Origin of the sequence: Algibacter amylolyticus (assembly GCF_014202225.1) — a bacterium.
Taxonomy (GTDB): domain Bacteria; phylum Bacteroidota; class Bacteroidia; order Flavobacteriales; family Flavobacteriaceae; genus Algibacter_B; species Algibacter_B amylolyticus.
The window spans coordinates 1,081,406-1,139,076 of sequence record NZ_JACHGE010000001.1 but is presented as its reverse complement, the minus strand read 5'-3'; the positions used below and the strand labels follow the sequence as shown (position 1 = coordinate 1,139,076).

Sequence of the window (57,671 nt, the reverse complement as noted above, 5' to 3'; positions counted from 1 at the left end):
CAATGTTAATAATGAGGAGACTAATTACATTTTTTATTGTGTTATCTATAAGCACTAGTTTTGCCCAAACTAATGATATAGATAGTCTTACTTTGGATTTAGCTTTTCAAAGTAAAGACTCCTTAAAAATTGAAACTTCATTAAAACTTATAAAGGCCCTTTACGACGTAAAAGACTACGAACGTGCTAAAGAGTATATTTTAAAAAGCGAAAAGCTATCTACAAAAATAAATTACAAAAAAGCAATTGCTGCAATTACCTATTATAAATCTTTAATTTATGCCCAAAACAACGATTATTTAAACGCCATAAGCGGTTATAATAAGTCTAAAACATTGTTTAACTATTTGCAAGACACCTTAAGCGTTGCAAAAGTTAACAATAGTATTGGGTTGTTAGAAATAAAAAAAGGACACTTTAAAAAGGGCTTACAATTTTCGTTATCGGCGATAAAAGAACTTGAAAAAAGAGGTCTTGATAAGGATTTAAGTCTTACCTATAACAGTTTGGCGCAAGCGTATAAGGGGCTTGAATTAACAGATACTGCTATTGAGTACTATGAAAAAGCTTTAGAAATTCAACTAAAATTAAAAGAAGACCAAGCTGTTTTAAATTCCCAAAACGAATTAGCAGATTTATACGCTATTGAAAACAGGCACAATAAAGCTATTAAATATTACAAAGATGTACTTGACCATAGAGTTTCGGAAAATGACTCTGTGCTAGGAGAAATACTACCTAAACTTGGTAGAGCGTATTTAAAATTAAATGATTTGGATAGTGCCCAAATACACCTAACCAAAAGTTTGCAAATAAACAGCCAAATGAGAAACCAAAATGGTTTGCTATGTACGCTGAATAATTTAGGAGATATAAATTTAAAGAAAGGAAATTTAAAAACTGCAGAAAAGCAACTAACACAAGCTGGTGCTCTTGCAAAAAGCCTAAATAACAATAGAGGGTTATTAAATTATTATAGGTTAATGACTGCATTAGATTCTACTAAAAAGCGCTTTAATAGCGCCTTTAAATGGCAAAGTGCGTATTACAAGTTAAACAATAGTTTAATAAAAAATGAGTTTAAAGCAAATTCCCTGAGGCAAGCTCAAGATTCCGCCGAGGTAGAAGAAGAAAGCGCTAATGACTTTGAAATAGAAGAAAAAAATATGTTGGCATATAATGAAGCTAGAAATAAAGCTACATTAAAAGCTGAAAAGGATTTAAGCAAATATAAACTAATCGTTTATGGCTTAATTGGAGCGCTTGCTGTTGCTTCTACCTTATTAATTGTAGTTTATTTAAAACAAAACAACCAAGTTAAATACATACAAGAATTAGAAGAAAGGAATATAAATTTAGACTTGAAAAATGGTGAGTTTTTAGAGCAAACCAAACATCTAGAAAATATTAATAACGTAAAAGACCGCCTTTTCTCGATTGTATCTCATGATTTAAAAGATTCGCTTTCTTCAATAAATGGTTTTATAAATTTATTACAAGACGGTACACTATCAAAAAAAGAGTTTGATAATTTAATACCGGAATTAAGTGAAAATGCCAATAACGCATCATTATTACTTTTTAATTTACTTAACTGGTCGAAATCTCAAATGCAATCCTTGGAACCAAAACCAAGTTTATTTGATATTCAAGAGGTGTTTGAGGCTAAAATAAAACTTATTGAGCAACGTGTTGAAGGAAAGGGCATAGAATTGATTAACCTTTCTTTACGAGATTTTGCTTATGCTGATAGAAGCATGTTCGAAATTGTTATTCAAAACTTATTGGCAAACGCGATTAAGTTTTCTAAAGCAGGAGATACGGTTACTGTGTCGAACCATATAAGTAGCGGCAGTTGTATAATTAGTATTTCGGATACAGGTATTGGTATTTCTAAAGAAGACCAAACTAAATTATTTAAGAGTAATACATTTACAACCAACGGAACAGCGAACGAAAAAGGTACAGGATTAGGACTTTCTATTTGCAAAGAACTTGTAGAATTAAACCAAGGGAAAATATGGGTAGAAAGTAATGTTGGAGAAGGCAGTACATTCTATGTGCAATTGCCAAAAGCTAAGCACTACGCATAGCCTTCAGCAAATACTTTATACTGTCACTTACCTACCTATTATACGTTAAAAAAAACTAATGTTTAGGCAAAAACACCTCTGCCATCATGCAACGTGCACTTCCACCTCCACAGGTTTCAATGGTCTCTAAAGAACTAGATAATATTTTTGTGTGTTCCTTTAAGGTTTTTACTTGAGTTTCAGAAAGACTATCAAAAGCCGACTGACTCATTATTAAATATGGTTCATTATTGGCAGCTTTTACTTGCAACATATTTCCTGCAAATTGGCTTACCTGCTTTTCAGAAATATCAATTATAGTTTTACCATCCTCTTTAAGGTGTTTAACTACCTGCTTGCGTTCTTTTTTATCATCGATACTACTTAAGCAAATTACAGCAAAGGTTTCGCCAATGCACATCATTACATTTGTATGATAAATAGGTTTACGCTGACCGTTAACCGTTTGGTATGCCGCAAAAACTACCGGAGAAAACTCGAAATCTTCACAAAACTCAATAAACAAATCCTCATCCGCACGCGGAGATAGAGCACAATAAGCCTTTCTGTTAACACGATCTAGTATTATACTTCCTGTACCTTCTAAATAAACTTGTTCCTCCTCTGCACTAGTATAATCTACAATATTATTAATTTCAAATCCTTCACCTTCTAGTGTCTCCAGAATATCTTCACGACGTTCTAAGCGTCTATTTACAGCAAACATAGGATACAAACCTACATCGCCATTTTCATGAAAAGACACCCAATTATTCGGAAAAATAGAATCTGGCGTATCGTTTTCTAAATTATCATTGACCACAATTACATCTACACCAATAGCTTTCAACTTTTCTACGTAGTCATCAAATTCCCTTACCGCTTTTGTGTTAATAGTTTCTGGCAAAACACCTTTAATCGATTCTTGGTAATAATTATTAACCGCAGTTTGCTCGTTCATTCTAAAATTTACGGGCCGAATCATTAAAATAGTATTAGTTGTTTGTTGCATTTCTTTTTAATTTAATCCCTAATTAAAGGCATAGTTGTACATCTTAATAGTCCCTCTTGCTTACCAATTTCAGCATACGGAACCTCTTCAACAGTGAATCCTTGTTCTCTTAACCACTTATTAAGTCGGGTAAAGTTTTTTTCTGATATAATAACATCTTCAGAAATTGAAAACACATTACTACACATTTGGTACATTTCATCTTTAGTAATTTCGAAAACATTTTCTTTTCCAAAAAACTCGACTAACCACTCATACTCCCTTTCAATTAAAAAGCCATTTTTATGAATAATAGCTTTTCCTTTTCCTAAGGGATTAAAGCAGCAATCTAAATGTAAGGCATTTTCCTTTGCATTGGTATTAGACTTTCTAAGTTCGAAAGATTTTACGGTTTTGTTTGGAAACAATTCTTGAATGGCAATTACGGCATCAGCGTTAGTACGTGCTGTAATTAATTCGGGGTAATCCTCACCCGAGTAGGTACCAATAAAGATATAATCGTTCCAAGGCATAACATCACCGCCTTCTACGTGGCATTCTTCAGGTAAAATAATGCGTTTATTGTCAGCTACTTGTTTCCATATATAATCTATAGCTTGCACTTCTTTTTCTCTATGCGGAAGAATATTTGCTTCAATTAAAATATCATCAATTACAAAAGCAATATCTCGTGCAAAAATTTGATTGCAATCTTTAATAACTTCAGGTCTATAAACTTTTACATTATATTTCTCAAAAACTTTAGCAACAGCATCAAGTTCTTTTACCATAGCCTCTTCGGTTGGATAAGTACCTGCCAATATATGCTCTATACTTTTTGGGTCATAGCAATCCTCTACCTTAGGTATTGGACCATTACTGTTAGCAATACCTAAAACAACGGCACGTAGTCTTGAAGTTTCATTTTGAATATTTAATTTTATCATGCCTTCATATATATTTAGATTATCAAATTTATACTAAACCGAAGAATAATAAAAGACAAATTAAACTATTCTTAAAAAAAAGCCTATTAAAAAGAAAAAGCTTCATGAAAATATCATGAAGCTTAATAATAATATAAAATATTTTAAGACCTATCTTTCATCAATAGGAACAAATTTTCTTTCTGTTGCACCAATATAAATCTGTCTTGGTCTTCCAATAGGCTCTTTACGTAAACGCATTTCTCTCCATTGTGAAATCCATCCTGGTAAACGACCTAAGGCAAACATTACAGTAAACATATCTGTAGGGATTCCCATAGCTCTGTAAATAATACCAGAATAAAAATCGACATTAGGATATAATTTACGATCTACAAAATACTGATCTTCTAAAGCTTCTTTTTCTAGACCTTTTGCAATATCTAAAATAGGATCTTTAACTCCTAAATCATCTAAAACACCATCTGCAGCCACTTTAATGATTTTGGCACGAGGATCGAAGTTTTTATAAACACGGTGTCCAAAGCCCATTAAACGGAAAGGATCTGATTTATCTTTGGCTTTTGCCATATACTTTTTAGTATCACCACCATCAGCCTTTATAGCTTCAAGCATTTCTAAAACGGCTTGATTAGCACCACCATGAAGTGGTCCCCAAAGTGCAGAAATACCAGCAGAAATTGAAGCAAACAACCCAACTTGAGATGAGCCAGCTATTCTTACCGTAGATGTAGAACAGTTTTGTTCGTGATCTGCATGAAGAATTAGCAATTTATCTAAAGCATCAACTAAAATCTTATTTTGCTCATACTCCCCATTTGGTTTTTTAAACATCATTTTTAAGATGTTTTCAACATACCCTATAGTGTTGTCTCCGTAATTTAATGGTAATCCTGATTTTTTTCTGAATGTCCAAGCAACTAAAACAGGAAATTTACCTAATAGGCGTACCACAGAGTTATACATATCTTCTTCCGACTCAACATCTACAGTTGAAGGGTTAAATGCAGTTAAAGCACTTGTTAAAGAAGAAATAACACCCATTGGATGTGCCGATTTAGGAAAAGCATCAATAATTTTCTTAACGTCTTCATCAACAATAGCTTCTGCCTTTATATCATCATGAAACTTTTCGTTTTGCTCTTTAGTTGGAAGTTCGCCAAAAATTAAAAGGTATGCAACTTCTAAAAAATCAGCTTTCTCAGCTAATTCCTCAATAGAATATCCTCGGTATCTTAAAACTCCTTTTTCACCATTTAAAAAAGTAATTGCACTTTCGCAAGATCCGGTATTCTTATACCCTGGGTCTAATGTTATTACACCTCCCGAGCTAGCTCTAAGTTTTGTAATATCTATGGCAACTTCGTTTTCTGTTCCAGTGATTAATGGAAATTCATGTTTTTCACCGTTTATTTCTAGAATAGCTTTATCTGACATCTTTTTTCTAAATAATTTTTGTTTAGTTATGCGGAACGCTAATCTACGAAATATCTATTTATTTTTTTAATTTATCTAAAACGATTTCGTGATTTTAAGAATTTTTAAAATTCAAGGAATAAAAAAAGCGATTATTAAAAAATAATCGCTTTTCATCTAAAAAAAATAAATTCTTTTTATTTTATTTTGAATGCATTTTCTTGTGGAAAATAAGCTACTTCCCCTAATTCTTCTTCAATACGAAGTAATTGGTTATATTTCGCCATACGATCGCTACGAGATGCAGAACCTGTTTTAATTTGACCTGTATTTAATGCTACTGCTAAATCTGCAATAGTATTATCTTCAGTTTCACCAGAACGGTGAGACATTACAGAAGTATATCCAGCATTGTGTGCCATGTTTACGGCAGCAATAGTTTCAGTTAAAGTTCCTATTTGGTTTACTTTAATTAAAATAGAATTTGCAATACCTTCTTTTATACCTCTTGATAAACGCTCTACGTTAGTTACAAATAAATCATCACCTACTAATTGAACTTTATCTCCAATTAATTCAGTTAAATATTTCCAACCTTCCCAGTCATTTTCATCCATACCATCTTCAATTGAAATGATAGGGTATTTAGATGATAAGTCAGCTAAATACTCAGCTTGTTCTTTACTTGTTCTTATAACGCCTGTATCGCCTTCAAATTTCTTGTAATCGTATTTACCATCAACAAAAAATTCAGCAGAAGCACAATCTAAAGCAATTTTAACATCATCACCTAATTTGTAACCTGCATTTGCAACAGCTTTTGCAATAGTATCTAAAGCATCTTCTGTTCCTCCTTCTAAGTTTGGAGCAAAACCACCTTCATCTCCAACAGCTGTACTTAAACCTCTGTCATGTAATACTTTTTTAAGGTTATGGAAAATTTCAGTTCCCATTTGCATAGCATGCGTGAAATTTTTAGCCTTAACTGGCATTACCATAAATTCTTGAAATGCAATTGGTGCATCACTATGCGAACCACCATTAATGATATTCATCATTGGTACAGGAAGCGTATTTGCCGAAACACCACCTACGTAACGGTATAATGGCATATTTAACTCATTTGCTGCAGCTTTAGCTACTGCTAAAGATACACCTAAAATAGCGTTAGCACCTAATTTTGATTTATTTGGAGTACCATCTAAATCAATCATTATTTTATCAATAAGGTTTTGTTCGAAAACTGAAACACCTAATAACTCCTCTGCAATAATTGAGTTAACGTTATCAACTGCTTTTAAAACACCTTTACCCATATAAGTATCTCCACCGTCGCGTAACTCAACAGCTTCATGTTCTCCAGTTGATGCACCTGATGGTACAGCAGCTCTACCTAATATATGATTTTCAGTTACTACATCTACTTCAACGGTTGGATTACCTCTTGAATCTAGTATTTGTCTTGCGTGGACATTAATTATTATACTCATAATTGCTTTATTTTAAAATCTTTTAATTATTCCAAATTTACGTTTTAATCCTGTTTATTTTAAGATGTTTTTAAATAAATTAATAAAATAACATCTATAACGTTTTAGTAAAAAAAAGCCTCAAAAACAAAAATCTGTTTTTGAGGCTTTTTTTATTATATTATTTCTTTAAATTCTCGATGAACTGATCGAAAAGATAAGATGAATCATGTGGTCCTGGACTAGCTTCAGGATGGTACTGCACAGAAAATATATTTTTATTTTTCATAGCTAAACCAGCCACTGTATCATCATTTAAATGTACGTGTGTTATTTCTAAATCTGCATTTGCCTCTGCATCTTCTCTATTTACAGCAAAACCATGATTTTGAGACGTAATTTCACCTTTGCCTGTAATTAAGTTTTTTACAGGGTGATTTATACCTCTATGCCCATTATGCATTTTATATGTAGAAATACCATTTGCACGAGCAATAACCTGATGCCCTAAGCAAATACCAAATAATGGTAAATTTCTCTTTATAATTTCTTTAGCTACTTGTTGCGCTTCTACTAACGGTTCTGGATCTCCAGGCCCATTAGATAAGAAATAACCATCAGGATTAAAAGCTTCTAACTCTTCAAACTTAGCATTATAAGGAAACACTTTTATATACGCATCTCTACTAGCTATATTTCTAAGAATATTCTTTTTAATACCGATATCTAAAGCTGCTACTTTGTAAGTTGCATTCTCATCCCCATAATAATAAGGCTCTTTAGTAGATACTTTAGAAGCCAACTCTAGTCCTTCCATATTAGGAACTTCTGCTAATTGCTTTTTTAAACCTTCAATGTTATCAACATCCGTTGAAATAACAGCATTCATAGCACCATGATCTCTAATATAGCTCACTAAAGCACGAGTATCAACATCTGAAATGGCTAATAAGTTATTCTTTTCTAAGAATGATTCCAATGAGCCATCTGCAGCATCTCTTGAATAATCATAACTAAAATTTTTAACAATTAGTCCCGCTATTTTAATTGAATCAGATTCCACTTCTTCATCATTAACACCATAATTACCAATATGAGCATTGGTAGCGACCATTAACTGCCCGTAATAAGAAGGGTCTGTAAAAATTTCTTGATAACCAGTCATTCCTGTATTAAAACAAACCTCACCAAATGAAGTTCCTTGTTTATTACCAACTGCTTTTCCGTAAAAAATAGTACCATCTGCTAGAAGAACGATGGCTTTTTGTCTTTTTTGATATTTCATAATTCTTTTGAAAAGTTTCGCAAAATTGCACAAAAAAAAGGATAAACTAAAATAGTTTATCCTTTTTATATTAAATGCTTATTAACATTTATTCTTCTTCGTTAGATGCTTTAGACTCAACAGGAGCAGCAGCTGGTTTAGAACCACCTCTTCTACTTCTTCTTGTTGTTTTCTTTTTCTCTTTACCAGCATTATAGATTTCGTTGTAATCAACAAGTTCTATCATTGCCATATCAGCGTTATCACCTAAACGATTTCCTAGTTTAATAATTCTAGTATAACCTCCTGGACGGTCTGCTATTTTAGCAGCAACATCTCTAAACAATTCAGCAACAGCATCTTTTTGTCTAAGCTTAGCCATAACAATACGTCTGTTATGTGTTGTATCTACCTTTGATTTTGTAATCATTGGCTCAACAAACTGCTTTAACGCTTTAGCCTTAGCTACAGTTGTGTTAATACGCTTGTGCTCAATTAAAGAACAAGCCATATTAGCTAACATAGCTTTTCTATGCGCTGTTTGTCTTCCTAAGTGGTTTACTTTTTTTCCGTGTCTCATGACCTTTGTTTTATCATCTTGCTACTAAACTCGTAAATCGAGGAGCAAAATATGATTAATTAATCTTTATCTAATTTATATTTACTTAAATCCATTCCGAAATTTAATCCTTTAACATTTACAAGCTCTTCAAGCTCAGTTAAAGACTTCTTACCGAAGTTTCTGAATTTCATTAAATCATTTTTATTGAAAGATACTAAGTCTCCCAAAGTATCAACTTCTGCAGCTTTTAAACAGTTAAGTGCACGTACAGATAAATCCATATCGATTAACTTAGTTTTAAGTAACTGACGCATATGAAGAGATTCCTCATCATAAGTTTCAGTTTGAGCTATCTCATCAGCCTCTAAAGTGATACGCTCATCTGAGAATAACATAAAGTGGTGAATTAATGTTTTAGCTCCTTCTGTTAAAGCATCTTGTGGCGTAATTGAACCATCAGTAATGATTTCAAAAACTAATTTTTCATAATCAGTTTTTTGTTCAACACGATAGTTTTCAATACTATACTTAACATTTTTTATTGGAGTATAAATTGAATCTGTAAAAATTGTACCTATTGGCGCTGAAGCTTTCTTATTTTCTTCTGCAGGAACATAACCTCTACCTTTTTCAATAGTAATTTCCATGTTAAAATTCACCTTTGGATCAAGGTTACAGATTACTAATTCTGTATTTAAAACCTGAAAACCTGAAATGAATTTCTGAAAATCACCAGCTGTAATTCTATCTTGACCAGAAATTGAAATTGAAATAGATTCATTATCAATATCTTCAATTTGTCTTTTAAAACGAACTTGCTTTAAGTTTAAGATGATTTCTGTTACATCTTCAACTACACCAGAAATTGCCGAAAATTCGTGATCTACACCTTCTATACGAACAGATGTGATAGCGAAACCTTCTAAAGAAGATAATAAAACTCTTCTTAATGCATTTCCTACTGTTAAACCATAACCAGGCTCTAAAGGTCTGAATTCGAATTTACCTTCGAAATCAGTAGAATCAATCATGATTACCTTATCTGGTTTTTGAAAATTAAATACTGCCATTTTTTTCTTCGTTTTAATTGTTATTTAGTTGCGCGGTTTAAAAGTTTGAAGAAATACTTACAAACCCTTTGGCCAAATACCAATATTATTAATTTATTATTTAGAGTATAATTCTACAATGAATTGCTCGTTTATGTTTTCTGGAATTTGAATTCTTGCAGGAACAGAAACATAAGTTCCTTGTTTCGTATCAGAATTCCAAGTGATCCACTCATAAACGTTACTAGAATTTGAAAGAGATCTTTCAATAGTTTCAAGTGATTTAGATTTTTCTCTTACTGCAACAACATCACCAGCTTTTAATTGGTAAGATGGAATATTTACCAACTCGCCATTTACTGTAATATGTCTGTGAGAAACTAATTGTCTTGCACCACTTCTAGTTGGAGCTACACCCATTCTGAATACCACGTTATCTAATCTAGATTCACAAAGTTGTAAAAGAACCTCACCAGTAATACCTTGTGCAGCTCTAGCCTTCTTAAATAAACCTCTAAATTGACGCTCTAATATACCATAAGTATATTTTGCTTTTTGCTTCTCCATTAATTGGATAGCATATTCAGATTTTTTTCCACGACGACGTGCGTTACCGTGTTGCCCAGGAGGGTAATTTCTTTTTTCGAATGATTTGTCATCTCCGAAAATAGCTTCGCCAAATTTACGAGCTATTTTAGTTTTAGGACCAGTATATCTTGCCATTTTAAATTTGTTTTGAGAGTGATTATGAATTAAGGTCTTAATCTTATCCTTCGAAAATCGTTGATCTCTCGTTAATACTTGTTAATTATTTTTTCAGTTTGCAAATTTACACAAAAAATTAATACCATCTGAAATACAGATGATATTAATTTTTCACTATTTGCTATGTTTAATTTTGGTTACTTAAAACCAGATTAAACTCTTCTTCTTTTAGGAGGACGACATCCATTATGTGGTAAAGGAGTAACATCAATAATTTCAGTTACTTCAATTCCTGCATTATGAATAGAACGAATAGCAGATTCTCTACCGTTTCCTGGTCCTTTAACATAAACCTTTACTTTTTTCAATCCAGCTTCAGTTGCTACACCCGCAGCATCTTCAGCAGCTAATTGAGCCGCATAAGGTGTGTTTTTCTTAGAACCTCTAAATCCCATTTTACCAGCAGAAGACCATGAAATTACATCTCCTTTTTTGTTGGTAAGTGAAATAATGATGTTATTGAATGAAGCAGTTACGTGAGCTTCTCCAACTGCATCAACAATAACTTTACGTTTTTTTGTGCTTGTTTTTGCCATTTTATTTTTAGCTTTTAGTTTTAGTGATAGTCGCTAGAATCCTAAACTATTATAATTTCAAACAGATTCCTTCCAACGTCTAAATACCTAAAGACTAATTATTATTTAGTTGCTTTCTTCTTGTTAGCAACAGTTTTTCTTCTACCTTTTCTGGTTCTAGAATTGTTTTTAGTACGTTGCCCTCTTAATGGAAGACCAGATCTATGACGAATACCTCTGTAACATCCAATATCCATTAATCGCTTAATGTTTAATTGTGTTTCAGAACGTAATTCACCTTCGATAGTAAAAGTTCCAACAGCATCACGAATACCAGAAATTTGGTCATCGGTCCAGTCTTGAACTTTTGTACTTTCATCAACTTTAGCTTCAGCTAAAATTTCTTTTGCTCTACTTCTACCTATTCCATAGATATAAGTTAAAGAGATAACTCCTCTTTTGTTTTTTGGTATGTCTACACCTGCAATTCTTGCCATAATTACCCTTGTCTTTGTTTAAATCTAGGATTCTTTTTGTTAATTACGTAAAGTCTTCCTTTTCTACGCACGATTTTACAATCTGCGCTTCTCTTTTTAATTGATGCTCTTACTTTCATCGTATTAGTATCTATAAGTTATTCGAGCCTTAGTTAAATCATAAGGACTCATTTCTAATTTTACTTTATCTCCCGGTAACAACTTAATGTAATGCATACGCATTTTACCTGAAATATGTGCCGTCACAATGTGACCGTTCTCTAATTCAACACGAAACATTGCATTTGATAATGCTTCTATAATTGTTCCGTCTTGTTCTATTGCTGCTTGTTTTGCCATAGTATAAATTAAGCTACTGCTTTTCTATTTTTACCTGTTTTCATCAAACCATCATAGTGTCTATTTAACAAATAAGAATTTATTTGTTGCATAGTGTCAATTGCAACTCCAACCATAATTAATAACGATGTTCCTCCAAAAAATAAAGCCCATCCTTGTTGAACTCCCATAAGCTTAACAATAAACGCTGGGAATATAGCGATAAGAGCTAAAAATATAGAACCTGGTAAGGTTATTTGAGACATTATTTTATCTAAATACTCAGAAGTCTCAGATCCTGGACGAATACCTGGAATAAATCCACCACTACGTTTTAAATCGTCTGCCATTTTATTGGTAGGTACCGTTATTGCCGTATAAAAATAGGTAAATACTATAATTAATAAAGCAAACGTAAGGTTATACCAAAAACCGAACATATCAGAATAGTTTGTTTGCATCCATGCTCCTGCTGTGGTTTCTTTTAAGAAAGATGATCCTCCAATTAAACTAGGTACAAACATAATAGCTTGTGCAAAAATAATTGGCATTACACCCGAAGCATTAAGCTTTAAAGGAATGTATTGTCTTGAACCAGCCATTGCGCTTTTTTCGTATCCACCAGTAGCAGTTCTTCTTGCGTATTGTACAGCGATCTTTCTAACGCCCATTACTAACATAATAGAAGCTAAAATAATAACAAACCAGATAACAAACTCAATTAATACCATCATTAAACCACCATTTCCACCACCTTCTAATCTAGTAGCTGCATTTTGTAAAAATGATTGTGGTAAAGTAGCAATAATACCAACCATAATTAATAATGAAATACCATTACCAATACCTTTATCGGTTATTTTTTCACCTAACCACATTGCAAATATACAGCCTGTTACTAAAATAGTAACTGATGAGAAATAAAATAATGGACCTGTACCTAATAAGAATGCACTTTGTGGAATTCCTAATGCTGGTAAACTTGCCAAATACCCTGGTGCTTGTAATAAACAAATAGCAATTGTTAACCAACGCGTAATTTGATTTATTTTTTTCTGACCACTAGCGCCCTCTTTTTGCAATTTCTGCAAATAAGGAATAGCTATCCCCATTAACTGTACAACAATAGAAGCAGAGATGTAAGGCATAATACCCAGTGCGAAAACCGAAGCATTAGCAAATGCACCTCCAGTAAAAGCGTTAAGCAAACCTAACAAACCTCCGTCTGTTTTTTCAGCTAAACCTCCTAATTGAGAAGCATCGATACCTGGTAATACTACTTGAGCACCAAAACGATAAACTAATAACAGACTCAAAGTTACAATGATTCTGTTTCTTAGTTCCTCTATTTTCCAAACATTCTTAATTGATTCTATAAATTTCATACTTATAAAAAGTCTTATATAGTTACAGCTTCTCCTCCAGCAGCTTCAATAGCAGCTTTTGCTGAAGCAGTAAACTTATGAGCAGTTACTTTTAATTTTGCTTTTAATTCTCCACGTCCCATGATTTTTACTAAATCATTTTTATCAACTAAACGGTTTGTGAATAATGTTTCAAAATCAACTGTATCTTTAATTTTCTTATCATCAACCAATTGTTGCAAAGTATCTAAATTGATACCTTGGTGCTCAATACGGTTAATGTTAGTAAAACCAAACTTAGGAACACGTCTTTGAAGTGGCATTTGACCACCTTCAAATCCTAGTTTCTTAGAATAACCAGAACGAGATTTAGCTCCTTTGTGACCACGAGTTGCCGTACCACCTTTACCAGAACCTTGTCCTCTACCTATTCTCTTACCTTGGTTTTTTACTGAACCTTCTGCAGGTTTTAAATTACTTAAATCCATTTTCAGTTTATATTTTTAAGCTTCTTCAACAGAAACTAAATGTGAAACTTTAGCAACCATACCAAGAATATTTGGTGTAGCTTCATGCTCTTTTACTTGACCAATCTTTTTAAGACCAAGAGCTTCTAAAGTTCTTTTTTGTCTTTGCGTACGATTGATTGCGCTTTTAACTTTTTTTACTTTAATTTTTGCCATCTCTGTCTTTATTAAGCGTTAAAAACTTGTTCAAGTGTAATACCTCTATCTCTAGCAATAGCATTCGCATCTCTTAATTGTAATAAAGCATCAAAAGTTGCTTTTACTACGTTATGAGGGTTTGAAGATCCTTGAGATTTTGATAATACATCATGTACACCAACTGCCTCAAGAACTGTTCTTACAGCACCACCAGCAATAACTCCTGTACCAGGGGCAGCAGGAATAATGTTTACTCTAGCTCCACCGTATTTACCTTTTTGCTCATGTGGTAACGTTCCTTTAATAATAGGAATTCTAACTAGGTTTTTCTTAGCATCTTCAACAGCTTTTGCAATTGCACTAGCAACGTCTTTAGATTTTCCTAAACCTTGTCCTACAACACCTGCCTCATCACCAACCACAACGATTGCTGAAAAACCAAATGCTCTACCACCTTTAGTTACCTTAGTAACTCTCTGTACACCAACTAAACGATCCTTAAGATCTAATCCACCTGGTTTTACTAATTCTGCACTTTTATATTTTTTAAACATAATTTCTTAGAATTTAAGTCCTGCTTCTCTAGCGCCTTCTGCTAATGATTTTACTCTACCGTGGTATAAATATCCACCTCTATCAAAAGCAATAGTATCTATACCAGCTTTCATAGCTTTTTCAGCAACTGCTTTGCCTACTAATTTTGCTACTTCAGACTTGGTTGCTTTCGCAGCACTAATGTCTTTATCTCTTGAAGATGCTGAACTGATTGTATTACCAGTAACATCATCAACTATTTGAGCATAAATTTCTTTATTACTTCTATAAACAGCTAATCTAGGTCTAGCTTCTGTACCAGAAACAACCTTACGGATTCTGTTTTTTATTCTTAGTCTTCTTTCGTTCTTTGTCAATGCCATAACTTAATTATTAAGCTGATTTACCTGCTTTTCTTCTTATTTCTTCACCAACAAACTTAACACCTTTTCCTTTATAAGGTTCAGGCTTTCTAAATCCGCGGATCTTCGCAGCTACTTGACCAACAAGTTGTTTATCGAATGATGTTAATTTTATAATTGGATTTTTTCCTTTTTCAGATATTGTTTCCAACTTTACTTCTGGAGCAACATTTAAAATGATATTGTGAGAAAATCCTAAGGCTAAATCTAATTTTTGTCCTTGGTTTGATGCTCTGTAACCAACACCCACCAATTCTAATTCTTTAGTCCATCCTTTTGATACACCTTCGACCATATTATGCATTAATGATCTGTATAAACCATGTTTTGCTTTTTGGTCTTTAGTATCAGAAGAACGTGTAACTAATACATTTCCTTCTTCTACTTTTATTTCTATAGAATCGTAATTTTGCGTTAACTCTCCTAATTTTCCTTTTACAGTTACTACGTTATCTTTAACGTCTACTGTTACACCTTCTGGAATGGCTATTGGATTATTTCCTATTCTTGACATTTCTTTCTGGATTTAAAATTAGTGTACGTAACATAAAATTTCACCACCAACATTATCTCTTTTGGCTTGTTTACCCGTCATAACTCCGTGAGAAGTTGAAACTATAGCAACACCTAAACCATTTAAGATACGTGGTAAATCATTAGCTCCTGCATACTTACGTAAACCTGGAGTACTAATTCTTTGAAGTTTTTTAATTACTGGTTCTTTTGTTTCTTTGTTGTACTTAAGAGCTATTTTAATAGTTCCTTGTACTGAAGAATCATCAAATTTGTAACTTAAAATATATCCTTGTTCGAATAATATTTTAGTGATGTCTTTTTTAAGATTAGAAGCAGGGATCTCCACAACTCTGTGGTTAGCACGCACTGCGTTTCTAATTCTTGTCAAATAATCCGCAATTGGATCTGAGTACATAATGAATTGATTTTGTGGTCTTGGTTTTCGAACCATTTCGAACCTTAAACCCGATTATTTAAATAATATTACCAACTAGCTTTTCTTACTCCAGGAATAAGACCTTGATTGGCCATTTCTCTGAAAGTTACACGTGAAATTCCAAAAGTTCTCATGTATCCTTTAGGTCTTCCAGTTAATTTACATCTATTATGCTGACGTACAGGAGATGCATTTTTAGGTAACTTTTGTAATGCTTCGTAATCTCCAGCTTCTTTTAAAGCCTTACGTTTCTCTGCATACTTAGCTACTGTTTTAGCTCTTTTCACCTCACGGGCTTTCATTGATTCTTTAGCCATGTCTTAGTTTTTTTGAAAAGGTAATCCTAATTCAGTTAATAATGATTTTGCTTCTTTATCAGTATCTGCTGTAGTTACAAATGTAATATCCATACCTGAAATTTTATTAACTTTATCAATATTAATTTCTGGGAATATAATTTGTTCAGTAATTCCTAAGTTGTAATTACCTCTACCATCAAATCCTGTTGCTTTTATACCGTTAAAATCTCTAACACGTGGAAGTGCCGAAGTTACTAAACGGTCTAAAAATTCATACATTTTTTCGCCACGTAAAGTTACTTTAACACCAATTGGCATTCCTTTACGTAATTTAAATGTTGCAACATCCTTTTTAGATAATGTAGCGATTGCTTTCTGTCCAGATATAGTAGTTACCTCTTCTAACGCGTAGTCGATTAACTTTTTGTCTGCAACTGCAGCTCCAACACCTTTAGATATTACTATCTTACTAAGTTTAGGAACTTGCATTACATTCTTATACCCAAATTCGTCTGTAAGAGCAGCAATTATTTTGCTTTTATACTCTTCTTTAAGTCTTGGTGAATATGCCATAACTATATTACTTCATTAGATTTTGTTGAAAATCTTACTTTTTTATCGCCTTCTACCTTATAACTAACTCTCGTTGTTTCTCCTTTTGAAGTTAACAATGATAAGTTAGAAATATGAATAGCTGCTTCTTTCTCTACGATTCCACCTTGAGGATTTTGTGCACTTGGTTTAGTATGTTTCTTCACCATGTTTACTCCCTCAACAATCGCTTTGTTCTTTTCTATTAATACCTTTTGAACTTTACCTTCAGATCCTTTATGATCTCCAGCAATAACTCTTACAGTATCTCCAGTTTTTATTTTAAGCTTTGTCATCTTACTTATAATGTATTAAAGCACTTCTGGTGCTAATGATACAATCTTCATGAATTGTTTATCACGAAGCTCTCTAGCAACAGGACCAAATACACGTGTTCCTCTCATCTCACCCGTTGGGTTTAATAAAACACAAGCATTATCATCAAATCTTATATAAGATCCGTCTGGTCTTCTTACTTCTTTCTTGGTACGCACAACAACTGCTGTAGAAACTGCTTTTTTCTTAATGTTTCCATTAGGAGTTGCATCCTTTACAGAAACAACTATTTTGTCTCCTACAGAAGCATATCTTCTTTTAGTTCCTCCTAAAACACGGATAACTAAAACCTCTTTTGCTCCAGTATTGTCTGCTACTTTTATTCTTGATTCTTGCTGTAACATAATTATTTAGCTCTTTCTAGGATTTCTACTAATCTCCAACATTTAGATTTACTTAAAGGTCTAGTTTCCATGATCTTTACTGTATCACCAATATTACAATCGTTTGTCTCGTCGTGTGCAACATATTTCTTTGTTTTTAACACGAACTTACCATACATAGGGTGTTTTACTTTTTTAACCTCTGCAACAACTATTGATTTTTGCATTTTGTTACTAGTAACAACTCCTATACGTTCTTTTCTTAAATTTCTTGTTTCCATCTTTCAGCAGAATTATTGTAATTCTCTTTTAGTTAATTCAGTCGCAATTCTAGCTACAGTTCTTCTTATAGAACGTAATTGAATTGGATTTTCTAAAGGAGATATTGCATGAGCCAATTTTAGGTCTGAATAACTCTTTTTTGTTTCACCAAGTTTCTCTTGTAACTCAGCTACAGATAATTCTTTAATTTCTGATTGTTTCATCATCTTAAATTATTATGCTTCGTAATCGCGAGCGATTAAAAACTTAGTTTTTACTGGTAATTTTTGTGCAGCTAAACGTAATGCTTCTTTTGCAACGTCTAATGGCACACCACCAATTTCAAATAAAACACGACCTGGTCTGCATACTGCTACCCATAATTCGACAGCACCTTTACCTTTACCCATACGTACTTCAAGAGGCTTTTTTGTAATAGGCTTGTCTGGAAATATTTTTATCCAAAGTTGACCTTCTCTTTTCATGTAACGAGTGGCGGCAATACGAGCTGCTTCGATTTGACGAGCAGTAATAAACGTAGCGTCCATTGCTTTTATTCCAAAAGTACCGTTTGAAAGTTGATGACCTCTACCAGAGAGTCCTTTCATACGTCCTTTTTGTTGTTTACGAAATTTTGTTCTTTTAGGCTGTAACATTTTTCTTTAATTTATAAAAAATTACTTTCTACGACGAGGTCCTTTGTTTCCTCCTCTTCCGGCTCCACCTTTTCCTTGCTTCTTAGATAATCCAACAAGCGGAGAAAGTTCTCTTTTACCATATACTTCACCTTTCATGATCCATACTTTAACACCTAATCTACCATAAGTAGTGTGTGCCTCAACTAAAGCATAATCAATATCGGCTCTGAAAGTTGATAAAGGAATACGTCCTTCTTTGTAGTGTTCAGAACGTGCCATTTCAGCACCATTTAAACGACCACTAATTTGGATCTTAATTCCTTCAGCATTCATACGCATAGTAGCAGCAATAGCCATCTTAATTGCACGTCTATATGAAATTCTATTTTCAATTTGACGAGCGATGCTAGATCCTACTAAAAACGCATCAAGTTCAGGTCTTTTAATTTCAAAGATATTAATCTGAACTTCCTTTCCAGTAATTTTCTTAAGCTCTTCTTTTAACTTGTCTACCTCTTGGCCACCTTTTCCGATAATAATACCAGGTCTAGCAGTAGTGATAGTAACGGTTACAAGTTTTAAAGTTCTTTCGATTATTACTCTACTAACACTAGCTTTAGATAAACGCGCGTGAACGTATTTTCTAATCTTATCGTCTTCGGCAAGTTTATCACCATAATCGTTTCCTCCGTACCAGTTAGATTCCCATCCTCTGATAATTCCTAAGCGATTTCCGATTGGATTTGTCTTTTGTCCCATACTCTTATTAAGCTTGTGTGTTATTATTAGCTCCTACCACTATTGTTACATGGTTAGAACGTTTTCTAATTCTGTGTGCACGACCTTGAGGCGCTGGACGTAATCTCTTTAACATAGATCCGCCATCTACTCTAATCTCCTTAACAATCAATTCAGCCTCTTCGATGTTAGCCTCTTCGTTTTTAGCTTGCCAGTTTGCAATTGCAGACAATAACAATTTCTCTAAACGACCAGAAGCTTCCTTTTGGTTGAATTTTAATATATTAAGTGCATGTTCTACTTTTTCGCCTCTTACTAAATCGGCTACTAAACGCATTTTTCTCGGTGATGTAGGACAGTTATTAAGTTTAGCAAAAGCAACGTGTTTTTTTGCTTCCTTAATAGCGTCTGCCATTTGTTTTTTACGACTTCCCATAGCTTACTACTTTTTACCTTTATTTTTAGCACCTGCATGTCCACGGAATGAACGTGTTGGTGAAAATTCTCCTAATTTATGACCTACCATGTTTTCAGTAACATATACTGGAACAAATTGACGGCCATTGTGTACTGCTATTGTTTGTCCAACAAAATCTGGAGTAATCATACTAGCACGAGACCAAGTTTTAATTACTGTTTTTTTGTTATTCTCAACATTAACGGCTACTTTCTTTTCTAACTTATAATGAACGTAAGGTCCTTTTTTTAATGATCTTGCCATGTCTTATTTCTTTCTACGTTCTACAATATATTTATTACTTGCCTTAGTCTTAGAACGGGTTCTGTAACCTTTAGCTGGAATACCGTTTCTAGAACGAGGATGTCCACCTGAAGACTTACCTTCACCACCACCCATTGGGTGATCGACTGGATTCATTACTACTGGTCTAGTACGTGGTCTTCTTCCTAACCATCTTGTTCTACCTGCCTTACCACCTACTAATAATTGGTGATCTGAGTTAGATACAACACCTATTGTAGCCATACAGTTTACAAGAATTAATCTTGTTTCACCTGAAGGCAATTTAACCGTAGCAAACTTACCATCTCTTGCCATTAATTGAGCAAAAGCACCTGCACTACGAGCCATAATAGCTCCTTGACCTGGACGTAACTCTATACAAGAAATAATAGTTCCTAAAGGAATCTCACTTAATGGCATTGCATTTCCAATTTCTGGAGCAATACCTTCTTTACCTGACACTACATTTTGCCCAACCTGAAGTCCATTTTGAGCAATAATGTATCTTTTCTCACCATCTTGATAATTCAATAGAGCGATAAAAGCTGTTCTATTTGGATCGTATTGGATTGAAGCTACTTCACCAGGAATACCAGCTTTGTCTCTTTTAAAATCGATAATACGATACTTTCTTTTATGACCACCACCTATGTAGCGCATAGTCATTTTTCCTTCACTGTTTCTACCACCAGACCTTTTGTTCGGAACGAGTAAACTCTTTTCCGGCTTATCAGTAGTAATAGCATCATAGCCGTTTACTACTCTAAATCGCTGTCCTGGTGTGATTGGTTTTAATTTTCTTACTGACATCTGTCTTTAATTACATGTTACTGTATAAATCAATCATTTCACCTTCCGCCAGTTGTACAATTGCTTTTTTAACAGCATTTGTTTTACCATGTTGAATACCAGTTTTTGTAAACTTGGTACTACGATCTGGACGGACATTTATAGTACGAACTTTTTCAACAGAAACACCATAAGCAGCCTCAACCGCTTTTTTGATTTCTACCTTGTTCGCCTTAGTTTTCACTGCGAAAGTATAGCAGTTTCTCAACTCGCTATTAGCTGTCGCTTTTTCTGTGATTATAGGTTTAATTAAGATACTCATTGTTTCTATTTACTTAAATTTGTTTCAATTCCTGCTAAAGCTCCTTCTAACAATACTACTTGTCCTGCATTAAGTATTTTGTAAGTGCTTAACTCTGAAGAAGTTATAACTTCTGTGCTTTTTAAATTACGCGATGACAAATATACGTTATTATTTGACCCACCCAACACAAACAGTGTTTTTTTGTTTTCAAGCTCTAAAGCCTTTAAAACTGCAGTAAAGTTTTTTGTCTTTACATTATCAAAATTAAAGTCTTCTAAAACTGTAATTGACTTCTCTCCTGCTTTGATACTTAAGGCAGACTTACGCGCTAAACGCTTTAAGTTTTTATTAAGTTTGAAGCTGTAATTTCTAGGTCTTGGACCGAACATACGACCACCACCTTTAAATACACCAGACTTAATACTACCTGCTCTTGCTGTACCAGTTCCTTTTTGCTTTTTAATCTTACGAGTAGATCCAGAAATCTCAGCTCTTTCTTTCGATTTATGAGTTCCTTGACGTTGGTTTGCTAAATATTGTTTAACATCCAAATATACTGCATGATTATTAGGCTCAATAGCAAACACATCTTTAGAAAGGTCTGCCTTTCTACCTGTGTCTTTTCCGTTTATATCTAAAACTGCTACTTTCATTATTTTCTAATAATTACATAAGCGTTTTTATGACCAGGAACACATCCTTTAATCACAAGTAGGTTCTTTTCAGCAACTACTTTTAAAACTCTTAAATTTTGAACTTTAACTGTGTCTCCACCCATTCTTCCTGCCATTTTCATGCCTTTAAAAACACGAGCAGGGTAAGATGCAGCTCCAATAGATCCTGGCGCTCTTAAACGGTTATGTTGACCGTGAGTAGCTTGACCTACACCACCGAAACCATGACGTTTTACAACACCTTGAAATCCTTTACCTTTAGATGTTCCTGCTACATCAACAAATTCACCTTCAGTGAAATGTTCAACAGTGATTGCATCTCCTAATTTGTACTCCGCATCAAAACCTTTGAATTCAACAACTTTGCGTTTTACAGAAGTACCCGCTTTTTTAGCATGACCTAAGTCTGCTTTAGTAGCGCTCTTTTCTGTCGCGTCATCGAAACCTAATTGAACAGCAGAATAGCCGTCAACCTCTTCAGTTCTGACTTGGGTAACGATACATGGTCCAGCTTCGATTACTGTACAAGGAATGTTTTTCCCGTTTTCATCAAAGATGCTGGTCATACCGATTTTCTTTCCAATTAACCCAGACATAATTATTTATTTAATTTATTACTATTTGTCATTAAAATTCAAGGCTGAAAATACGTTTCAGCCTTGAATTGTATTTTTACCGTTTTTCCCTCGCTCGCAGCTTAGGACATGTAAGTTTATCTAACTAAACTTTGATCTCTACTTCAACACCACTTGGTAATTCAAGCTTCATTAACGCATCAATAGTTTTTGATGACGAAGAGTAGATATCCAATAATCTCTTATAAGATGATAATTGAAATTGCTCTCTTGATTTCTTGTTTACGTGTGGAGAACGTAATACAGTGAAAATTTTCTTGTGTGTTGGTAATGGAATTGGTCCAGTTACAACAGCACCAGTACTCTTTACTGTTTTTACAATCTTATCAGCAGACTTATCTACTAAGTTGTGATCGTAAGATTTTAATTTAATTCTGATTTTTTGACTCATTTTCTTAAGATTTACGATTCAACTCCTTTAGCTGCTTTTATTACTTCTTCAGATATATTAGAAGGCGTTTGAGCATAGTGTGAAAATTCCATTGTTGATGTTGCACGACCAGAAGATAATGTTCTTAATGTTGTTACATAACCAAACATTTCTGATAATGGTACAGTAGCTTTTACCGTTTTTGCACCAGCTCTATCACCCATGTCACTTACTTGACCTCTTCTTCTATTTAAATCACCTACAATATCACCCATGTTTTCTTCTGGAGTGATAACTTCAAGTTTCATAATAGGCTCCATAATAACAGCCTTAGCCGCTTTTGCAACGTTTTTGAAACCTAATTTAGCAGCTAATTCGAAAGATAATTGATCAGAATCCACATCATGGTAAGATCCATCTCTTAACGTAATTTTCATAGCGTCTACCTCAAAACCTGCTAATGGTCCATTTACCATTGCTTGTTTAAATCCTTTTTCAATTGAAGGGATAAATTCTTTAGGAACGTTACCACCTTTAATTACAGATTCAAACTGAAGTCCAATTTGTCCTTCATCAGCTGGCTCAATAGTAAACACAATATCTGCGAATTTACCACGACCACCAGATTGTTTCTTGTAAACTTCTCTATGATCTGCAGAAGCTGTAATAGCCTCCTTATACTCAACTTGAGGTTGACCTTGATTAACCTCTACTTTGAATTCACGTTTTAAACGATCTACAATTACATCTAAGTGTAACTCACCCATTCCAGAAATAATAGTCTGTCCTGAAGCTTCGTCTGAACGTACAGTAAATGTAGGATCTTCTTCAGCTAATTTAGCTAAGCCCATACCTAATTTATCTACATCAGCCTTAGTTTTTGGCTCAACCGCAATACCAATTACTGGATCTGGGAAGTCCATAGACTCTAATACAATTGGGTGCTTTTCATCTGAAAGTGTATCTCCTGTTTTGATAGATTTAAATCCAACAGCAGCTCCAATATCTCCAGCTTCTATATAATCAATTGCGTTTTGCTTGTTAGCGTGCATTTGGTAAATACGAGAAATACGCTCTTTTTTACCTGAACGGTTATTCAATACGTAAGAACCTGCGTCTAAACGACCTGAATAAGCTCTAAAGAAAGCTAAACGACCTACAAAAGGATCGGTAGCAATTTTAAATGCTAATGCTGCGAACGGCTCTTTTACAGATGGCTTACGAATTTCTTCTTTATCTGTATCAGGATTTGTTCCAACAATACCTTCTTTATCCATTGGAGAAGGTAAATAACGACATACAGCATCTAATAAGAACTGAACACCTTTATTTTTAAAAGCAGAACCACAAATCATAGGAATAATAGCCATATCCATTACAGCAGCTCTAAGTGCAGCATGCACTTCGTCTTCAGTAATAGAATTTTCATCTTCCATGAATTTCTCTAAAAGATTCTCGTCATATCCAGCTACTTCTTCGATAAGTAAAGCACGGTATTTACGAGCCTCTTCTTTTAAATCGTCTGGAATTTCAATAACATCAAAAGTTGCCCCTTGAGTTTCATCATGCCATACGATAGCTCTGTTTTTTACTAAATCTATAATACCTCTAAAATCATCTTCGTCACCAATGTTTAAAACGATTGGCACCGCGTTAGATTTTAACATATCTTTTACTTGTTGACAAACTCCTAAAAAGTCTGATCCTTGACGGTCCATTTTATTAACGAAACCAATTCTAGGCACTTTATAGTTATCAGCTAATCTCCAGTTAGTTTCAGATTGAGGCTCAACACCATCAACTGCACTAAATAAAAACACTAAACCATCAAGAACACGTAATGAACGATTTACTTCAACAGTAAAATCAACGTGACCTGGTGTGTCAATAATATTAAAGTGGTAATCCTTAGCATCTGCTGTTGGTTCACCATTTTCAATAGGGAATTTCCATTCACAAGTTGTAGCAGCAGAAGTAATTGTAATACCTCTTTCTTGCTCTTGCTCCATCCAGTCCATTGTAGCAGCACCATCATGTACTTCTCCAATTTTGTGAGAAACTCCAGTATAATAAAGAATACGCTCTGTTGTTGTTGTTTTACCAGCATCAATATGAGCAGCAATTCCTATGTTTCTTGTATATTTTAAATCTCTTGCCATGTCTTAGAATCTAAAGTGAGAGAATGCTTTGTTTGCTTCTGCCATTTTGTGAGTATCAACTCTTTTCTTAACCGCCGCTCCTTCTTCTTTAGCTGCTGCTAAAACCTCAGAGGCTAAACGTAACGCCATTGATTTTTCGTTTCTTTTACGTGAATAGCTAATTAACCATTTCATTGCAGTAGAAACTTTACGATCTGGACGAATTTGCATTGGAATTTGGAATGTTGCTCCACCAACACGACGACTACGTACTTCTACGTGAGGCATAACGTTAGATAAGGCATCTTTCCAGATTTCTAAACCTGTTTTCTCTTCGTCAGTTTTTTTCGAATCTACAATATCAATTGCATCGTAGAATACCTTAAAAGCGACAGACTTTTTTCCATCCCACATCATCATGTTAACGAAACGAGTTACTAACTGATCGTTAAATTTAGGGTCTGGTAAAAGCGGTCTCTTTTTTGCTGCTCTTTTTCTCATGTCTTCTTCTTAAAGTTTTAATTACTTTTTAGGGCGTTTTGCACCATACTTAGATCTACGTTGCGTTCTACCTGAAACACCTGCTGTGTCTAAAGCACCACGTACAATGTGATATCTAACTCCTGGTAAATCTTTTACCCTTCCACCTCTAACCAATACTATCGAGTGCTCTTGTAGATTGTGTCCTTCACCACCGATGTATGCGTTAACCTCGTTACCGTTTGTTAAACGAACCCTTGCTACCTTTCTCATTGCTGAATTTGGTTTTTTAGGAGTTGTTGTGTAAACACGAGTACACACACCACGTCTTTGCGGACAAGAATCTAAAGCAGCCGATTTACTCTTCTTGGTTATTTTGGCTCTTCCTTTTCTTACTAATTGCGAAATTGTTGGCATATATATTATATATAAATTTTATTATCCTCTTTTTAAGAGGGGTGCAAATGTAGAAATTAATTTTTAGAATTCAAATCCTAATCGGTTAATTTTTAAGAGTTTTCAAAAATATTATCAATCTCCATATTATAAACCTAGATTTTACGTTAGATTTACATAAAAAAAAGCCGTTTAAAAAAGTGCAAAAACCTTCTTACTTCATCCTTATTATATATATCCTTTTTTCTTTAGAAGGCTTAAGTCAGAATTTAATTTTAAATATTGGAGGAGAAAACGAATTAGAAACACTTATAATAGATTCCATTGGCTACGTTAAATTTCATAAAGACTACAAGTCCATAAGAAACGAAACTAAAGCGGCGCAGAATAAGTTTTCAAAACTAGGCTATATTGAAAATGAATTATTCGCTATTAAAAGGATAAACGATAGTACGTTTCATTCTACAATGCACTTAAAAAACAAATTTGACTCCTTATATATATTTTACGATAATACAAAAACCGATACATCTACACTAAATTTAGTTTCTAACGATATTTATAACGACTATTTCATCCTTAAGTTACAAAATATTGAAAAAGCATTAAACATTATAAATACCGAGATTTCTCAAAAAGGCTTCCCGTTCTCTAAAGTCAAACTATCTCAACTTGAAATAAAAAAAAATAGAACTTTAAAAGCGCAATTAATAACCAGCAATAACACCACTAAACGAACCATAAGCAATATTAAAGTACAGGGCTATGAGAAATTCCCAAAATCCTATTTAAAACATTATTTAAAAATAAAACAAAATCAAAACTTTGATATAGATAACATAAAATCAAAAACTGAACAACTAACAAACTTGAATTTCGCAAACGAAGTAAAAGCACCAGAAGTTTTATTTTTAAAAGATTCTACAACACTTTATCTATACCTAGAAAAATCTAAAAGCAACAATTTTGATGGCTTTTTAGGATTTGGAACAAACGAAGAAACGAATAAACTAGAGTTTGATGGTTATTTAAATCTTAAGCTTAATAACAATTTAAATTTTGGAGAATCTTTCAGCCTACGTTACAAGAGCGATGAGAACGATCAAAAAACATTTGAAGTTAATACCGAGCTACCCTATCTATTCAATTCACCAATTGGCATAAACTTAATGTTGAGAATTTTTAAAAAAGACACCTCGTTTACAACTGTAAACCAACACGTAAAGATTAACTACCAAATAAATTCTAGCTCTAAAATATTTGCCGGAATCACCACCACAGAATCAAACAATACACTCAACAACAATAATAGCTTAAACATAAACGATTATAATACGACGCTATACAACTTAGCATATCAATATGTAAAACAGCAAAACAATAACTTACTATTCCCCATAAGTTCCAAAATATATTTTGAAACCGGAATCGGAAACAGAATAACTAAAGATAACAAAGAAAAGCAGTCACAAATTTCATTCGAATTAATGAAAATTATAAACTTAAACAATAAAAACAGTTTATATATTAAAACAAATGGAAACAGTTTAATATCAAACAGCTATTTTGAAAATGAATTATTAAGATTTGGAGGTATAAACTCATTAAGAGGTTTTGAAGAAAATAGTTTGAACGCTACTTTTTACAACTTAATAAATACTGAATACCGATATCAATTAAACAATTCCATTTACATCCATAGCATTATCGACGCCGGTTATTTTGAAAACAAAACGCAAAGCACCAAAGAAAAACTGTTTGGTTACGGCTTTGGGTTTGCTATTCTTACAAAGTCAGGCCTACTGAAACTTAACTATGCTAATGGCAAAAATGAGAATACACCATTTAAATTAGCTAATTCTAAATTACACTTCAGTTTGACCGCAAATTTCTAGTTCTCATTTATTAAATCCTTAAAAATTTGAGCATTTCCCCAAATTTTAACCATTATTTATTGTTTTATTAACTTTAATTTATGATTTTTGGCATTGACTAATTCAAATAATTACAAAATGAAAACAAAGTTTAGTGGAATTCTAACGCTATTACTAGCGTTTGTCGTGCAACTAACGTTCGCACAAGAAAAGACAATTTCAGGAACAGTATCGGATGCCTCAGGGCTCCCACTACCTGGAGCTACTGTCTTAGTAAAAGGTACTTCATCAGGTACATCATCAGATTTCGATGGTAATTATTCATTAAAAGCTAACCAAGGAGGTACTTTGGTATTTAGTTTTGTTGGATACACTACGAAAGAGGTTGCTGTTGGCGCTTCAAGCAAAATTAATGTTACACTTGAAGAAGATGCAGAATCTTTAGAAGAAGTAGTTGTAACTGCTTTTGGTATTAAACGTCAATCAAAATCCCTAGGATATTCAGCGACAAAGGTTTCTAACAAGGATCTTACTGAAGTATCTACTAGTAACCCACTTGAAACTCTTTCAGGTAAAATTGCGGGTGTTGATATTTCTTCACCAGCTCAACCAGGAGCGTCAACAAAAGTTATTTTTAGAGGTATTAGTTCAATTACAGGATCTAATGCGCCGCTTTATGTTGTAGATGGTTCTCCTATTCTAGATAGATCAAATAGTAGTGTGGGGAGCACAAGTTCTTTCGATGCCGGATCTGGTGTAAATGATATTGACCCTAATAACATTGAAAGCATTAACTTCTTAAAAGGTGCTGCAGCAACAGCCTTATATGGTTCTAGAGCAGCAAATGGAGCTATTATTATTCAAACCAAAAGAGGTAAGAATAAAATGAGAGTTAGTATATCTTCTTCTACAGATTTCTTAGAGCTAGCAAGAACAACAGATACTCAAAAAGAATTTGGTACAGGTTGGGCCGGAGCTTCTTACTCTAGTGTAACAGGAGAAGGATCTACAGCAGCAAGTAATGAAAATGGATCATGGGGAGCACCTTTTAATGGTCAAATAAGACCTTGGAGTAGAATTATTGATAATTCACAACTTATAAAGCCTTATGAAGCATTAGAGAATAATGTTAGAGATTTTTATGAAACAGGAACCTCTTTTAATAACAGTATCACTATTAGTAGTGGTAACGATAACTCAGATGTTGCGTTTACTTATTCTAGAGTAGATGTTGATGGTATTTTCCCTTCAGATGGTGATACTTTCGTAAAGAACAACTTTGGTGTTAACGCTGGTATTGGTTCAGATAAATTTAAAGTACGTCTAAGCGCAAATTACGCACATAAAGAGCAATCTGCTATTCCTACTGGACAAGGAGATGATGCTGGATTTGGTAAATCTTTAACTCAAGAGTTAATTCAAATACCAAACGATATTAGTATTATTGATTTAGAAGACCAAACTAACCTTTTTAATACACCTAGTTACTTCTACACGCCTTATGCTGCTAACCCATATGTAACTTTAAACTCTAATAGTGTAGAGATCAAAAAAGATAGATTCTATGGTAATGCAAACTTTAATTATGCCTTTACAGATAAATTTTCTGCACAATTTCAAGTAGGTACAGATATCGACAACGAAAGCATTAAACGTTACGGAGCTATAATTGAATATGTACCTGGATCTCCTCAAGACCTTGGAGGAGCAAACGGAGTAGTTGGAGCTGTACAAGAATCAAAATATACTAACAGAGAATTTGATACTTACCTTAACTTAAACTACAACACTAATATTTCTGAAGATTTAACTTTAAATGCTTTAGGAGGAATTAACTTTAATGAAAGAAATGGAGAGTCATTAAGCGTAACGGTTAACGATTTAGATTTACCTAACTATTATGAACTTAGTAACTCTGCATCTACACCAGTTTTAGCACAAAGTGATTATGTAAGACGTGTATTTGGTATTTATGGTCAAGCTGAATTTGGTTATTTAGACAAATATTTCTTAACAGTTACTGCTAGAAATGATTTTTCTTCTACTTTACCATTAGCTAACAACTCATACTTCTACCCTTCTGCATCTTTAGCTGCTATTGTTATTGACAATGGAAGTACATTTACTAAGTTAAGAGGTGGTTTTGCTAGAGTAGGTAATGACACAAATGTTTACAGCGTATCTGCCACAGCAGGTCAATCAGCAAACGATGCTTATTTTGGAAACGTAACTTATCCGTTTGGAGGTGTTAATGCTTATGAGATTTTTGGAAGAATTGAAAATCAAAACTTAAAACCTGAACTTACAGATGAAATCGAGTTAGGATTTGATACTCAATTCTTTAACAGAAGACTTGGTTTAGACGTTTCATTATATAGTAGAAAAACTAACGATTTAATCGTTGACCTACCTGTAGCACGTTCAACAGGATACTCAACTGTTACAGCTAACCCTGTTGACTTAACAAACAAAGGTATAGAATTATTACTTACAGCTAAACCTATTGTTTCAGACAACTTTTCTTGGAATTTAAGCTATACGTTTACTAAAAATGATAGTGAAGTAACTAGAGTTGGAAATGACGATGGAAAAGTATCTATTTACAATGCTTACGGAGTTAATTTCTATGCCGAAGAAGGAAAACCACTTGGAACATTTTACGGTCCAGCGCCTACAAGAAATGATGAAGGGCAAATAATTGCAAATCCTGACACAGGATATTATACTTATGATGGTACTGAAGTTGAGCTAGGAAATTCTCAGAGAGATTTTATAATGGGATTAAAAAACACATTCACTTATAAAGATTTCACATTCAATATGGGATGGGACTGGAAACAAGGTGGTGAAATGTATTCATACACAAAACGTCTTAACTATTTTGTTGGTAATGGTATCGAAACAACATATAACGGCAGAAACCCATGGATAATACCAAACTCGGTAGTTCCTGATGGATCTGGTGGTTATGTTGAAAACACAACTCCAGTAGCATTTGATGATGTAACAGCTTTTTATAATACACAACAAAATGCAGCTGTAGAACAAGATCATATTATCGATAAAACGTTTATCAGACTAAGAGACGTTTCATTATCTTACTCATTCCCGTCTAAGGTAATTGATCAGTTAAACTTGACTAACCTAACATTTACTATTTATGGTAAAAACCTGTTTTTATGGACACCAGCAGATAACACTTATGTAGATCCAGAAACAACAAGTTACGGTAGAGGAATAAGAAGTGAATTTGGAGAATTTGCTGCTAATCCATCACAAAGAGCTTATGGTGGTAGTATTAAATTAACATTTTAACAAAACTTAAAATACTCAAATAAAAATGAAAAATATATATAAAAAAATATCTAGCCTTTTTGTTGCTAGTACCATGTTATTCTTTGTAGCATGTGATACGGACTTAGATATTAATATAGACCCAGATTTATTAGCACCATCACAAGTACCGATGGGCTCTCAAATGCCAGCTGCACAAACAGGTATAGCAGCAAGTGCAGGATCATATTATGCTTTAGCTGGTGGATTTTGGAGTCAATTTTGGACACAAAGTGCTGTAGCGAATCAATACAAAAATATTGATGACTACACATTAGGAGCTGCGGACAACTTCATTAATGGAAGCTGGTCTTCAATGTACGATGCTTTAACTGATGCTAGAAATGTAAAAGCCAATGCCTTGGCTCAAGAAAACTGGAATTTCTATCTAGTTGCCACAACATTAGAAGTATATGCATCTCACTTACTAATAGATTTTTATGGTTCTATTCCTTACACTGAAGCAAACAATGCAGCAATTTTAAACCCTGCTTTTGATGCACCTGAGTTAGTATATGATAATATGGTAGCCGATTTAAAAAATGCATTAGGAAGAAACTTAGCTGATTCACCAGTAGATAACACCCCTGGAGCTTCTGATTTTCTCTTTGGAGGAGATATGACTAAATGGACACAATTTGCAAATACTTTATTACTTAAAATCTACTTAAGACAATCTGAGGTTAGACCTACTGTTGCCCAAAACGGAATTACATCTTTAATTAATTCTGGTGCTTCATTCTTAAATGAAGATGCGGCTATCACTCAGTTTACTGATGAAGACAGTAAAAGTAACCCTTTATATGAAACAGATAGACGTCAATTAAATGTTGCAACAAACCTAAGAGCAAGTACTACTTTAGGCAGCTATTTAGATTCTAATAGCGACCCAAGATTAGCTAGTTTTTATGACGGAACTACTTTTCAAAACCAAGGTGACTTTGACGACGGAAGCGGAAGTGCATCTGTTGTAATTTTATCAGCTGACGCACCGTTCTATTTTATCTCTAAGGCAGAAAGCTTATTTTTACAAGCAGAAGCACGTGCAAGATATATGGGAGGTACAAACGCTCAAACTTTATACGAAGATGGAGTTACTGCTGCATTTGACCAATGGGGTGCGGATGCTACAACATTTATCAGCGGTAATTACGCATATCCAAATGCTAGTACCGAAGAGAATGTTGAAGCTATTATTACTCAAAAATGGGTATCACTTTTTCCTGGCAACGGATTTGAATCATTTATTGAACATAACAGAACTGGATATCCTAAAGTATCTACGGTCGATCAAACATCTCCAGGATATGTACCTGGTCAGTTTGCATATTCAGTGGAAGGAAAAACAGGTGGTCAATTCCCTAAACGATTTGAATACCCTCAAGAAGAAAGCCAAAGAAATACTAACGCTCCCAATACTGTAATTAAAATTACAGAGCCAGTTTGGTATGATGCTAATTAAAAAAAAGAAAAAGATGAAAAAATTTATTATAGTAATTTTAGTTATTACAGGAACATTTTTGTCCTGTAGTGTAGACTCAACTGGAGATGTTTCTACAGTAACAGTATTTCCGGAACTTAGTATTAATGGTGATGCCATTGTTTATTCTGAATTAGGACAACCATTTAATGATCCCGGAGCAAACGCCTCAGTAGCTGGAGCGGCGGTTGGTTTCGACACTGAAAGTGATATAGACGTAAATACTCCTGGATTTTACACAGTATCATATTCTACTGAAAACGCAGATGGTTTTTTAGCTTCTGCATCACGTACTGTTATTGTTTATGAAAACAATGGAACTATAGCAGGAGTGTATATGGGTAGAAGAGTTGGCCCTGGAAGGGTACCAAGTCCTGTACTAGTATCAACTAGAACTGATGGCAATTTTGATTGTACAGATCTTTTAGGTGGTTATTATGAGAGAAGTTTAAATAATTATGGAGCTGCTTATGGAGCAGATGCAGTGATTATGGTAGATTTTGGCTCTAACACAGTTACTTCAACTGGTAGTGTAATAGGTTTTGGACCAATAGCAATGAGCGCAGGAACTATTTCTGCCGATCAAAGAACAATGAACTGGATTGCTACCCTTACCGATTATGATTTTGGTTTCCCAGTGGAACTTGTTAAAACTACACCTTAATTTTATAAATATTAATAAATATGAAAACAATAAATAAATATATAGTAATTTCAATACTTAGTTTATTCTTCGTGTCTTCTCTTGTTTCATGTGATGAAACAGAAGATGCTGATGCTGGAGGAACTAAAACTGAAGCGATGGCAGGAGATTGGTACGTACAAACTTTTGTAGGTGATAATCTAGTACTAGACTACCAATTAATGTCTACCTACAACACCGCTGCTAACAACCAATCAGAAATTTGGGTGGATGATCATCATCACATTTGGGATTTTAAAGTAAAAACACCCGTAAATGTTTCTGCTTTAACTTTTTCTGGTTCTGATTTAGAAAGTAGTGTAGACGATTACGATGTTAATGTAACTATTACAAATGGAACTATTACCAAAGGAGACACTGAAACTTCAGGAGGTAATATGAGTGACGGAATATCTTTTGATGCTGAATTCTCAGATGATGCCGGTACCACATATACTATTAAAGGTTACAAAAGAACTGGATTTGCTGAAGATGAGCACTAAATAGTTCTTACATTTTAATATTTATAAAGCCATCTCAATTGAGATGGCTTTATTCTTTAATTTCATATCAATTAAATTCAAATGAAACAAAGTAATTACTTAAATATAATTTTAATATTTATAACATTACTCTCATGTAGTGAGGATAATAATATTACAATATTGCCTCCAGAACCTGAAGAACCTGTTGTTATTATCCCAGAACAAAACACAGTTGGATTAATTGAATTTAAACCCAAAGTCTATGACGGATATACTTTATTTACACCTTCAAAATCGAAAAAAACCTATTTAATAAATAACTGCGGAGAAGTAATTAACCAATGGGTAAGTAATTATAATTCTGGAAAATCAGTATTCCTATTAGAAGATGGATCAATATTAAGGGCTAGAGAAATACTTAATCCAAATATTCAAATTGGGGGCATTGGTGGAGTAATTGAACGATTTGACTGGCGTAATAATTTACTATGGAGTTATATGCATACTTCAGAAACTTTTAGTCAACACCATGATGCCGTTCCTTTAAAAAATGGAAACATTCTATTACTAATAGCTGAATCAATCACAAAAACAGAAGCTATTCAAAAAGGAAGAAATCCTGATACGATGGCTACTGATCTACTATACACCGAAAAAATAATTGAAATAGAACCGATTGGAAATAACAACGCTAATATCGTTTGGGAATGGAATATTTGGGATCATTTAATACAAGACTTTGATATCACTAAAGATAACTACGGTGTAATTAATGAAAACCCTCAACTCATGGATATAAATTTTGTAGGTAGATCCGGAGACAAAGCAGATTGGCTACATGCCAATTCTATACAATATAACGAAGAACTAGATGAAATCATTATAAGCTTCCAAGGCACAAGCGAAATTATGATTATCGACCATTCCACAACAACTGCACAATCTACCTCACATACAGGTGGAAAAAAAGGCAAAGGAGGAGATATCCTCTATAGATGGGGTAATCCAATGGCCTATAAGTTGGGTAACGAAAATGATAGAACATTGTACGGCCAACATTATCCTCATTGGATACCCAATGAATACAATGATGGTGGTAAAATCTTAATTTTTAATAATGGGTTAGATAGACCTACTGGAGATTTTTCAAGCGTTAACATAATAAACCCAATAAAGAATAGTCAAGGCCAGTATATAATTACATCCAATAAGCCATTTGATCCAATTAAACCAGAATGGGAATACAACGATATTGGTAACTTCTTTTCCGAAATTATTTCTGGTGCTCAACGCTTACCAAATGGTAATACTCTTATTTGCGAAGGACAAATGGGACGTTTTTTTGAAATAAATGATAAAAATCAAAAAATATGGGAATATATTAATCCCGATTCCGGAACGGGTATTTTATCTCAGGGCGACCAACCACTTGATAATGCCGTATTTAGAGCATTTAAGTATAGTAAAGATTATCCTGCTTTTAAAAACAGGGAATTAATTACTGGCAATCCGATAGAACAAAACCCTTCTATGACAAATTGTAAATAATCAAAATTAAAACTATCCTGTTTAAGCTGGTTTTTTTATACCTTTACCCCAATGGAAAACCAAACACAAATATTCGGAATACGTGCCATAATAGAGGCCGTAAATGCAGGTGAAACTATCGATAAAGTATTTCTTCAAAAAGGAGAAAGAGGCGAGCTATTTGGTGAGCTAGAATCTTTATTAAATAAAAAGTCGATAAACAAATCGTATGTTCCTGTTGAAAAACTGAATAGGTTAACCAAAAACAACCATCAAGGTGCGGTTGCACAAATATCCCCTATTGAGTTTCACGACATGGAAACCTTAGTTATGAGTGTTATGGAATCTGGTAAAACTCCACTTTTTCTTTTACTAGACCAGCTAAGTGATGTGCGTAATTTTGGCGCTATTATCAGAACTGCAGAATGTACGGGTGTTAACGGTATTATAATTCAAAAAAATGGTAGTGCTCCCGTTAATGGCGATACCATAAAAACGAGTGCTGGTGCTGTATTTAAAATTCCTATTTGTAAAGTAGACCACATAAAAGATGCTGTTTTTTACATGCAAGCATCTGGTGTAAAAGTTATAGCTGCTACCGAGAAAACCAACGACACCTTATACGATGTATCCTTTGTTGAGCCATGTGCTATAATTATGGGATCGGAAGGCAGAGGTATAAACCCTTCTACGTTAAAAGTTGTAGACTCTAAAGCGAAACTACCTTTACTAGGAGACATTGAATCTTTAAACGTGTCTGTAGCTTGTGGTGCTTTTTTATACGAAGTAGTAAGACAGCGACTAAATAAGTAAGCTCTCGCCGTTTTCAATCCTAGTGGTTCTTCAAAATTGTAGTAATAGATTTTAAATCTACTTCCCATTAATCATTTTCAGGGTTTTCTTTTTTGAAGTGATAATTTATATGAAGTTGCTCCTCCTCTACTTCTATTTCGGGCTCAACGGATTCTATAAAATTTCCATTTTCATCGAAATGTTGTAAAAAAGGGTCGTCTTCTTCATTATAATGTTCTTGTTCCCAAATGTACTTTTTAGGTTTTGCAATTTCTTTTCTGAAGATAAAAGCAAATAATAGGCCTGTAATTAAACCTGCCATATGCCCTTCCCAGGATATACCTTGCTCGATGGGTAAGGTATACCAAATCATACTTCCGTATAAAAATATAACGAGTAACGACAAGGCTATTAAGCGGTAATGCTTAGCAAATACACCTTTAAAAAAAGTAAAACTTACTAAAACATAAATAAGTCCGCTAGCACCAATATGGTACGATGGCCTACCAATACACCAAGTAAGAAAACCCGATAATAATACACCCCATAAAAGAACTTTCCAAGCAATATGCCTATAGAAATAAAACAAAGCTGTAGATAAAACAAATAAAGGCACTGTATTATGGTAAATGTGTTTGATGTCGCCATGAATAAAAGGACTCAGTAAAACGCCTCGTAACCCTTTTAAAGTTTGTGGATACACCCCATATTTACTAAAATTATAACCAAACCGGACTTCAAACCAAAATACAAGCCAAATGGCAAGTACAAAAAACACAGGATAGGCAATTACACCCGTAGAGAATTGAAAATGTTCTTTATTTTTCATTACCATAAATTTAGCAAATAGTTATCCAACTTTAGGTTTCGTGCTAAATTGGCAGTTATGCCGCCACTTGAGGGATTGCTTTAAAAAGTCCACAGCCCAACGTAGTAGGTGCGAGGACTTGTAACCCTTCAACTCCGCTCAGGATAAACTCAAGCCCGCTCCTCGATTTTTTTACTGAAGACATGCCCAAACTAAAAAGAAAACCATTTCGATTGCCATGTAAATGCATAAAACGAAAATTTTACTTTAATTTTGTAACTATGAACGACAACGCTCCTTTAGCCGAACGCTTGCGGCCACAAACCTTAAAAGACTACGTAAGTCAGGCACATTTGGTGGGCGAAGGTGGTGCATTATCGCAACATATAAAACAGGGTTTAATTCCGTCGATGATATTTTGGGGACCTCCAGGAACCGGAAAAACAACTTTAGCCAACATTATTGCTAGCGAATCTGGCAGACCATTTTACACGCTTAGCGCCATAAATTCTGGGGTTAAAGATATTCGCGAGGTTATTGATAAAGCCAAACAAAGTGGTGGTTTATTTACCACAAAAAATCCAATTTTGTTTATTGACGAGATCCATAGATTTAGTAAATCACAACAAGACTCGCTGTTACAGGCCGTAGAAAAAGGTTGGATTACGCTAATTGGTGCCACTACCGAGAACCCGAGTTTCGAGGTTATATCGGCACTGCTATCTCGCTGTCAGGTTTATATTTTAAATGCTTTCGATAAAACCGATTTAGAAACGCTTTTAAAACGCGCTATCGAAACCGATGTACATATTTCTAAAAAAAATATAACCCTTAAGGAAACCACTGCCCTATTGAGGCTGTCGGGTGGCGATGCTAGAAAATTACTAAACATTTTCGAGCTTTTAGTAAATTCCTTTAGCACCAACGATATTGTTATAACCGACGAAGCTGTTTTAGAAAACATACAAAACAACACCGTACGTTACGACAAAACAGGCGAACAGCATTACGATATTATTTCGGCGTTTATAAAATCCATCCGTGGTAGCGACCCAAATGGCGCCGTATATTGGTTAGCTCGAATGATTGAAGGTGGCGAAGATGTAAAATTTATTGCACGACGTTTACTCATTTCGGCAAGCGAAGATATTGGTAACGCCAACCCAACGGCACTTGTAATTGCCAATAACGCATTTCAGGCCGTTACTACCATTGGCTACCCCGAAGCCCGCATTATTTTAAGCCAGTGCGCCACTTATTTGGCATGTTCGCCTAAAAGTAATGCCTCGTACATGGCCATTGGTATGGCGCAGCAATTGGTTAAACAAACAGGCGATTTAAGCGTGCCTATAGAAATTAGAAACGCTCCCACTAAACTAATGAAAGAGCTCGGTTATGGCGACAATTATAAATACGCACACAATTACGAAAATAATTTTGCGCCACAAGAATTTCTGCCAGACGAAATTAAAAACCAAAAACTTTACGACCCCGGAAATAATGCTCGCGAAAACGCACACAGAGAGTTTTTAAAACAACGTTGGAAAGACAAATACAACTATTAACATATTTAGGGCGTTACCTTTTACTCATGCCTACAAGGTAAAAACCCTTGCAGGATCGCAAAAGGTCGGGCTTTCACTACTCGCTCCCTCCTTAGGTCGGGGAGCTTAAACAAACCGTTCAATCCCTAACGCAAACAGCGTATTCAAAATAAACTTTAGAATTTAATATTGAGAGTTTCTTGCTCTAAACTAGCACCAGCATAGTACTCAATAACCCAATCGTTACCTTTTTTATACACAATAGAGCTACTACCCTCAACCAAATACACATCTTTTAAATTCGTGTTTTTTATACGGTATACTACTTTTGGCGAACTATCAACCAACTGAAATCCATTATCAATAGCCTGCGCATATAACACGTTCGATGCGCCTTGTATTACTGCAACATCTTCAACTGGCGTTTGCGCCACTACTTTAGGTTTAGCAGGTGCTTTAGAAGCACTTACTGCTGCCACTTTAGCCTCTTTTTCTTGTTTTAATAACTCTATTTCCTTTTTTAAATGCTGTATTTGCTCGGTAGTTTCAGTTTTTACTTGGGGTTGTGCAGCTTTAACAATCAAATTTTCGTTTGGTACATACTTGTAATTTAAGGCTTCAATAGATTTAAAGGCATCACGCAACGCTAAATTATAGGCAGTTTTAAACTCTTTTTCTCTGCTCTCTCCCATTTCAGAAGTATAAACTAATTTATCATTACAATCCTTAAACGTTACAGCTAGCCTAGTTTTAAACATACCTGGTTCTTTTGTAACATCCGAAAATAATGCTAAACACCTATTTTGATTCAATTCCTCAGGATAATCAGAGCCTTCCATAACAGCTTCAAAACCATATTTTTCAAATAAAAATTTGGTTAAGGAGTTAAGTTGGTATTGATCCTTTTCCTTTAAAAAATCGTACTTTTTAGATACAATAACGTATTTGTAATTATTAATATTAGCCTGCGCAAACACAGTTGTTGCAAAAAGACATGTTATAGCAAAAGTTAAAAATTTAATTTTCATTTATTATTAAATATATAGTTAAAACCTAATTGTAAAGATACACTTTGTGCATCGTAAATATTTTGATATTGTAAAAAATTATCAGCTAACACATAAAAATTAGCACCTCCTAAATGGGCCGATACTCCCAAACCAATATTATTAAATGAATATGAATCTAAGGTATAAGTGGCCTTCATTCTTAAGCCATTAAAAAGTCTTCGGTAATAATATGCTGTTAATGCTAACTGTGGGCTTTTAGGTCTTTTTATAGCATATAACTGGGCTCCTACCCTGTTCATATAAGGTTGTTCGCCTGCCAAACAATTGCACTCTTTTAATCTTTTTTTGCCAAAAGCATAATTTAAAGATGCATTAAATTTAATTGGTCTCCAGGTGGTATAAGCATCACTATTTTCGTTGGTATCAAATAAATCTTCAAACTCGTCTTCAATTTCACTATAAAATTCATCTGCAGTATCTCCTTCATTTGTGTCGAAAAAAATAGGATCTACACCTTCAAAAATCAATTCGCCTTTAACTTCGTAGTTTTCTACTTCTTTGCTGTGTCTAATAAAACCAACATCTTGTAAACTTGCATCGAACGTCCATTGATTATCTAAATTATAGGTAAACCCCACGTCGAAACCAAGACCTAAATTCCCTCCCAATAATGTTCGTGTTAAAATATCTTTTGGTTCAAAAGCATTGTCTTCGCCATTTAAGGCATAACCAGAAGTTCTTAGCGCCGTATCTAAATTAAAAATATGCTGATAAAAATTATTTCCTCCTAAAACCGTGGTAAAGTAACCTTCGTTTTTATTTGAGGTTGCGTTAATTATACTAGAATAAATTTTACCTCTTGCACCGTAGGTAAACTTATCATTTACTTTTTTGTTGTAGCCTACATGCCACACGGCAATTACCTCAGCCGAGGCACTAACGCTACTAACATCAAACCGTCTCCCAATGTTAGCTTGATTACCTTCTAAGGCTAAAACCGCAATGTCTTTAGGGAAATAGGTTATAAAATCGAATTCTTGATACACTCCAAAACTTAAGTATTGGTTTTTATTGTAACTAGGCCCAATTGCAAAACCACCAGAAACTATTTCTAGTTGTTGATTGGCGGTAAAAAAATCACCTGGTTTGGCATCATAGACAACCCGCCTAAATTTTGTACTAAAGTCGACACCATCAGCTGCAAACAAATCGTAAACGGTTGCTCCAGACGAACCTCCATTTACATGAAAATGGGATAAAAAAGGAATTCCAAAATAACCTGTATTAGTTACTTTTCCTCCAGGGTTAGAAAGAAGCGATTGTGGTATTTCTGAAAATCCATACAACAGCTGTTTGTTTTGGCTAAAACACAAAACGCTTGTAAGTATTAATATCAGGCTAATTGCTTTCATAATTAGTCTTTAATATTAAAATAAAAAACACTTTTAGACTGCATATTTATTCGCCCAGGCGAATTTTCATTAACCTCATCACCAGGTTGCATGGTAATAGTAAAACTCAATTTTCCGGTAACCATTAAAGCTCTTAAGGTGTTACCTTCAAAAACCTCTGTATATTTTGTGTAAATCTCCGAATTATCTGGTGATGCCGATGCTTCAAAAGAAAAGGTGTGTACCAATTGATCTAAATCATCCAAAAAATCTATTTGCAGCTCATAACTTCTGTCAATAGAGTTTACAACCTCGAATACAAATTCTGCCTTAATAAGATGACTTCTATTAAAACTATTTTTAAAAATATCTACTTCAATAAAATCAGAAGACTCATTAACCTCTGTTCCTCCCTCGAAAAACTCACTTGCAGGAGCCTCAAAAAAAAGCAAACTATTTTCAATAACTGGCGATAGCTCTAAGTCTTCAGCTTGGTTTAAATCGATTTCTTCTGTACACGACCAGAAACACATCGCTAAACTAAGTACTAAACCATATATTTTATATATTTTTCCCTCCATGCTTTTTATAAAACGAACTAATACTTAATCTATTATAGATATTTTTTTAATTGTATTAAATTATCAATTTGCTTAATTTTACTATCTACCTCCAAATTATTGATATCAAAAAACACGACATCCATTCCTATGTTTTTTGCGCCCATAATATCGGCCTCATAACTGTCACCTATCATCACACTTTTACTAGCATTGGTATTTGCCAAATTTAATGCATAATTAAATATTTTAGGGTTAGGTTTTTTTACACCGGCAATTTCCGAATTGGTAATAGTTTTAAAATAATGATTTATTTTGGAATGACTCATTTTTTTATATTGAACCTCATCGAAACCATTAGTTATTATATGTAGCGTATAATTTAAGCTTAAATATTCTAGGATCTCGAAGGTGTTTTCAAATAAATGATTAAAGCTTGATAAATGCGTTATATAATCATCTGACAATTTATTTATTAAACCAGTATCAACCTTAAATCCAACAGCCTCAAAGGTGTCGTTTAACCTCCCGTAACGTAATGTATCCTTTTGTATTTTTTCTTCTCTGTACAGTTTCCAATAGTTTAAATTAATGGGTTCGTAATGTTCCAAAAAATCTTTAACAGCTATATTTACGTTATTGATTTTAAAAATTTTATCAAATGTTAATGCCGAATTTTTGTCAAAATCCCAAAGTGTATGGTCTAAATCAAAAAACACATCTGTTATTCCTTTAAGCTTCATTTGGTGAATCTAAAATTAAATTAAACAATTCTTTAAACCCGTCCCAGCGCTTATAATCGCTAAACGTATAATTATGAAAAATGGGCACAAATTGACCGTCTACTTGTTTTATTTGATAAATAAGCTCGTTTAAAACCTTCTTTTTATCTAATAAAGATTTTTGCTTAAGCAACGTAAAATCCATAAGTTGATAAGGTACAATTTTTAAAGGTGTTTGTACTTCGTAATCTAAATCGTAAAACAAAAATGGTGTACAAGAGCCGGCTCTAAACCCTAAATGATTTACATAACCCATGGTGTAATCTTCCTTAATTTCTAAGGCAATAAGGTTTCTATAAGTTTCAGGTAAATTAAGTTTTGAAAAAGATTGTCTAGATGCTTTTAAATTTCTGTTTAAAATATCTTCCATTTTAAGTTTTTCTTTCTTTAAAAGGCTTTCATCATCTAGAGCGAAATAGGAAATTTTTAGTCCTACGTCGCAATAATCGCCAACGTGTTTAATAAGCGATATAAATCGTTTTTTGTTTGGGTTAATCCCTTTGTCGTAAGTAGAGTAATCGCCTAACAAGAAAAAGAAAAGAAAGGAAAACGAAGAGCTTTTTTGTCGGTTTATTAAGTACTTAAATGTATCAAAAGGATCGTGCTTAAAGCCCATAATTACGGCAAACCTAGTGTACAAACTTTTAAGCCTTAACCTAGCTAAATCTTTAAGAGAGCCACCCAATGTTCTCATAATACCCTTTAATTTATAAGTATACGCCGAGGGCACATCTATAACGGGTTTTATTTGATAACTCCTGGTTGGAAATTCGAAATCTGGAAATTGCTTTTTTAAAGCATCTCTAAATTTATAGGCCCAAATATCGACTACTGGTTGATGCAAAAAACCTTCTTGAAACGCTAAACTTTCGGTGGCTGTAAAACGTCCGTATTCATCTTTTACATGCGGTAAATACTCTTCGTATCTAGATAATAAATAAAAAGAAGCCGAAAACACATCAAAAGGAATACTGCTTTTTTCGCCTAAGTAGAAAAAGCATTTTGTATGCTCCCAGGTATGGATATGGATATCAATATCATTTAACCCTTGCTCGAATAAAATATCGTGACTTTTAATATAAAACTCGTTACCCAATTGCTGTTTCGTATAGGACATTTTCAAGCTATCGTGGGCAATAAACGTTTCAATTTTAGTTGTAAAACTAACTTCAATGCCTAAAACTCGTGTACAAATATGCTTAAAAACATATTTGAGTCGAGGCGATATTTTATGGGTATAAACTAATAACATAATTTCAGTTTGCAGTATTCAGTGTTCAGTAAGCGGTCTGCTGTCATCGGTCTTCTGTCTTTGTTCATAGCAGTGATTCATCGGCGAAACTAAAGTATGCTTTTTCTGTTATAATTAGGTGGTCTAGAACTTTAATATCTAAACTTTGTGCAGCTGTTTTTAACTTATTGGTAATTTGTTTATCGGCCTCACTAGGTTTTAAGCCGCCCGATGGATGGTTGTGTGCTAAAATTAAGCCTACAGCTCCTACCTCTAACGCGTTTTTTAATACTAAGCGCACATCCACTAAAGTACCTGTTATACCGCCTTTACTAAGTTGGTTTTTACGAATTACTTTATTAGAATTGTTTAAATATATTATCCAGAACTCTTCATGCTGGAGCTCGCCAATTACAGGTTGCATCAATTCAAAAACCGAAGAGCTAGATGTAATTTTCTTTTTTTCTAAGGCTTCTTCACCTCTTCTTCGGCGTCCTAACTCTAAAGCAGCAATTATAGTTATGGCTTTGGCTTCACCTATTCCTTTAAATTCGGTAAGTTGTTTAATGGATAGTTTTCCTAAGGCACTTAAATTATTATCGGTGCTTGCAAGGATGCGTTTACATAAATCGACAGCACTTTCTTGTCGGTTTCCAGAACCAATCAAAATGGCTACAAGTTCGGCATCACTTAAGGCCGCCTTTCCTTTGTATAATAACTTTTCACGTGGCTGATCGTCCTGACTCCAGTTTTTTATAGAAAATGACGATGATTTTTCTTGCATTCGTTAAAGATAAATATTGTAAATTTCAGAAGCAATAGAATTATTAACAAAAATAATGAGATTCCTTTATTTTAAGGTCTAACAAAACAACAAAAGCATTGAGCTATCCTCCTAAACATCATCAAGATAATACTATTACCCACCTTATTGAAGTGATTAAAACCTACCCTTTAGCCACCTTAATTTCGGTTAAAGATAATGTGCCATATATTACACATTTGCCTTTAATTTACAATGAAAGCGGTAAACTTATTGGCCATATTGATATTAACAACCCGCAAGCGGAACTTTTAAAAAACAATAACGACATTACTATTATTTTTTCTGGTCCGCAATGCTACATCTCGCCAAGTATTTATTCCACCAAACAATTACCAACCTGGAATTACATTAAAGTACATTTAAAGGGCAAAGTGAAAGCTATTGAAAGCAAAGATGCTTTAAAGCAGTCGTTAATTACAATGACCGAATTTCTTGAAGCACCAGACCATAAATACGTTTTAGAGCCCGATAATAAAAGCATGAATACCTATCTTAATTATATTGAAATGTTTGAAATTTCTATTGATTCGTGGGAAGGTAAATTTAAACTCTCGCAAGATAAAAAGCCTGAAGATATTGATAACGCTAAAGCGGAATTGGTAAGAGCTAACAAAGAAAGTGTTGAGGCCTTTTTGGAGAAGTGTTTTAATTAAGTATTTCTATAATATTAATAGGATATTTGCTTTTTAATCTTAACTGCTCATCGTAATACGCCTTAGTGTAATTATATCTACTTTCTTTAAAAATAGTTTGCTCTTGTAGTATAAGTCTATTTACTGCATTATTATGAGCTGATAATACATTAATATAATCTTGATATGTTGTCTTGCTATTAATTTCGTACAAAAACAATGTATGAGAATCAAAATTAGACTTAAATTCATTTACCATAGTTTCTTTTGAAACTACTTTATTATTAAACCTTAATTCTTGCTGAATAGAAACCTTAATTGTATCGTAGGATGCATAATCTTGTTCGGGAGGTAATAATCGAAATGAAGTTGAAATCAGGCTTGAAGTATCCTTTTTTATAGTCTTGTTTTTAAATTGTAATATTGATTTATTTAGTTTTCTTGTCAAGGCAACACTTTCAAAATAAGTTTCATAAAAATTTTTATTATAAACCTCATAATATACTCTATAAATTCCTGCAGAATAGGCTTCTGCTTCTAACATTTTAATAAAGCTTACATTTATATTTTCGTCTGATAAAACTCGTAAACTTAAAAAAGGCATCAGTTCTTCTCTTTTTGATTGCTTTTCTGCTAAAATGTAGTTTAAAACCTCTTCTAGTTCTATTTTTTCTCGGTAAGGAGTATAAATTTCTAAGTTATTCGTTTCACTCAACTTTAACTTAAGTGCTATTTCTAAATCTACCCTTCTAATAAAATCATCATTATCATAAAAATCTGATTCAGGAAAATCAATTTTCGGGTTGTTTTTCAGAGAAGCTTGATCTGTTGCTTTGTAGTCAACCACGTCTATTTGCGCCAAACCTATCATAAAACAAAACATTACAATAAAATGTAAGACTCTTATTTTTTTTCTCTTGAATAAAAGAGCTAAATTTTTCCATGTTTCTAAATACAAAACAACTAATAGAAGATATGCAATTGGTTTAAAGTATGGTATAAACTCAAAATCCATACAACACATTGAAAAAACCCCAAAAACTAAACCAATTTTAGTAAACCAATAAATAAAATTGAAGCTTAAAAAAATTTGATCATTCAATACTCTTTTCCTTTTAAGATCAAATCTTTTTATGGCCTTATTAGGTCTACTAAGGATAAAAAGTATTGCTATTGAATTACCTAAAATAAGGGATAACCCTGAAAAGAACATATTATAAAAACCTCTATCCTTTTTAGTTAAAATGAATTGATGTTCTTGGAAACTCCAAAATCCATAATCATTATATCCAAGAGACATTACTCTAAAAGATTCTCTTACAACATAAAAGAAACTATAAATAATTAATGCCGAAACCAAGCCAAAAACAAGACCTAAGACAAGGCGCTTTGTAGATAACTTATCAAAATTTATAGAAGAATTATAAAAACGCCTTTTTAGTTTCATTACTTGAAGTGTATAAACTATAAGTATTACTTCTTGGTAAAACGTTACAACTAAAATATTAAAGATTCCTGCCTTCGCAGGAATTAATTACCCAACCAACCCCTTAACAGCATCAAAATCCAATCCACCATAATTACCAGAACTCATTAACAATAACGCCTTATTATCAAAGTTTTGTTTGAATAAAAAGTCTTTAAAATCGTCTGGATTGGTATAAATAATTAAATCGTCGCGCTGAAACGCATTTGCTATTTGCTGGTGCGTTACTGCTTCAAGCTTTTTAATTTCTACGGCATGTGGCGAATAGAATACCACCGCAACATCGGCAGCATCAAGTGCGCCTTTATATTCTTTTAAAAACTCGGCATTTAAACTGCTGTAGGTATGTAATTCTAAACAGGCCACAACGGTACGGTTTTTATACTGTTCTTTTACCGCGTTTGTAGTAGCTTCTACCTTACTTGGTGAGTGTGCAAAATCTTTAAAGGCTACACTGGTTTTACTTTCTGCTATTTTTTCTAGACGTTTACTTGCGCCTTTAAACGTAGAAATAGCTTCGTAAAAATCGTCCTCGTCTATTCCCATGTGCTGGCAAATCCATTTGGCACCTGCAAGGTTGTTTAAATTGTGTTTACCAAAAACCTCTATTGGCAATTCGCCTTCGGGAGTTTCCAGAAGTGTTTGTCCGTTGCTAACGGTATAATCGGGCGTTTGGTAGGCTATTTTTCTTATGGTGTTTTCGCTAGCTTCAACAACGCGTTTTACTTCTGGATCTTCATCGTTGTAATTAATGCTTCCGCCACTTACAATAGAATCTACAAAAATACTAAACTGCTCTACGTAGTTTTGGTAGGTAGGAAATACATTAATATGATCCCAAGCAATACCGCTTAACAAGGCTATATTGGGTTTGTATAAATGAAATTTTGGTCGGCGGTCTATAGGCGAACTTAAATACTCGTCGCCTTCTAGTACTATAAAATCGTTGTGTTCGGTAAGTTTTACCATAACATCGAAACCTTCTAATTGTGCGCCAACCATATAATCGACTTCTTTATCATGATAATGCATAACATGCAAAATCATTGATGTTATGGTTGTTTTACCATGACTTCCGCCAATAACAACACGGGTTTTATGTTTGGATTGCTCGTACAAAAACTCTGGGTAACTGTAAATTTTTAGTCCTAATTCTTGAGCTTTTAGCAACTCAGGATTATCGGCTTTTGCGTGCATACCTAAAACTATAGCGTCTAAATTGGCTGTTATTTTTTCTGGAAACCAACCAAATGTTTCGGGCAATAAGCCTTTGGCTTGTAATCTTGATTTAGACGGATCGAATATAGTGTCGTCACTTCCGGTTACGTGATATCCTTTATTATGTAAAGCAAGTGCTAAATTATGCATTGCTGCTCCGCCAATGGCTATAAAATGTACGTTCATGAAACAAATATCAAACTAGAAAAATCAATTTCCAAATTATTTATGGATTAGTTGATTGGTGTTAAAAAAATGTACCGTAAACGCGTAAAAATGCAAAGATTTTTTATTAATAAACCTAAATTAGCAGGTATGCCCGCGCTAGGGATTGCAGCGGATAGCCCACAGCCCGACAAAGGAGGTGCGAGGACTTGTAGCGAAAAGCCCGACCCTTGGGGTAGCGCCCAATTATTACAAATTTAAAATTTTCTGTTTTTGGTCCTTAAAAGGTTTAATTTTTGGCAGTTGCGCTAGAGCCATATCGATGTGTTTTAAGGCTGTTTCCTTGTTGTTTTTATGCACGTTTATTTGTGCCAAACGGTAGTGCGCCCACGCTTTTGGAACGCCATCGGACTCGGAATAATTCTTGATATAAGTTTGTAAACATTGCTCGCCTTTTTGAAGCTCGATATTATACTCGGCAGCCACCTTGCCTATTTGATAATGTAAGGCATTACGCTGGTGTTTTTGCTGCGCTTCCTCTATGGTTTTTATGGCTTTTTCGGGTTGTTTTTCCTTTTCGTAAAGCGTAGTTAACTTGTTAAAACAGGTTAGCGAACCTCCTGTTTGAATGGCCATTTTATAATATTTTTCGGCTAAATCTGGTTCGTTATCATATTCGTAAACATAGCCTTTTGCCAAGTAACCATCTACCTTCGATAGATTTTCTAGTTCTTGGGCATAGTGTAAGGATTTGCTCTTGCTGCCGCCAAAAATTCCGGGTAACTGCATATACAGTTCCACTAAGGCCCAACGGGTTTCTATGTGGTTTTTATCTAATTCGGCCGCCGTTGTAAATGCGGTTTTTATATCGCCAATTAAACCTATGGCTTTTAGCTTATTCTGTAAGGCTTTCATACCTAAAACACCACCGTATTTGTAATGATAATTGGCTGTTTTGGGTTCAAGCTCTACCAGTTTTTTGTATTCGACTATGGCCTGATCCCACTTTTTTTGATGGCCATAGGCATCGCCCAAAAGCTCGGTAGCATTTAAATTATCGGGATGTGATTTGAGGTACTCTTTAAGTTGATATTCTGCTTTTTCAAACTGCTTTTCCTTGATGAAATTGGAGATTTCTTCAAGTTTACCTTGAGAGAAACACACCATAGGAAGCACTAAAAGAAACAGTAATTTTCTCATAATAATTTTAATAGAAACACAAAAATAAGCTTTCTAGTTTTTGTTTGCACAGGTTTATGATAATCTTAAACTTTTATTGGATTAGTAAAAAGCACAATGACTGTTTTACCTACAAAATGATTAACTTCACTCACTCAACGTATCCAATAACTCATTTAGTATGTTTTGGAACGGAATTTGAATATATATTAGAGACAAATTTATACACATGAAGCGTTCACTATTTCTATTTATGATCCTACTTTTCTCAACTTTATCTCAAGCACAATCTCCAAACTATAAGGATTTATGGGCTAAAATTGACAAATTTGAGGCCGAAGGTTTACCACAATCTGCTTTAAAAGTTATTGACGATATTGAAAAACAAGCCACAAAAGACACTAACCACCCGCAATTAATAAAAACGTTAATTTTTAAAAGTAAGTACGCTTTAAGTTTAGAGGAGGATGCTCAATTAAATATTATTAACGATTTTAAAAGCCAAATAGCAACTAGCAATTTCCCTGTTAAAAATATTCTAGAAAACCTACTTGCTAATTTATATTGGCAGTATTTTAACCAATACAGATGGCAGTTTTATAACCGTACAAAAACGGATAAAAAAGTTGATGGTACAGATTTTAGAACTTGGGATTTACAAACACTTTTTAACGAAATCCATTTACACTACAAGGCGTCCTTGGCAAACGGGCTTATGCTACAACAGGAACCTTTAGTAAATTATAGTGTTTTATTGCATGAGCAGAAAGACTCTAAAATATACCGACCTACATTGTTTGATTTTTTGAGCCATAATGCCTTAGAATTTTACAAGACTAATGAAACCCAAATTACCAAACCTGCCTACAAATTTGAAATTGATAATGTCGATTTTTTAGCCGATTCCAAAACGTTTTCTGCTTTACAAATAGACTCTAAAGACACCACATCCTTACAGCTTAACGCTTTAAAAATATACCAAGATTTAATTCGGTTTCATTTAAAAGATGAATTGCCACTAGCTTTAGCCCATGTAAATATTGAACGCTTAAAATTTGTAAAGGCACATGCTACTTTTCAAGATAGTGAAGCTCTTTTATTAAAGGCTTTTAAAATTGAAGAAGACCGTTTAAAAAATAATGAAGTGTCTGGTTTATATCATTTTGAAACCGCTTCTATTTACTATCAGCAAAGTCAAACTTACCAACCTCAAACTAACGAGGAACAGCGTTGGAAAGCCAAAGAGGCTTTAGAGATTTGTGAACAGGCTATTTCAAAATTCCCTGAAAGTAAAGGTGCCGTAAACTGTGCTATTTTGAAATCTCAAATTGAACAATTTTCGTTTCAAATTACGACCGAAAACTTTTTACCAATTGAACAAAATGCCAGATTACTACTAAGTTATAAAAATTTAAACGCCATTAAGTTTAATGCGTATAAGGTTTCGGAAAAACAATATAAAACCTTTTCAAACATATATAGACAAGATGAGCAACGTGAGTTTATTAAAAACTTGTATGCCAATAAAATTTGGAAGAGTAATTTAAAAAACGAAGCCGATTACCAAAGACATACTACCGAAGTTTTTATCCCTAATCTTGATGCTGGCAGATATTTAGTTGTTGGGTTTATTGAAGAGAATGAAGATGCTTTTGCTTTTGCTACTCTGCAAGTTACCAATATAGCTTATGTTGAAACTGAGGCTTTAGACCATAAAATATTTCAAATTATTAACCGAAATAACGGAGCACCTATTACCAATACTAAAGTAGAGGTGTCTTACTCCACTAGAGTTAATAAAGTAATTACTAAAACCTATACCACAAATAACTTAGGCGAAATTAAAATTAACAAGGATAACAGCTGGTACCGCAACGTTAATTTAAAAGTACAACGCGATAACGATGTTGCTTACTTTGGCGATTTTTATATTAACCAAACCTACAAACAGCTTGAAGAGAAAGTATCTTATAAATCCTTTTTATTTACAGACCGCAGTATTTACCGCCCAGGGCAAACCGTATATTTTAAAGCCATTGCCATGGAAACTTTTAATGGTAAGTCTGAAGTTTTAGCCAATGAAATGGTGTATGCCAAATTATATAATGTAAACAACGAAGTACTTAAAACATTAACCTTTAAAACCAACGAATTCGGCTCTGTTGCAGGTGAATTTATTTTACCAAGCAGCGGTTTAACTGGTGTATACCGCATTGAGTTTAACACAGAATCTAATAAATACTTAAGAAGTAATGCTAGTTTTTCGGTTGAAGAATACAAGCGTCCAAAGTTTGAAACTAAATTTACACCTGTAACTGAAACTTTTAAAATTAACGACGCTATTACCGTAAAAGGAAACGCCTTAGCCTATGCCGGAAGTAACATTACCGATGCCAAAGTCGTGTATCGTGTGCACCGTAAAGTGCAATACCCACGCTGGTACTTTTGGTACAGACCATATATAAATAGCGAGCCTCAAGAAATCACACATGGCGAAACAGTAACCAATGCCAATGGTGAATTTGAAATTGTTTTTAAAGCCATTCCTGACCAAAGTGTAGATAAAAATAGTCTACCTGTTTTTAATTATGAAATTACTGCCGATGTTACCGATTTAAACGGCGAAACAAGAAGTGCAACAACGGTTGTAAACGTAGGTTATCATGCTTTACTTGCTAATTTAAGCATTGATAGTGTACTGGATAAAAGCAACAACTCTCATAACCTTACTATCGATACTAAAAACTTAAATGGTGAATTTGTCCCTGCTACAGGTACTGTAAAAATGTACAAACTACAAGCTCCAAATACGGTTTTAAGAGCGCGACCATGGAGTGCACCAGACTACCAAGAAATTTCCAAAACTGTGTTTAAAGACATGTTCCCACACGAGGCTTATAACAATGAGCACAACTCTAGTAATTGGGATAAAGGCGAGTTAGTTTTAGAAAAACCATTTAACACAAAAAACACTAAAACCATCGCTCTAGGTAAAATTAAAAAATGGCAATCTGGTGAATATATTATCACACTAGAAAGCAAAGATAAATTTGGACAATTGGTAAAAGACGAAGTAAAAACCACCTTGTTTAGTGCCGCCGATAAGGTTCCAGCCGATAATAAGCTATTAACCATTGCAACAGATAAAAAAGAATACAGCGTTGGAGACACCGCTAATATTACCATAGGTTCGGCTGCCGAAAATATTTCGGTTACCGTTTCTATCGAGAAAAACAAAAACATTATTACAACAGAAATTGTACAACTAAATGCTAATAAAAAAACCATTTCTGTTCCTGTTACAAAAGCCGACATAGGTGGTTTTGTTGTACATTACAGTTTTGCTGCTTTTAATAGTTTCCTATCGGGTTCTCAAGCTATTTCGGTGCCCTATCCTAAAAATAATTTAGCCATTGAAACCCTAACGTTTAGAGATAAGCTACAACCCGGAACCAATGAAACTTGGCAGTTTAAAATTAAAGGGCCCGATGGCGAAAAAGTAAGTTCTGAAATATTGGCAAGTATGTACGATGCATCCTTAGACCAATTTAAACCACATAACTGGAACTTTAACCCGATTCAAAACAGAATATACAGCGCCTATAGCTATCGTAGAGCAAACCAAAGTTTTGGTATTGAGAATTTTAGAGTTTACAATATTAATTCAGGATATAGCTACCCACAACAACATTTTGACCAATGGAATTGGTTTGGCTTTAATTTTGGGTATAAATATGCATTAAGATATCGAAGAAGTGCTAGTATGTCCAAGAAATTAAGTGGTCAGGTTGCGGGAGTTCAAATTGTGGCTAATGAGATGGAACTAGAGGAAAGCGCACTAGACGATGCTGTGGTTATAGGATATAGCTCCAATAAACAAGAGGTAGCAGCAGCTCCAATGCAACAATTGGATGAAGACGTTATTTTAAATGAAGAAAAAACCAATTTCGATAACATCCAAATTCGTAAAAACTTACAGGAAACAGCCTTCTTCTTTCCGCAGTTAAAAACAGATGATAAAGGCCATGTAAGTTTCAGCTTTACAACACCCGAGGCTTTAACCCAATGGAAATTGCAACTTTTAGCGCATACAAAAACTTTAGAAAGCGCAATACAATCATTTAGTACAGTAACCCAAAAAGAATTGATGGTTATTCCTAATGCACCTCGTTTTTTACGCGAAGGCGATAAGATTACTATTAGTACAAAAATTGCTAATCTTACCGAAAACCAATTAACTGGACAAGCCGTGTTAATATTAACCGATGCTGTTTCTGGAAAAACTATTGATTCTAATCTTGGTAATTCAGAAAACAACAAAGTATTTACCGTTGATGCCAAAGGTAACACCCAAGTATCATGGTTGTTAAATATTCCTGAAGGTGTACAGGCTGTACAATATAAAATTATTGCAAAATCGGATACCTTTAGTGATGGTGAGCAAAATGCGTTACCCGTTTTAAGCAACCGTATGTTGGTTACCGAAACCTTACCAATGTGGGTTAGAAGCAATCAAACAAAAACCTTCACATTAGATAAGTTAATGTCTAATACCTCAATATCGCTTACAAACCATAAGTTAACTCTAGAAATGACTTCCAATCCGGCATGGTATGCTGTACAAGCTTTACCCTATTTAATGGAATATCCTTATGAGTGCAACGAGCAAACATTCTCAAGATATTATGCAAATGCGTTGGCAAGCCACATTGCAAATTCAAACCCGAGAATTCAAGAAGTCTTCAACCAATGGAAAAATACCGATGCATTACTTTCTAACCTAGAAAAGAATGAAGAATTAAAATCTATTCTAATTCAAGAAACGCCTTGGTTACGCGATGCGCAAAGGGAAACAGAACAGAAAAAACGCATTGCTTTATTATTCGATTTAAACAAAATGAATAATGAATTGCAATCGGCTATCCAAAAACTAGAAAGCAATCAATTGTCTTCTGGCGCTTGGGCTTGGTTTGATGGTGGTTATGAGAATAGATACATCACACAGCATATTATTACTGGTTTTGGGCATTTAAACAAACTTAATGTTAAAACAAATACGCATTCAAACATGATAGAAAATGCCATTTCATATTTGGATAAAGAATTTGTAAAAGAGTATAAAGACCTTAAAAAATATAATAAAAACGTCGATTTAACTAAAGACCATTTAAGTTACACACAATTGCATTATTTATACATGCGAAGCTTTTTTAGCGACGTTAAAAAATCGAAGGAAGTAGAAACTATAATCGATTACTACCAAACGCAAATTGGCAAATATTGGTTAAACCGTTCATTATATTCTAAGGGATTAATGGCCTTGGTATCGCATAGAAATAGCGATAGTAAAACGGCTTTAAAAATTTTAAAATCGCTAAAAGAAACCAGTATTACTTCAGAAGAATTGGGTATGTATTGGAAATCCAACACCAATTCATGGCATTGGTATCAAGCACCAATTGAAACTCAAGCCTTGTTAATTGAAGCCTTTGGCGACATTGAAAACGATACCGAAACTATTGATAACCTAAAGATATGGTTACTTAAAAACAAGCAAACTAACCGTTGGAAAACCACAAAAGCAACTACCGAAGCTGTTTACGCATTACTGCTTCAAGGAAGCGATTGGTTATCCGTAACCGATATGGTAGATGTGGTTATAGGTGGACAAGCCATAGCGCCTTCAAAATTAGAAAGTGTAAAAATTGAGGCAGGAACAGGCTACTATAAAACAGCTTGGAATACTGCCGAAATTAAACCAGAAATGGGCGAAGTAAAAATCTCTAAAAAAGGTAAAGGTATTGCTTGGGGGAGTTTATACTGGCAATATTTTGAAGATTTAGATAAAATAACCACGGCTGAAACGCCACTTAAACTTAGCAAAAAGTTATTCTTAAAAAGTAATACTGATACTGGTGAAGAAATATCAGAAATTAATTCTGAAACCGATTTAAAAGTGGGCGACTTGGTTCGTGTTCGCATAGAGTTACGTAGCGATAGAAATATGGAGTTTTTACACATGAAAGATATGCGCGCTTCTGGATTAGAGCCAGTAAATGTCATTTCAAAATACAAATGGCAAGATGGTTTGGGCTACTACGAAAGCACAAAAGATGCATCAACAAACTTCTTTTTTGACTACTTACCTAAAGGTGTTTATGTTTTTGAATATGATTTACGCGTAAATAATGCTGGTAATATGAGCAATGGCATTACCACCATTCAAAGTATGTATGCACCAGAGTTTAGCAGCCATAGTGAAGGTGTTAGAATTAGTGTAAAATAAAAAGAATGTTAGTTAGTTCTGTTCGTTGCGACAAACCTGAAGGTAGTTTTATTTACAATTTACTATCTTTCAGATTACTAACTAATACATAATACATTATGAATTCAAAAGTTTTTATGGGCCTAAGAATAGTTCTAGGGCTGTTCGTTTTGGTTTTCGGATTAAACAAATTCCTTAATTTTATGCCCATGGGCGACATGCCTGCCGATGCAGGTGCTTATTTTGGCGCCTTAGTAAACTCTAAAACATTAACGCTTGTAGCTCTTGTTGAAATTGTTGCTGGTTTAGCCTTAATTTTTAACAAATTTGGTGCTTTATTGGCTTTAATATTAATGAGTGTATCTGTAAATGCAGTTTTATTTCATGCTACTTTAGCGCCAGGAAGTATTCCCGGAGCTTTAGTTTTATTAGTATTAAATATTGCTGTTCTATACGGCTACAAAGACAAATACAAAACCTTGCTTAGTTGAAGATGGTTTAAAAAAAAGAGGTTTTAAAAACCTCTTTTTTTTATGCTTAACTTTGCAGAACGCAAACCCAAAACCACGACATAATCCTTTTGAAACAGAAAGCAACATACAAAATAACAATACTTTTAATAGTAATGCTTTGTTTGTTTTTTGGATGTAAGAGCAGTAATTCTTCTTTTAAAGATGGAACTGTAATTAATGGCTCTCCAAAAGTTTTGTTTTTAAATTATACTATTGAAAAAGATTTAAATAGAAACAGAACCATTCAGTTTATTAATAAAAAAGTAGTTGAGGCTTCATTAAAAAAGCAAACCATTTTACCTATTGATCAAGGCGTTGAAGGCGATTTAATATTAAGTGAGCTCAATAAAAGATCTAAAATAGTAAAACAACAACTTATTAAAAATCCATTAGCTAGACCTATTGAATTTGTTGACGACTCAAAAAAATTTAAAACAGAAGTTATAAAAACCGATAAAGCGCAGTTTTCTATTAGGTTACAGCTTCAAAATAGTACGAAATACATAACAATTAGTAACTTTGCTAAAAATACACCCCTCATTAAAACCCAAATTAAGTAGTATGAAATCTTGTTTCTGCTTTTTAATATTTATCTGTAATACGCTTTGGCTGTCTGCTCAAGAGTTTGATGTAGAATCCATAAAACTTACTGGAGATAAAAGCAAGCGCATTAATTTAGTGTTTATGGGAGATGGCTACACGGCTTCTGAATTGAATACATTTGTTGAAAACGCCACTAGTTTTACAAATTCTATGTTTAGCCAAAGTCCGTTTAAAGAATATGCCGATTACTTTAATGTTTACGCCATTAAAGTACCATCAACCGAAAGTGGTACCGACCATCCAGGAACTGCTAGCGACGTAACAGAACCGGTATTTGATGTTGCAGAAGTGGATACCCACTTTAATACCTCTTTTGATGTTGGAGGCTATCACAGGTTACTTTACACCTATAGTTCTAGCACAATTTACAGTATTTTAGCAGAGCATTTGCCTGAATATGACCAACCAATTATTATAGTAAATTCTCCTGAATATGGTGGTGCTGGTGGTGCTTATGCGGTTGCCTCTGCAGGTACAAGTGCCGATGAAATTGTAATTCACGAATTAGGGCACTCCCTTTTTGATTTAAAAGACGAATACTATCCAGGTGACGCCTTAGCTAGTGAAGCCATAAACATGACACAGGAAACAAATACTGAAGCTGTTAAATGGAAAAACTGGATAGGCACAAATGGTGTTGGACAATACGCCTATGGAAGTTCTGGAAACCAAGCCACCTGGTTTAGGCCACACCAATTTTGTAAAATGCGTTATTTAGGCTATCCTTTTTGTTCGGTTTGTAAAGAAGGTATTATTGAAAAAATACATAGTTTAATTTCGCCTATAGATGGTTATACACCAGAAAACACGGTTAACAACCCAACGTTTCCTTTAAATTTTGAGCTTGATTTAATTAAACCCGAACCAAACACTTTAGAAAGTGAATGGACACTTAATACTGAAAATTTTGCTAGTAATGTAGACGATGTTACTTTACTAGAAACTGATTTGGTTGAAGGCACTAACACATTAACAACCATTATTCATGATAATTCTTCATTTTTAAGAGTAGATAATCATGAAAGTTTTCATGTATATACGGTAACCTGGACGATAAACTATACCACTCTTGGTGTTGAAGATATTGAAAGCGAGTCTAGTAATTACAACATATCGCTTTACCCAAACCCAACAACTACTGTTTTAAATATAGGTTTTGAAAGCCCATCCGTTCAAAATTTAAAGGTTGAAATTATGAGTATGGAAGGTAAAAAAATTAAACAGACACGTATTTCTAACTTTGAAACAAAACAGATAAATATTAGCAGTTTAAGCACCGGAATTTACATAACAAACTTCTATGCTAACAATGTATTAATTGCTAGTAAAAGGCTGATTAAAAATTAACTATTTACTTTCTGGAGGATAACTATTAAGCACCTTTTCTGCAATGGCATTTAAGCGTGCTTCACGTTTTTCGGGTGTGGATTTTGGGTTAAAACTAGATTCGCTAACGGCTTGCCAAAAGAGTTGCTTTTTATTTTCGTCTACAAAATCGATAGTAATTTGTCGGTTTACATTGGCTTGACCAATTGGTAGGCCTATTGAAATGCCACCACCAACATTTCCGCCACCGCCACCTACGCCTACACCTACTGTTTGACGCTGTGGCTCTTGATATTCTTGACTTTTAATATCTATAAAAAAATCTGGAGTTTCAGAAAAACTAAAGCCTTTGGATTGCATTTTTGCATCGATTGCGTTTAACAAGCGTTTGGTATCTAGTTCGCTTAAACCGGTTTCCATATCGGCATAAAACTGATAGGTTTT

62 protein-coding genes (1 of these 62 cut by a window edge) are annotated in these 57,671 nt (G+C 34.0%); 14 read left to right on the top strand and 48 right to left on the bottom strand.

What is annotated here, in order from left to right; genetic code table 11:
• Positions 1–11: 11 nt before the first annotated feature.
• Positions 12–2,093, top strand: a complete 2,082-nt coding sequence (locus HNQ90_RS04945) for a tetratricopeptide repeat-containing sensor histidine kinase (RefSeq protein WP_172625823.1) — start codon at positions 12–14, stop codon at positions 2,091–2,093.
• Between the two features lie 55 nt (positions 2,094–2,148).
• Here HNQ90_RS04945 and ctlX read toward each other — a convergent pair whose 3' ends face one another.
• From ctlX to rpsL, 37 genes are all read right to left on the bottom strand, one after another.
• Positions 2,149–3,084, bottom strand: a complete 936-nt coding sequence (ctlX, locus tag HNQ90_RS04940) for a citrulline utilization hydrolase CtlX (RefSeq protein WP_144115529.1) — start codon at positions 3,082–3,084, stop codon at positions 2,149–2,151.
• Between the two features lie 11 nt (positions 3,085–3,095).
• Positions 3,096–4,010 carry a dimethylarginine dimethylaminohydrolase family protein gene (locus HNQ90_RS04935; protein ID WP_144115528.1) on the bottom strand — a complete coding sequence of 305 codons (915 nt, stop codon included), beginning with the start codon at positions 4,008–4,010 and terminating at the stop codon, positions 3,096–3,098.
• Between the two features lie 150 nt (positions 4,011–4,160).
• Complete coding sequence (locus HNQ90_RS04930; RefSeq protein ID WP_144115527.1) at positions 4,161–5,447, bottom strand: citrate synthase; 1,287 nt, start codon at positions 5,445–5,447, stop codon at positions 4,161–4,163.
• A 176-nt stretch (positions 5,448–5,623) separates the two neighbouring features.
• Complete coding sequence (gene eno, locus HNQ90_RS04925; RefSeq protein WP_144115526.1) at positions 5,624–6,916, bottom strand: phosphopyruvate hydratase; 1,293 nt, start codon at positions 6,914–6,916, stop codon at positions 5,624–5,626.
• A 160-nt stretch (positions 6,917–7,076) separates the two neighbouring features.
• Positions 7,077–8,180, bottom strand: a complete 1,104-nt coding sequence (carA, locus tag HNQ90_RS04920; RefSeq protein ID WP_144115525.1) for a glutamine-hydrolyzing carbamoyl-phosphate synthase small subunit — start codon at positions 8,178–8,180, stop codon at positions 7,077–7,079.
• A gap of 88 nt (positions 8,181–8,268) precedes the next feature.
• Positions 8,269–8,739, bottom strand: coding sequence for a 50S ribosomal protein L17 (gene rplQ, locus HNQ90_RS04915; RefSeq protein WP_144115524.1), 471 nt, complete (start codon positions 8,737–8,739; stop codon positions 8,269–8,271).
• Positions 8,740–8,798: 59 nt separating this feature from the next.
• Positions 8,799–9,791 carry a DNA-directed RNA polymerase subunit alpha gene (locus HNQ90_RS04910; RefSeq protein WP_092847713.1) on the bottom strand — a complete coding sequence of 331 codons (993 nt, stop codon included), beginning with the start codon at positions 9,789–9,791 and terminating at the stop codon, positions 8,799–8,801.
• Positions 9,792–9,887: 96 nt separating this feature from the next.
• Positions 9,888–10,493, bottom strand: coding sequence for a 30S ribosomal protein S4 (rpsD, locus tag HNQ90_RS04905; protein WP_144115523.1), 606 nt, complete (start codon positions 10,491–10,493; stop codon positions 9,888–9,890).
• A gap of 194 nt (positions 10,494–10,687) precedes the next feature.
• Positions 10,688–11,071 (bottom strand): 30S ribosomal protein S11, encoded by a 384-nt coding sequence (gene rpsK / locus HNQ90_RS04900; protein ID WP_042499157.1) that lies wholly within the window; start codon positions 11,069–11,071, stop codon positions 10,688–10,690.
• Positions 11,072–11,172: 101 nt separating this feature from the next.
• Positions 11,173–11,547: a 30S ribosomal protein S13 gene (gene rpsM, locus HNQ90_RS04895; RefSeq protein WP_092847720.1), complete on the bottom strand. Its 375-nt coding sequence runs from the start codon at positions 11,545–11,547 to the stop codon at positions 11,173–11,175.
• 2 nt (positions 11,548–11,549) lie between these two features.
• Positions 11,550–11,666, bottom strand: a complete 117-nt coding sequence (ykgO, locus tag HNQ90_RS04890; protein ID WP_010519235.1) for a type B 50S ribosomal protein L36 — start codon at positions 11,664–11,666, stop codon at positions 11,550–11,552.
• Between the two features lie 4 nt (positions 11,667–11,670).
• A complete protein-coding gene (infA, locus tag HNQ90_RS04885; protein ID WP_007094967.1) occupies positions 11,671–11,886 on the bottom strand; it encodes a translation initiation factor IF-1 in 216 nt (71 codons plus the stop codon).
• A gap of 8 nt (positions 11,887–11,894) precedes the next feature.
• Positions 11,895–13,250 carry a preprotein translocase subunit SecY gene (gene secY / locus HNQ90_RS04880; protein ID WP_144115522.1) on the bottom strand — a complete coding sequence of 452 codons (1,356 nt, stop codon included), beginning with the start codon at positions 13,248–13,250 and terminating at the stop codon, positions 11,895–11,897.
• Positions 13,251–13,264: 14 nt separating this feature from the next.
• A complete protein-coding gene (rplO, locus tag HNQ90_RS04875; RefSeq protein ID WP_144115521.1) occupies positions 13,265–13,717 on the bottom strand; it encodes a 50S ribosomal protein L15 in 453 nt (150 codons plus the stop codon).
• A 15-nt stretch (positions 13,718–13,732) separates the two neighbouring features.
• On the bottom strand, positions 13,733–13,912 hold the full coding sequence (gene rpmD, locus HNQ90_RS04870; RefSeq protein WP_019386285.1) for a 50S ribosomal protein L30: 180 nt from the start codon (positions 13,910–13,912) through the stop codon (positions 13,733–13,735).
• Positions 13,913–13,923: 11 nt separating this feature from the next.
• Entirely contained in the window at positions 13,924–14,448 is a 525-nt protein-coding gene (gene rpsE / locus HNQ90_RS04865) for a 30S ribosomal protein S5 (protein WP_092847729.1), read from the bottom strand.
• Between the two features lie 6 nt (positions 14,449–14,454).
• On the bottom strand, positions 14,455–14,811 hold the full coding sequence (gene rplR / locus HNQ90_RS04860; protein WP_144115520.1) for a 50S ribosomal protein L18: 357 nt from the start codon (positions 14,809–14,811) through the stop codon (positions 14,455–14,457).
• Between the two features lie 10 nt (positions 14,812–14,821).
• Positions 14,822–15,364, bottom strand: coding sequence for a 50S ribosomal protein L6 (gene rplF, locus HNQ90_RS04855; RefSeq protein ID WP_144115519.1), 543 nt, complete (start codon positions 15,362–15,364; stop codon positions 14,822–14,824).
• An 18-nt stretch (positions 15,365–15,382) separates the two neighbouring features.
• Positions 15,383–15,781: a 30S ribosomal protein S8 gene (gene rpsH, locus HNQ90_RS04850; RefSeq protein WP_144115518.1), complete on the bottom strand. Its 399-nt coding sequence runs from the start codon at positions 15,779–15,781 to the stop codon at positions 15,383–15,385.
• 68 nt (positions 15,782–15,849) lie between these two features.
• Positions 15,850–16,119, bottom strand: a complete 270-nt coding sequence (rpsN, locus tag HNQ90_RS04845) for a 30S ribosomal protein S14 (protein WP_144115517.1) — start codon at positions 16,117–16,119, stop codon at positions 15,850–15,852.
• Positions 16,120–16,122: 3 nt separating this feature from the next.
• Positions 16,123–16,674, bottom strand: a complete 552-nt coding sequence (gene rplE / locus HNQ90_RS04840; protein WP_144115516.1) for a 50S ribosomal protein L5 — start codon at positions 16,672–16,674, stop codon at positions 16,123–16,125.
• 2 nt (positions 16,675–16,676) lie between these two features.
• Positions 16,677–16,988: a 50S ribosomal protein L24 gene (rplX, locus tag HNQ90_RS04835; protein ID WP_144115515.1), complete on the bottom strand. Its 312-nt coding sequence runs from the start codon at positions 16,986–16,988 to the stop codon at positions 16,677–16,679.
• 15 nt (positions 16,989–17,003) lie between these two features.
• The gene (gene rplN, locus HNQ90_RS04830) at positions 17,004–17,372 is read right to left on the bottom strand and encodes a 50S ribosomal protein L14 (protein WP_069831953.1); all 369 of its coding nucleotides are present in this window, start codon (positions 17,370–17,372) and stop codon (positions 17,004–17,006) included.
• 2 nt (positions 17,373–17,374) lie between these two features.
• Positions 17,375–17,632: a 30S ribosomal protein S17 gene (rpsQ, locus tag HNQ90_RS04825; protein ID WP_019386276.1), complete on the bottom strand. Its 258-nt coding sequence runs from the start codon at positions 17,630–17,632 to the stop codon at positions 17,375–17,377.
• A gap of 12 nt (positions 17,633–17,644) precedes the next feature.
• Positions 17,645–17,836 (bottom strand): 50S ribosomal protein L29, encoded by a 192-nt coding sequence (rpmC, locus tag HNQ90_RS04820; protein WP_034043309.1) that lies wholly within the window; start codon positions 17,834–17,836, stop codon positions 17,645–17,647.
• A gap of 12 nt (positions 17,837–17,848) precedes the next feature.
• Positions 17,849–18,268, bottom strand: a complete 420-nt coding sequence (gene rplP, locus HNQ90_RS04815; RefSeq protein WP_092847745.1) for a 50S ribosomal protein L16 — start codon at positions 18,266–18,268, stop codon at positions 17,849–17,851.
• 21 nt (positions 18,269–18,289) lie between these two features.
• Positions 18,290–19,009 (bottom strand): 30S ribosomal protein S3, encoded by a 720-nt coding sequence (gene rpsC / locus HNQ90_RS04810; protein WP_092847748.1) that lies wholly within the window; start codon positions 19,007–19,009, stop codon positions 18,290–18,292.
• A 7-nt stretch (positions 19,010–19,016) separates the two neighbouring features.
• Positions 19,017–19,424, bottom strand: coding sequence for a 50S ribosomal protein L22 (gene rplV / locus HNQ90_RS04805; RefSeq protein ID WP_144115514.1), 408 nt, complete (start codon positions 19,422–19,424; stop codon positions 19,017–19,019).
• Positions 19,425–19,430: 6 nt separating this feature from the next.
• Positions 19,431–19,709 (bottom strand): 30S ribosomal protein S19, encoded by a 279-nt coding sequence (rpsS, locus tag HNQ90_RS04800; protein WP_034043300.1) that lies wholly within the window; start codon positions 19,707–19,709, stop codon positions 19,431–19,433.
• A gap of 3 nt (positions 19,710–19,712) precedes the next feature.
• Complete coding sequence (gene rplB, locus HNQ90_RS04795; RefSeq protein WP_144115513.1) at positions 19,713–20,540, bottom strand: 50S ribosomal protein L2; 828 nt, start codon at positions 20,538–20,540, stop codon at positions 19,713–19,715.
• A 10-nt stretch (positions 20,541–20,550) separates the two neighbouring features.
• Complete coding sequence (gene rplW, locus HNQ90_RS04790; protein ID WP_072399589.1) at positions 20,551–20,841, bottom strand: 50S ribosomal protein L23; 291 nt, start codon at positions 20,839–20,841, stop codon at positions 20,551–20,553.
• Positions 20,842–20,846: 5 nt separating this feature from the next.
• Positions 20,847–21,476 (bottom strand): 50S ribosomal protein L4, encoded by a 630-nt coding sequence (rplD, locus tag HNQ90_RS04785; protein ID WP_092847758.1) that lies wholly within the window; start codon positions 21,474–21,476, stop codon positions 20,847–20,849.
• Positions 21,476–22,093 carry a 50S ribosomal protein L3 gene (rplC, locus tag HNQ90_RS04780; protein WP_144115512.1) on the bottom strand — a complete coding sequence of 206 codons (618 nt, stop codon included), beginning with the start codon at positions 22,091–22,093 and terminating at the stop codon, positions 21,476–21,478. Before rplC ends, rplD begins: the two co-directional genes overlap by 1 nt.
• 124 nt (positions 22,094–22,217) lie before the next feature.
• On the bottom strand, positions 22,218–22,523 hold the full coding sequence (rpsJ, locus tag HNQ90_RS04775) for a 30S ribosomal protein S10 (protein ID WP_007650482.1): 306 nt from the start codon (positions 22,521–22,523) through the stop codon (positions 22,218–22,220).
• An 11-nt stretch (positions 22,524–22,534) separates the two neighbouring features.
• Entirely contained in the window at positions 22,535–24,661 is a 2,127-nt protein-coding gene (gene fusA / locus HNQ90_RS04770) for an elongation factor G (protein WP_144115511.1), read from the bottom strand.
• Positions 24,662–24,664: 3 nt separating this feature from the next.
• Positions 24,665–25,141 (bottom strand): 30S ribosomal protein S7, encoded by a 477-nt coding sequence (gene rpsG / locus HNQ90_RS04765; protein ID WP_144115510.1) that lies wholly within the window; start codon positions 25,139–25,141, stop codon positions 24,665–24,667.
• A gap of 21 nt (positions 25,142–25,162) precedes the next feature.
• On the bottom strand, positions 25,163–25,537 hold the full coding sequence (gene rpsL, locus HNQ90_RS04760; RefSeq protein ID WP_019386263.1) for a 30S ribosomal protein S12: 375 nt from the start codon (positions 25,535–25,537) through the stop codon (positions 25,163–25,165).
• Positions 25,538–25,716: 179 nt separating this feature from the next.
• On the opposite strand from rpsL, the gene HNQ90_RS04755 reads away from it, so the two are divergent.
• The 7 genes from HNQ90_RS04755 (at position 25,717) to rlmB (ending at position 35,710) form a co-directional block, all read left to right on the top strand.
• Positions 25,717–27,411 (top strand): POTRA domain-containing protein, encoded by a 1,695-nt coding sequence (locus tag HNQ90_RS04755; RefSeq protein WP_144115509.1) that lies wholly within the window; start codon positions 25,717–25,719, stop codon positions 27,409–27,411.
• A 117-nt stretch (positions 27,412–27,528) separates the two neighbouring features.
• Positions 27,529–30,705 (top strand): SusC/RagA family TonB-linked outer membrane protein, encoded by a 3,177-nt coding sequence (locus tag HNQ90_RS04750; RefSeq protein WP_144115508.1) that lies wholly within the window; start codon positions 27,529–27,531, stop codon positions 30,703–30,705.
• 25 nt (positions 30,706–30,730) lie between these two features.
• On the top strand, positions 30,731–32,185 hold the full coding sequence (locus HNQ90_RS04745) for a SusD/RagB family nutrient-binding outer membrane lipoprotein (RefSeq protein ID WP_144115507.1): 1,455 nt from the start codon (positions 30,731–30,733) through the stop codon (positions 32,183–32,185).
• A 13-nt stretch (positions 32,186–32,198) separates the two neighbouring features.
• A complete protein-coding gene (locus tag HNQ90_RS04740; RefSeq protein ID WP_172625822.1) occupies positions 32,199–32,867 on the top strand; it encodes an immunoglobulin-like domain-containing protein in 669 nt (222 codons plus the stop codon).
• 20 nt (positions 32,868–32,887) lie between these two features.
• Positions 32,888–33,388 carry a lipid-binding protein gene (locus HNQ90_RS04735; protein ID WP_144115505.1) on the top strand — a complete coding sequence of 167 codons (501 nt, stop codon included), beginning with the start codon at positions 32,888–32,890 and terminating at the stop codon, positions 33,386–33,388.
• A gap of 81 nt (positions 33,389–33,469) precedes the next feature.
• A complete protein-coding gene (locus tag HNQ90_RS04730) occupies positions 33,470–34,918 on the top strand; it encodes an aryl-sulfate sulfotransferase (protein ID WP_144115504.1) in 1,449 nt (482 codons plus the stop codon).
• 51 nt (positions 34,919–34,969) lie between these two features.
• On the top strand, positions 34,970–35,710 hold the full coding sequence (gene rlmB / locus HNQ90_RS04725) for a 23S rRNA (guanosine(2251)-2'-O)-methyltransferase RlmB (protein WP_144115503.1): 741 nt from the start codon (positions 34,970–34,972) through the stop codon (positions 35,708–35,710).
• Positions 35,711–35,777: 67 nt separating this feature from the next.
• On the opposite strand, the gene HNQ90_RS04720 is transcribed toward rlmB, so the two are convergent.
• Entirely contained in the window at positions 35,778–36,518 is a 741-nt protein-coding gene (locus HNQ90_RS04720; RefSeq protein ID WP_144115502.1) for a rhomboid family intramembrane serine protease, read from the bottom strand.
• A gap of 260 nt (positions 36,519–36,778) precedes the next feature.
• Here HNQ90_RS04720 and HNQ90_RS04715 point away from each other — a divergent pair, with 260 nt between their 5' ends.
• On the top strand, positions 36,779–38,062 hold the full coding sequence (locus tag HNQ90_RS04715) for a replication-associated recombination protein A (protein ID WP_144115501.1): 1,284 nt from the start codon (positions 36,779–36,781) through the stop codon (positions 38,060–38,062).
• A gap of 155 nt (positions 38,063–38,217) precedes the next feature.
• Here HNQ90_RS04715 and HNQ90_RS04710 read toward each other — a convergent pair whose 3' ends face one another.
• The 6 genes from HNQ90_RS04710 to radC form a co-directional block, all read right to left on the bottom strand.
• Complete coding sequence (locus HNQ90_RS04710) at positions 38,218–39,069, bottom strand: hypothetical protein (RefSeq protein ID WP_144115500.1); 852 nt, start codon at positions 39,067–39,069, stop codon at positions 38,218–38,220.
• Positions 39,066–40,463 (bottom strand): DUF5723 family protein, encoded by a 1,398-nt coding sequence (locus tag HNQ90_RS04705; RefSeq protein ID WP_144115499.1) that lies wholly within the window; start codon positions 40,461–40,463, stop codon positions 39,066–39,068. Before HNQ90_RS04705 ends, HNQ90_RS04710 begins: the two co-directional genes overlap by 4 nt.
• Positions 40,464–40,465: 2 nt before the next feature.
• The gene (locus tag HNQ90_RS04700) at positions 40,466–41,023 is read right to left on the bottom strand and encodes a hypothetical protein (protein WP_144115498.1); all 558 of its coding nucleotides are present in this window, start codon (positions 41,021–41,023) and stop codon (positions 40,466–40,468) included.
• A gap of 32 nt (positions 41,024–41,055) precedes the next feature.
• On the bottom strand, positions 41,056–41,745 hold the full coding sequence (locus tag HNQ90_RS04695; RefSeq protein WP_144115497.1) for a YjjG family noncanonical pyrimidine nucleotidase: 690 nt from the start codon (positions 41,743–41,745) through the stop codon (positions 41,056–41,058).
• Complete coding sequence (locus tag HNQ90_RS04690; RefSeq protein ID WP_144115496.1) at positions 41,735–43,036, bottom strand: polysaccharide deacetylase family protein; 1,302 nt, start codon at positions 43,034–43,036, stop codon at positions 41,735–41,737. The genes HNQ90_RS04695 and HNQ90_RS04690 overlap by 11 nt, the downstream gene beginning before the upstream one ends.
• 64 nt (positions 43,037–43,100) lie before the next feature.
• On the bottom strand, positions 43,101–43,799 hold the full coding sequence (radC, locus tag HNQ90_RS04685; RefSeq protein WP_144115495.1) for a RadC family protein: 699 nt from the start codon (positions 43,797–43,799) through the stop codon (positions 43,101–43,103).
• Between the two features lie 98 nt (positions 43,800–43,897).
• Between radC and HNQ90_RS04680 the strand changes: the two genes are divergently transcribed.
• Positions 43,898–44,494 carry an FMN-binding negative transcriptional regulator gene (locus HNQ90_RS04680; RefSeq protein WP_144115494.1) on the top strand — a complete coding sequence of 199 codons (597 nt, stop codon included), beginning with the start codon at positions 43,898–43,900 and terminating at the stop codon, positions 44,492–44,494.
• Here the strand turns inward: HNQ90_RS04680 and HNQ90_RS04675 are convergent.
• The 3 genes from HNQ90_RS04675 to HNQ90_RS04665 all read right to left on the bottom strand — a co-directional run bounded on the left by HNQ90_RS04675 (position 44,487) and on the right by HNQ90_RS04665 (position 48,542).
• On the bottom strand, positions 44,487–45,920 hold the full coding sequence (locus tag HNQ90_RS04675; protein ID WP_144115493.1) for a hypothetical protein: 1,434 nt from the start codon (positions 45,918–45,920) through the stop codon (positions 44,487–44,489). The two genes, HNQ90_RS04680 and HNQ90_RS04675, sit on opposite strands and share 8 nt — an antisense overlap.
• A gap of 87 nt (positions 45,921–46,007) precedes the next feature.
• Positions 46,008–47,363: a UDP-N-acetylmuramate--L-alanine ligase gene (locus HNQ90_RS04670; RefSeq protein ID WP_144115492.1), complete on the bottom strand. Its 1,356-nt coding sequence runs from the start codon at positions 47,361–47,363 to the stop codon at positions 46,008–46,010.
• Between the two features lie 228 nt (positions 47,364–47,591).
• Positions 47,592–48,542 carry a tetratricopeptide repeat protein gene (locus HNQ90_RS04665; protein WP_144115491.1) on the bottom strand — a complete coding sequence of 317 codons (951 nt, stop codon included), beginning with the start codon at positions 48,540–48,542 and terminating at the stop codon, positions 47,592–47,594.
• A 208-nt stretch (positions 48,543–48,750) separates the two neighbouring features.
• On the opposite strand from HNQ90_RS04665, the gene HNQ90_RS04660 reads away from it, so the two are divergent.
• The 4 genes from HNQ90_RS04660 to HNQ90_RS04645 all read left to right on the top strand — a co-directional run bounded on the left by HNQ90_RS04660 (position 48,751) and on the right by HNQ90_RS04645 (position 57,248).
• A complete protein-coding gene (locus tag HNQ90_RS04660; protein ID WP_144115490.1) occupies positions 48,751–54,807 on the top strand; it encodes an alpha-2-macroglobulin family protein in 6,057 nt (2,018 codons plus the stop codon).
• A gap of 98 nt (positions 54,808–54,905) precedes the next feature.
• Positions 54,906–55,277, top strand: coding sequence for a DoxX family membrane protein (locus tag HNQ90_RS04655; protein ID WP_144115489.1), 372 nt, complete (start codon positions 54,906–54,908; stop codon positions 55,275–55,277).
• An 89-nt stretch (positions 55,278–55,366) separates the two neighbouring features.
• Positions 55,367–55,858: a hypothetical protein gene (locus HNQ90_RS04650; RefSeq protein ID WP_144115488.1), complete on the top strand. Its 492-nt coding sequence runs from the start codon at positions 55,367–55,369 to the stop codon at positions 55,856–55,858.
• 1 nt (position 55,859) lies between these two features.
• The gene (locus tag HNQ90_RS04645; RefSeq protein ID WP_144115487.1) at positions 55,860–57,248 is read left to right on the top strand and encodes a T9SS type A sorting domain-containing protein; all 1,389 of its coding nucleotides are present in this window, start codon (positions 55,860–55,862) and stop codon (positions 57,246–57,248) included.
• Here HNQ90_RS04645 and HNQ90_RS04640 read toward each other — a convergent pair whose 3' ends face one another.
• Positions 57,249–57,671 carry the 3' portion of a DUF4136 domain-containing protein gene (locus tag HNQ90_RS04640; protein ID WP_144115486.1) on the bottom strand. 102 nt of this gene lie beyond the right edge of the window, so only the last 423 of its 525 coding nucleotides appear in the window; the start codon falls outside the window, past its right edge; it ends in the stop codon at positions 57,249–57,251.

Bases quoted from the DNA above. Each gene is read 5' to 3' on its own strand.
- rpsC (WP_092847748.1), bottom strand. From the start codon at position 19,009: ATGGGACAAAAGACAAATCCAATCGGAAATCGCTTAGGAATTATCAGA.
- ctlX (WP_144115529.1), bottom strand. From the start codon at position 3,084: ATGCAACAAACAACTAATACTATTTTAATGATTCGGCCCGTAAATTTT.
- HNQ90_RS04735 (WP_144115505.1), top strand. From the start codon at position 32,888: ATGAAAACAATAAATAAATATATAGTAATTTCAATACTTAGTTTATTC.
- HNQ90_RS04710 (WP_144115500.1), bottom strand. From the start codon at position 39,069: ATGAAAATTAAATTTTTAACTTTTGCTATAACATGTCTTTTTGCAACA.
- rpsD (WP_144115523.1), bottom strand. From the start codon at position 10,493: ATGGCAAGATATACTGGTCCTAAAACTAAAATAGCTCGTAAATTTGGC.
- fusA (WP_144115511.1), bottom strand. From the start codon at position 24,661: ATGGCAAGAGATTTAAAATATACAAGAAACATAGGAATTGCTGCTCAT.
- eno (WP_144115526.1), bottom strand. From the start codon at position 6,916: ATGAGTATAATAATTAATGTCCACGCAAGACAAATACTAGATTCAAGA.
- HNQ90_RS04930 (WP_144115527.1), bottom strand. From the start codon at position 5,447: ATGTCAGATAAAGCTATTCTAGAAATAAACGGTGAAAAACATGAATTT.
- HNQ90_RS04730 (WP_144115504.1), top strand. From the start codon at position 33,470: ATGAAACAAAGTAATTACTTAAATATAATTTTAATATTTATAACATTA.
- secY (WP_144115522.1), bottom strand. From the start codon at position 13,250: ATGAAATTTATAGAATCAATTAAGAATGTTTGGAAAATAGAGGAACTA.
- rpsS (WP_034043300.1), bottom strand. From the start codon at position 19,709: ATGGCAAGATCATTAAAAAAAGGACCTTACGTTCATTATAAGTTAGAA.
- HNQ90_RS04645 (WP_144115487.1), top strand. From the start codon at position 55,860: ATGAAATCTTGTTTCTGCTTTTTAATATTTATCTGTAATACGCTTTGG.
- rplE (WP_144115516.1), bottom strand. From the start codon at position 16,674: ATGGCATATTCACCAAGACTTAAAGAAGAGTATAAAAGCAAAATAATT.
- rpsG (WP_144115510.1), bottom strand. From the start codon at position 25,141: ATGAGAAAAAGAGCAGCAAAAAAGAGACCGCTTTTACCAGACCCTAAA.
- HNQ90_RS04740 (WP_172625822.1), top strand. From the start codon at position 32,199: ATGAAAAAATTTATTATAGTAATTTTAGTTATTACAGGAACATTTTTG.
- rplF (WP_144115519.1), bottom strand. From the start codon at position 15,364: ATGTCAAGAATAGGAAATAATCCAATAGCCATTCCAGAAGGTGTAACA.
- rplQ (WP_144115524.1), bottom strand. From the start codon at position 8,739: ATGAGACACGGAAAAAAAGTAAACCACTTAGGAAGACAAACAGCGCAT.
- HNQ90_RS04935 (WP_144115528.1), bottom strand. From the start codon at position 4,010: ATGATAAAATTAAATATTCAAAATGAAACTTCAAGACTACGTGCCGTT.
- rpsK (WP_042499157.1), bottom strand. From the start codon at position 11,071: ATGGCAAAAACAAGCACAAAAAAACGTAAAGTTATTGTTGATGCAGTT.
- HNQ90_RS04720 (WP_144115502.1), bottom strand. From the start codon at position 36,518: ATGAAAAATAAAGAACATTTTCAATTCTCTACGGGTGTAATTGCCTAT.
- rpmC (WP_034043309.1), bottom strand. From the start codon at position 17,836: ATGAAACAATCAGAAATTAAAGAATTATCTGTAGCTGAGTTACAAGAG.
- HNQ90_RS04670 (WP_144115492.1), bottom strand. From the start codon at position 47,363: ATGAACGTACATTTTATAGCCATTGGCGGAGCAGCAATGCATAATTTA.
- HNQ90_RS04675 (WP_144115493.1), bottom strand. From the start codon at position 45,920: ATGAAACTAAAAAGGCGTTTTTATAATTCTTCTATAAATTTTGATAAG.
- rplN (WP_069831953.1), bottom strand. From the start codon at position 17,372: ATGTTACAGCAAGAATCAAGAATAAAAGTAGCAGACAATACTGGAGCA.
- rpsL (WP_019386263.1), bottom strand. From the start codon at position 25,537: ATGCCAACAATTTCGCAATTAGTAAGAAAAGGAAGAGCCAAAATAACC.
- rpsE (WP_092847729.1), bottom strand. From the start codon at position 14,448: ATGTTTAAAAAATATAAAAGTGCAGAATTAGTAAAACCAGGTGGATTA.
- HNQ90_RS04655 (WP_144115489.1), top strand. From the start codon at position 54,906: ATGAATTCAAAAGTTTTTATGGGCCTAAGAATAGTTCTAGGGCTGTTC.
- HNQ90_RS04745 (WP_144115507.1), top strand. From the start codon at position 30,731: ATGAAAAATATATATAAAAAAATATCTAGCCTTTTTGTTGCTAGTACC.
- rpsQ (WP_019386276.1), bottom strand. From the start codon at position 17,632: ATGGAAACAAGAAATTTAAGAAAAGAACGTATAGGAGTTGTTACTAGT.
- HNQ90_RS04750 (WP_144115508.1), top strand. From the start codon at position 27,529: ATGAAAACAAAGTTTAGTGGAATTCTAACGCTATTACTAGCGTTTGTC.
- rplV (WP_144115514.1), bottom strand. From the start codon at position 19,424: ATGGGAAGTCGTAAAAAACAAATGGCAGACGCTATTAAGGAAGCAAAA.
- HNQ90_RS04715 (WP_144115501.1), top strand. From the start codon at position 36,779: ATGAACGACAACGCTCCTTTAGCCGAACGCTTGCGGCCACAAACCTTA.
- HNQ90_RS04660 (WP_144115490.1), top strand. From the start codon at position 48,751: ATGAAGCGTTCACTATTTCTATTTATGATCCTACTTTTCTCAACTTTA.
- rplR (WP_144115520.1), bottom strand. From the start codon at position 14,811: ATGGCATTGACAAAGAACGAAAGAAGACTAAGAATAAAAAACAGAATC.
- radC (WP_144115495.1), bottom strand. From the start codon at position 43,799: ATGCAAGAAAAATCATCGTCATTTTCTATAAAAAACTGGAGTCAGGAC.
- HNQ90_RS04690 (WP_144115496.1), bottom strand. From the start codon at position 43,036: ATGTTATTAGTTTATACCCATAAAATATCGCCTCGACTCAAATATGTT.
- rplC (WP_144115512.1), bottom strand. From the start codon at position 22,093: ATGTCTGGGTTAATTGGAAAGAAAATCGGTATGACCAGCATCTTTGAT.
- carA (WP_144115525.1), bottom strand. From the start codon at position 8,180: ATGAAATATCAAAAAAGACAAAAAGCCATCGTTCTTCTAGCAGATGGT.
- HNQ90_RS04910 (WP_092847713.1), bottom strand. From the start codon at position 9,791: ATGGCAGTATTTAATTTTCAAAAACCAGATAAGGTAATCATGATTGAT.
- rlmB (WP_144115503.1), top strand. From the start codon at position 34,970: ATGGAAAACCAAACACAAATATTCGGAATACGTGCCATAATAGAGGCC.
- rplB (WP_144115513.1), bottom strand. From the start codon at position 20,540: ATGTCAGTAAGAAAATTAAAACCAATCACACCAGGACAGCGATTTAGA.
- rplO (WP_144115521.1), bottom strand. From the start codon at position 13,717: ATGGATTTAAGTAATTTAAAACCTGCAGAAGGTTCAGTAAAAAACCAA.
- rplW (WP_072399589.1), bottom strand. From the start codon at position 20,841: ATGAGTATCTTAATTAAACCTATAATCACAGAAAAAGCGACAGCTAAT.
- HNQ90_RS04695 (WP_144115497.1), bottom strand. From the start codon at position 41,745: ATGAAGCTTAAAGGAATAACAGATGTGTTTTTTGATTTAGACCATACA.
- ykgO (WP_010519235.1), bottom strand. From the start codon at position 11,666: ATGAAAGTAAGAGCATCAATTAAAAAGAGAAGCGCAGATTGTAAAATC.
- HNQ90_RS04700 (WP_144115498.1), bottom strand. From the start codon at position 41,023: ATGGAGGGAAAAATATATAAAATATATGGTTTAGTACTTAGTTTAGCG.
- HNQ90_RS04705 (WP_144115499.1), bottom strand. From the start codon at position 40,463: ATGAAAGCAATTAGCCTGATATTAATACTTACAAGCGTTTTGTGTTTT.
- HNQ90_RS04945 (WP_172625823.1), top strand. From the start codon at position 12: ATGAGGAGACTAATTACATTTTTTATTGTGTTATCTATAAGCACTAGT.
- rplP (WP_092847745.1), bottom strand. From the start codon at position 18,268: ATGTTACAGCCTAAAAGAACAAAATTTCGTAAACAACAAAAAGGACGT.
- rpsM (WP_092847720.1), bottom strand. From the start codon at position 11,547: ATGGCAAGAATTGCAGGTGTAGACATACCAAAAAACAAAAGAGGAGTT.
- infA (WP_007094967.1), bottom strand. From the start codon at position 11,886: ATGGCAAAACAAGCAGCAATAGAACAAGACGGAACAATTATAGAAGCA.
- HNQ90_RS04665 (WP_144115491.1), bottom strand. From the start codon at position 48,542: ATGAGAAAATTACTGTTTCTTTTAGTGCTTCCTATGGTGTGTTTCTCT.
- rplX (WP_144115515.1), bottom strand. From the start codon at position 16,988: ATGACAAAGCTTAAAATAAAAACTGGAGATACTGTAAGAGTTATTGCT.
- rpsH (WP_144115518.1), bottom strand. From the start codon at position 15,781: ATGTACTCAGATCCAATTGCGGATTATTTGACAAGAATTAGAAACGCA.
- rpsJ (WP_007650482.1), bottom strand. From the start codon at position 22,523: ATGAGTCAAAAAATCAGAATTAAATTAAAATCTTACGATCACAACTTA.
- rplD (WP_092847758.1), bottom strand. From the start codon at position 21,476: ATGAAAGTAGCAGTTTTAGATATAAACGGAAAAGACACAGGTAGAAAG.
- rpsN (WP_144115517.1), bottom strand. From the start codon at position 16,119: ATGGCTAAAGAATCAATGAAAGCCCGTGAGGTGAAAAGAGCTAAAACA.
- rpmD (WP_019386285.1), bottom strand. From the start codon at position 13,912: ATGGCAAAAATTAAAGTAAAAAAAGTTAAAAGCGCAATCAATCGTACG.